The sequence below is a fragment of the Avibacterium endocarditidis genome (assembly GCF_965138825.1).
Taxonomy (GTDB): domain Bacteria; phylum Pseudomonadota; class Gammaproteobacteria; order Enterobacterales; family Pasteurellaceae; genus Avibacterium; species Avibacterium endocarditidis.
Map to the genome: position 1 here is coordinate 1 of NZ_CBCSDH010000001.1, position 57,671 is coordinate 57,671.

The 57,671-nt window shown below is 40.7% G+C and carries 56 protein-coding genes (1 of these 56 running past the window's edge); 29 read left to right on the forward strand and 27 right to left on the reverse strand.

What is annotated here, in order from left to right:
• Positions 1-118: 118 nt before the first annotated feature.
• From ACNAV8_RS00005 to ACNAV8_RS00015, 3 genes are read right to left on the reverse strand one after another with little or no spacing between them, the layout of a single operon-like run.
• Entirely contained in the window at positions 119-1,489 is a 1,371-nt protein-coding gene (locus tag ACNAV8_RS00005; RefSeq protein WP_415776992.1) for an XcbB/CpsF family capsular polysaccharide biosynthesis protein, read from the reverse strand.
• Between the two features lies 1 nt (position 1,490).
• Positions 1,491-2,930 carry an AMP-binding protein gene (locus tag ACNAV8_RS00010; protein WP_415776993.1) on the reverse strand — a complete coding sequence of 480 codons (1,440 nt, stop codon included), beginning with the start codon at positions 2,928-2,930 and terminating at the stop codon, positions 1,491-1,493.
• Between the two features lie 3 nt (positions 2,931-2,933).
• Positions 2,934-3,164 carry an acyl carrier protein gene (locus ACNAV8_RS00015; protein WP_103854612.1) on the reverse strand — a complete coding sequence of 77 codons (231 nt, stop codon included), beginning with the start codon at positions 3,162-3,164 and terminating at the stop codon, positions 2,934-2,936.
• Between the two features lie 250 nt (positions 3,165-3,414).
• On the opposite strand from ACNAV8_RS00015, the gene ACNAV8_RS00020 reads away from it, so the two are divergent.
• Complete coding sequence (locus ACNAV8_RS00020) at positions 3,415-5,445, forward strand: capsular polysaccharide biosynthesis protein (protein ID WP_103854613.1); 2,031 nt, start codon at positions 3,415-3,417, stop codon at positions 5,443-5,445.
• Between the two features lie 23 nt (positions 5,446-5,468).
• On the forward strand, positions 5,469-6,698 hold the full coding sequence (locus tag ACNAV8_RS00025) for a capsule biosynthesis protein (RefSeq protein ID WP_415776994.1): 1,230 nt from the start codon (positions 5,469-5,471) through the stop codon (positions 6,696-6,698).
• A gap of 492 nt (positions 6,699-7,190) precedes the next feature.
• On the opposite strand, the gene xerD is transcribed toward ACNAV8_RS00025, so the two are convergent.
• The 3 genes from xerD to proC are packed head-to-tail and all read right to left on the reverse strand — an operon-like array spanning position 7,191 to position 10,071.
• Positions 7,191-8,084 (reverse strand): site-specific tyrosine recombinase XerD, encoded by an 894-nt coding sequence (xerD, locus tag ACNAV8_RS00030; RefSeq protein ID WP_103854614.1) that lies wholly within the window; start codon positions 8,082-8,084, stop codon positions 7,191-7,193.
• Between the two features lie 8 nt (positions 8,085-8,092).
• Entirely contained in the window at positions 8,093-9,256 is a 1,164-nt protein-coding gene (locus ACNAV8_RS00035) for a 3-phenylpropionate MFS transporter (RefSeq protein ID WP_415776995.1), read from the reverse strand.
• The gene (gene proC, locus ACNAV8_RS00040; protein WP_103854615.1) at positions 9,256-10,071 is read right to left on the reverse strand and encodes a pyrroline-5-carboxylate reductase; all 816 of its coding nucleotides are present in this window, start codon (positions 10,069-10,071) and stop codon (positions 9,256-9,258) included. Before proC ends, ACNAV8_RS00035 begins: the two co-directional genes overlap by 1 nt.
• Positions 10,072-10,141: 70 nt before the next feature.
• Here proC and rdgC point away from each other — a divergent pair, with 70 nt between their 5' ends.
• A complete protein-coding gene (rdgC, locus tag ACNAV8_RS00045) occupies positions 10,142-11,047 on the forward strand; it encodes a recombination-associated protein RdgC (RefSeq protein ID WP_103854616.1) in 906 nt (301 codons plus the stop codon).
• Positions 11,048-11,133: 86 nt separating this feature from the next.
• Here the strand turns inward: rdgC and ACNAV8_RS00050 are convergent, their stop codons facing one another.
• Both ACNAV8_RS00050 and epmB read right to left on the reverse strand, forming a co-directional pair.
• A complete protein-coding gene (locus tag ACNAV8_RS00050) occupies positions 11,134-12,336 on the reverse strand; it encodes a LysM-like peptidoglycan-binding domain-containing protein (RefSeq protein ID WP_415776996.1) in 1,203 nt (400 codons plus the stop codon).
• A 93-nt stretch (positions 12,337-12,429) separates the two neighbouring features.
• Positions 12,430-13,443, reverse strand: coding sequence for an EF-P beta-lysylation protein EpmB (gene epmB / locus ACNAV8_RS00055; protein ID WP_103854618.1), 1,014 nt, complete (start codon positions 13,441-13,443; stop codon positions 12,430-12,432).
• A 34-nt stretch (positions 13,444-13,477) separates the two neighbouring features.
• On the opposite strand from epmB, the gene efp reads away from it, so the two are divergent.
• Entirely contained in the window at positions 13,478-14,044 is a 567-nt protein-coding gene (efp, locus tag ACNAV8_RS00060; RefSeq protein WP_103854617.1) for an elongation factor P, read from the forward strand.
• Positions 14,045-14,093: 49 nt separating this feature from the next.
• Here efp and ACNAV8_RS00065 read toward each other — a convergent pair whose 3' ends face one another.
• From ACNAV8_RS00065 to ACNAV8_RS00100, 8 genes are all read right to left on the reverse strand, one after another.
• Positions 14,094-14,378 carry a type II toxin-antitoxin system RelE family toxin gene (locus tag ACNAV8_RS00065; protein ID WP_415776997.1) on the reverse strand — a complete coding sequence of 95 codons (285 nt, stop codon included), beginning with the start codon at positions 14,376-14,378 and terminating at the stop codon, positions 14,094-14,096.
• The gene (locus tag ACNAV8_RS00070) at positions 14,368-14,610 is read right to left on the reverse strand and encodes a type II toxin-antitoxin system RelB/DinJ family antitoxin (protein WP_126373183.1); all 243 of its coding nucleotides are present in this window, start codon (positions 14,608-14,610) and stop codon (positions 14,368-14,370) included. The genes ACNAV8_RS00065 and ACNAV8_RS00070 overlap by 11 nt, the downstream gene beginning before the upstream one ends.
• Before the next feature lie 115 nt (positions 14,611-14,725).
• The gene (locus tag ACNAV8_RS00075) at positions 14,726-15,814 is read right to left on the reverse strand and encodes an ROK family protein (RefSeq protein ID WP_415776998.1); all 1,089 of its coding nucleotides are present in this window, start codon (positions 15,812-15,814) and stop codon (positions 14,726-14,728) included.
• Positions 15,815-15,905: 91 nt separating this feature from the next.
• The gene (locus ACNAV8_RS00080) at positions 15,906-17,216 is read right to left on the reverse strand and encodes a histidine-type phosphatase (protein ID WP_415776999.1); all 1,311 of its coding nucleotides are present in this window, start codon (positions 17,214-17,216) and stop codon (positions 15,906-15,908) included.
• Between the two features lie 184 nt (positions 17,217-17,400).
• Positions 17,401-18,483 carry an extracellular solute-binding protein gene (locus ACNAV8_RS00085; protein ID WP_415777054.1) on the reverse strand — a complete coding sequence of 361 codons (1,083 nt, stop codon included), beginning with the start codon at positions 18,481-18,483 and terminating at the stop codon, positions 17,401-17,403.
• A 23-nt stretch (positions 18,484-18,506) separates the two neighbouring features.
• Positions 18,507-19,349 (reverse strand): ABC transporter permease, encoded by an 843-nt coding sequence (locus ACNAV8_RS00090; RefSeq protein ID WP_039085670.1) that lies wholly within the window; start codon positions 19,347-19,349, stop codon positions 18,507-18,509.
• Positions 19,346-20,215, reverse strand: a complete 870-nt coding sequence (locus tag ACNAV8_RS00095; RefSeq protein WP_103854931.1) for an ABC transporter permease — start codon at positions 20,213-20,215, stop codon at positions 19,346-19,348. The genes ACNAV8_RS00090 and ACNAV8_RS00095 overlap by 4 nt, the downstream gene beginning before the upstream one ends.
• On the reverse strand, positions 20,212-21,285 hold the full coding sequence (locus ACNAV8_RS00100) for an ABC transporter ATP-binding protein (protein WP_103854932.1): 1,074 nt from the start codon (positions 21,283-21,285) through the stop codon (positions 20,212-20,214). Before ACNAV8_RS00100 ends, ACNAV8_RS00095 begins: the two co-directional genes overlap by 4 nt.
• A 221-nt stretch (positions 21,286-21,506) precedes the next feature.
• Here ACNAV8_RS00100 and ACNAV8_RS00105 point away from each other — a divergent pair, with 221 nt between their 5' ends.
• Positions 21,507-22,331: a glycerophosphodiester phosphodiesterase gene (locus ACNAV8_RS00105; RefSeq protein ID WP_103854933.1), complete on the forward strand. Its 825-nt coding sequence runs from the start codon at positions 21,507-21,509 to the stop codon at positions 22,329-22,331.
• A gap of 91 nt (positions 22,332-22,422) precedes the next feature.
• Here the strand turns inward: ACNAV8_RS00105 and ACNAV8_RS00110 are convergent, their stop codons facing one another.
• Positions 22,423-23,058, reverse strand: coding sequence for a bifunctional 4-hydroxy-2-oxoglutarate aldolase/2-dehydro-3-deoxy-phosphogluconate aldolase (locus ACNAV8_RS00110; protein ID WP_017806032.1), 636 nt, complete (start codon positions 23,056-23,058; stop codon positions 22,423-22,425).
• A 9-nt stretch (positions 23,059-23,067) separates the two neighbouring features.
• Positions 23,068-24,009, reverse strand: coding sequence for a sugar kinase (locus ACNAV8_RS00115; protein ID WP_415777000.1), 942 nt, complete (start codon positions 24,007-24,009; stop codon positions 23,068-23,070).
• A gap of 162 nt (positions 24,010-24,171) precedes the next feature.
• On the opposite strand from ACNAV8_RS00115, the gene kdgR reads away from it, so the two are divergent.
• Positions 24,172-24,960, forward strand: coding sequence for a DNA-binding transcriptional regulator KdgR (gene kdgR, locus ACNAV8_RS00120; RefSeq protein WP_103854935.1), 789 nt, complete (start codon positions 24,172-24,174; stop codon positions 24,958-24,960).
• Between the two features lie 122 nt (positions 24,961-25,082).
• Here the strand turns inward: kdgR and ACNAV8_RS00125 are convergent, their stop codons facing one another.
• Positions 25,083-26,576, reverse strand: coding sequence for a DUF2264 domain-containing protein (locus ACNAV8_RS00125; RefSeq protein WP_415777001.1), 1,494 nt, complete (start codon positions 26,574-26,576; stop codon positions 25,083-25,085).
• Positions 26,577-26,625: 49 nt separating this feature from the next.
• Positions 26,626-28,194: a sulfatase family protein gene (locus tag ACNAV8_RS00130; protein ID WP_103854936.1), complete on the reverse strand. Its 1,569-nt coding sequence runs from the start codon at positions 28,192-28,194 to the stop codon at positions 26,626-26,628.
• A gap of 276 nt (positions 28,195-28,470) precedes the next feature.
• Here ACNAV8_RS00130 and kbaZ point away from each other — a divergent pair, with 276 nt between their 5' ends.
• From kbaZ to ACNAV8_RS00210, 16 genes are all read left to right on the forward strand, one after another.
• Positions 28,471-29,754 (forward strand): tagatose-bisphosphate aldolase subunit KbaZ, encoded by a 1,284-nt coding sequence (kbaZ, locus tag ACNAV8_RS00135; RefSeq protein ID WP_103854937.1) that lies wholly within the window; start codon positions 28,471-28,473, stop codon positions 29,752-29,754.
• A gap of 15 nt (positions 29,755-29,769) precedes the next feature.
• Positions 29,770-30,930: an SIS domain-containing protein gene (locus tag ACNAV8_RS00140; RefSeq protein ID WP_415777002.1), complete on the forward strand. Its 1,161-nt coding sequence runs from the start codon at positions 29,770-29,772 to the stop codon at positions 30,928-30,930.
• A gap of 14 nt (positions 30,931-30,944) precedes the next feature.
• Entirely contained in the window at positions 30,945-31,433 is a 489-nt protein-coding gene (gene agaV, locus ACNAV8_RS00145; RefSeq protein WP_103853302.1) for a PTS N-acetylgalactosamine transporter subunit IIB, read from the forward strand.
• Between the two features lie 19 nt (positions 31,434-31,452).
• On the forward strand, positions 31,453-32,223 hold the full coding sequence (agaW, locus tag ACNAV8_RS00150) for a PTS N-acetylgalactosamine transporter subunit IIC (RefSeq protein ID WP_103853301.1): 771 nt from the start codon (positions 31,453-31,455) through the stop codon (positions 32,221-32,223).
• Positions 32,213-33,079 carry a PTS system mannose/fructose/sorbose family transporter subunit IID gene (locus ACNAV8_RS00155; protein ID WP_103853300.1) on the forward strand — a complete coding sequence of 289 codons (867 nt, stop codon included), beginning with the start codon at positions 32,213-32,215 and terminating at the stop codon, positions 33,077-33,079. Before agaW ends, ACNAV8_RS00155 begins: the two co-directional genes overlap by 11 nt.
• 82 nt (positions 33,080-33,161) lie before the next feature.
• A complete protein-coding gene (gene agaF, locus ACNAV8_RS00160) occupies positions 33,162-33,599 on the forward strand; it encodes a PTS galactosamine/N-acetylgalactosamine transporter subunit IIA (RefSeq protein ID WP_103854938.1) in 438 nt (145 codons plus the stop codon).
• Positions 33,600-33,631: 32 nt separating this feature from the next.
• A complete protein-coding gene (locus tag ACNAV8_RS00165; RefSeq protein ID WP_103854939.1) occupies positions 33,632-34,681 on the forward strand; it encodes a glycoside hydrolase family 88/105 protein in 1,050 nt (349 codons plus the stop codon).
• 35 nt (positions 34,682-34,716) lie between these two features.
• Positions 34,717-35,355: an RpiB/LacA/LacB family sugar-phosphate isomerase gene (locus tag ACNAV8_RS00170; RefSeq protein WP_103854940.1), complete on the forward strand. Its 639-nt coding sequence runs from the start codon at positions 34,717-34,719 to the stop codon at positions 35,353-35,355.
• Positions 35,356-35,480: 125 nt separating this feature from the next.
• Positions 35,481-36,677 (forward strand): anaerobic sulfatase maturase, encoded by a 1,197-nt coding sequence (locus tag ACNAV8_RS00175; RefSeq protein ID WP_035686853.1) that lies wholly within the window; start codon positions 35,481-35,483, stop codon positions 36,675-36,677.
• 17 nt (positions 36,678-36,694) lie between these two features.
• Complete coding sequence (locus tag ACNAV8_RS00180; RefSeq protein WP_017806045.1) at positions 36,695-38,317, forward strand: sulfatase family protein; 1,623 nt, start codon at positions 36,695-36,697, stop codon at positions 38,315-38,317.
• Between the two features lie 47 nt (positions 38,318-38,364).
• Positions 38,365-39,159, forward strand: coding sequence for a carbohydrate-binding protein (locus ACNAV8_RS00185; protein WP_146256855.1), 795 nt, complete (start codon positions 38,365-38,367; stop codon positions 39,157-39,159).
• A 146-nt stretch (positions 39,160-39,305) separates the two neighbouring features.
• The gene (gene agaR / locus ACNAV8_RS00190) at positions 39,306-40,079 is read left to right on the forward strand and encodes a transcriptional repressor AgaR (RefSeq protein WP_194750388.1); all 774 of its coding nucleotides are present in this window, start codon (positions 39,306-39,308) and stop codon (positions 40,077-40,079) included.
• 12 nt (positions 40,080-40,091) lie between these two features.
• Complete coding sequence (gene nagA / locus ACNAV8_RS00195; protein ID WP_103854942.1) at positions 40,092-41,252, forward strand: N-acetylglucosamine-6-phosphate deacetylase; 1,161 nt, start codon at positions 40,092-40,094, stop codon at positions 41,250-41,252.
• Between the two features lie 33 nt (positions 41,253-41,285).
• Positions 41,286-42,236, forward strand: a complete 951-nt coding sequence (locus ACNAV8_RS00200) for a tagatose 1,6-diphosphate aldolase (protein ID WP_415777003.1) — start codon at positions 41,286-41,288, stop codon at positions 42,234-42,236.
• A gap of 202 nt (positions 42,237-42,438) precedes the next feature.
• On the forward strand, positions 42,439-42,942 hold the full coding sequence (locus tag ACNAV8_RS00205; protein ID WP_415777004.1) for a YgjV family protein: 504 nt from the start codon (positions 42,439-42,441) through the stop codon (positions 42,940-42,942).
• A gap of 36 nt (positions 42,943-42,978) precedes the next feature.
• Entirely contained in the window at positions 42,979-43,710 is a 732-nt protein-coding gene (locus tag ACNAV8_RS00210; protein WP_415777005.1) for a carbohydrate-binding family 9-like protein, read from the forward strand.
• A 45-nt stretch (positions 43,711-43,755) separates the two neighbouring features.
• On the opposite strand, the gene purA is transcribed toward ACNAV8_RS00210, so the two are convergent.
• Positions 43,756-45,054 carry an adenylosuccinate synthase gene (purA, locus tag ACNAV8_RS00215; protein ID WP_103855843.1) on the reverse strand — a complete coding sequence of 433 codons (1,299 nt, stop codon included), beginning with the start codon at positions 45,052-45,054 and terminating at the stop codon, positions 43,756-43,758.
• A gap of 242 nt (positions 45,055-45,296) precedes the next feature.
• On the opposite strand from purA, the gene ACNAV8_RS00220 reads away from it, so the two are divergent.
• Both ACNAV8_RS00220 and ACNAV8_RS00225 read left to right on the forward strand, forming a co-directional pair.
• Positions 45,297-46,313 (forward strand): YeeE/YedE family protein, encoded by a 1,017-nt coding sequence (locus tag ACNAV8_RS00220; protein ID WP_415777006.1) that lies wholly within the window; start codon positions 45,297-45,299, stop codon positions 46,311-46,313.
• 21 nt (positions 46,314-46,334) lie between these two features.
• Entirely contained in the window at positions 46,335-47,711 is a 1,377-nt protein-coding gene (locus tag ACNAV8_RS00225; RefSeq protein WP_219827914.1) for a rhodanese-like domain-containing protein, read from the forward strand.
• Between the two features lie 125 nt (positions 47,712-47,836).
• Here ACNAV8_RS00225 and aroA read toward each other — a convergent pair whose 3' ends face one another.
• The 3 genes from aroA to serC form a co-directional block, all read right to left on the reverse strand.
• Positions 47,837-49,129, reverse strand: a complete 1,293-nt coding sequence (aroA, locus tag ACNAV8_RS00230; RefSeq protein WP_103853286.1) for a 3-phosphoshikimate 1-carboxyvinyltransferase — start codon at positions 49,127-49,129, stop codon at positions 47,837-47,839.
• A gap of 7 nt (positions 49,130-49,136) precedes the next feature.
• A complete protein-coding gene (hisC, locus tag ACNAV8_RS00235; protein WP_103855845.1) occupies positions 49,137-50,237 on the reverse strand; it encodes a histidinol-phosphate transaminase in 1,101 nt (366 codons plus the stop codon).
• A 74-nt stretch (positions 50,238-50,311) separates the two neighbouring features.
• Entirely contained in the window at positions 50,312-51,394 is a 1,083-nt protein-coding gene (serC, locus tag ACNAV8_RS00240; RefSeq protein ID WP_415777007.1) for a 3-phosphoserine/phosphohydroxythreonine transaminase, read from the reverse strand.
• Between the two features lie 221 nt (positions 51,395-51,615).
• Between serC and ACNAV8_RS00245 the strand changes: the two genes are divergently transcribed.
• Positions 51,616-51,954 (forward strand): DUF496 family protein, encoded by a 339-nt coding sequence (locus ACNAV8_RS00245; protein WP_103853283.1) that lies wholly within the window; start codon positions 51,616-51,618, stop codon positions 51,952-51,954.
• Positions 51,955-52,009: 55 nt separating this feature from the next.
• Here ACNAV8_RS00245 and ACNAV8_RS00250 read toward each other — a convergent pair whose 3' ends face one another.
• Together ACNAV8_RS00250 and ispB are read right to left on the reverse strand one after the other, a co-directional pair.
• Entirely contained in the window at positions 52,010-52,753 is a 744-nt protein-coding gene (locus ACNAV8_RS00250; RefSeq protein WP_245872635.1) for an epoxyqueuosine reductase QueH, read from the reverse strand.
• 24 nt (positions 52,754-52,777) lie between these two features.
• Positions 52,778-53,749, reverse strand: coding sequence for an octaprenyl diphosphate synthase (gene ispB / locus ACNAV8_RS00255; protein ID WP_103855862.1), 972 nt, complete (start codon positions 53,747-53,749; stop codon positions 52,778-52,780).
• Positions 53,750-53,986: 237 nt separating this feature from the next.
• Between ispB and rplU the strand changes: the two genes are divergently transcribed.
• The 4 genes from rplU to cgtA all read left to right on the forward strand — a co-directional run bounded on the left by rplU (position 53,987) and on the right by cgtA (position 56,867).
• Positions 53,987-54,298: a 50S ribosomal protein L21 gene (gene rplU, locus ACNAV8_RS00260; RefSeq protein WP_103853280.1), complete on the forward strand. Its 312-nt coding sequence runs from the start codon at positions 53,987-53,989 to the stop codon at positions 54,296-54,298.
• Between the two features lie 20 nt (positions 54,299-54,318).
• On the forward strand, positions 54,319-54,576 hold the full coding sequence (gene rpmA, locus ACNAV8_RS00265) for a 50S ribosomal protein L27 (protein ID WP_103853279.1): 258 nt from the start codon (positions 54,319-54,321) through the stop codon (positions 54,574-54,576).
• A 189-nt stretch (positions 54,577-54,765) separates the two neighbouring features.
• Positions 54,766-55,686 carry a DMT family transporter gene (locus ACNAV8_RS00270; RefSeq protein ID WP_103855847.1) on the forward strand — a complete coding sequence of 307 codons (921 nt, stop codon included), beginning with the start codon at positions 54,766-54,768 and terminating at the stop codon, positions 55,684-55,686.
• An 8-nt stretch (positions 55,687-55,694) separates the two neighbouring features.
• Entirely contained in the window at positions 55,695-56,867 is a 1,173-nt protein-coding gene (gene cgtA / locus ACNAV8_RS00275) for an Obg family GTPase CgtA (RefSeq protein ID WP_103855848.1), read from the forward strand.
• 36 nt (positions 56,868-56,903) lie between these two features.
• Here cgtA and ACNAV8_RS00280 read toward each other — a convergent pair whose 3' ends face one another.
• Positions 56,904-57,671, reverse strand: the 3' portion of a protein-coding gene (locus ACNAV8_RS00280; protein WP_415777008.1) for a hypothetical protein. Its footprint extends 45 nt past the window's final position; 768 of the gene's 813 nt are visible here — the last part of the coding sequence; the start codon falls outside the window, past its right edge — the gene reads right to left on this strand; its stop codon occupies positions 56,904-56,906.

Here is a 57,671-nt window from a genome sequence, read left to right on the forward strand (position 1 = left end):
TCCATAGAGTTATTGTGCGGTTGTCAGTTTTTCACATGCCCCTTGAGGGGCATGTGAAGTCCTAGGCCCTTATAGGGTAGCCTAAAAACCGCACGTTTTACGTGCGGATTGTTATTGTCTAATTTAAGTTGATGTCAGAGTCAGTAATGTGAATATCTAATAATAAATTATTGATAATAGTATTGGATAAGAAAACTGTATTACCCGAGAAGTCTACATGTTTTTGAATTTTTTCAAAATCAAATTCGCACAAGGTAATGGATGGTAATGATTTTTTGAGCTTTTTAATATCTGGATAAAACTCAGAAATTTTAGCTGAAGATATCACAACTTGATTCTCAAGATTTTTACCAATGACTTTAGGCAAATTTTGGAATGTTTCTAAAATAGGTATTTTGAGGGAATGTAAATATAGAGGATCTTTCCCATTATAATAATCGTGATTTCCTAGAAATGGATCAATTGCGAAAGTTTTATATCCTCCAACTAACCCATGATATATCGCTCCAGTACCACCTGAAGATGCCCCACAAATTACAACGTTCTCTTTATTTACATTATAAATGTTCATTAAACTTCTAATAAAGCGCTGAATATTATTTTCAATATTTTCATCAAATTTAGTATTTAAGCCGTGACTGCCGAAGGCATCAGATACATCTGCTATTCGGATAATGTAAGTATTAGGCATAATACTATTAGCTATAAATGGGAAAGGGTGGCTATAATATCGTTCAGCCATATTCTCATTGCTTTTATTAGTATAAGAGAATAGGATTAGTAAATTCTTCTTATTAGAACCTAGTGCCTTAGGAGGCTCTACGGTATAAATCACATTCTCTAGCTCCTGAAATGATTCTGGAAAGTATGGCAATAAATCTTTATATGAGTATTTATTAACTCTACGAAATACGCTGACCCCCATTTTATGTTCGACAGCTAAAAAACCTTTATTATTAAGTTCATAAACGTAGCTACTTAAACCATTATTTCTAGCATAGCTTAAGAAAAACTCATTGCTATTACCTTTAATTCCAATAAATTCAATATCTGACTTGGTCAAATATTCAGATAAATTTATATTATTTTCTCTTTCAACATTTAAAATATAGCATAATGAGCTACCAAAATAGATCGATGTAACTTCTAAGATTTCATTAAATTTATCTTCAATTTTATTAGTATCATCCTCTATGAATTTAAAAGATAATACTGTATTTTCTTGATTTCTAGATTGCGGGTAAGAGCCATATACTTCAGAAATATACTTTAAAAATTTAGAGAAATTAGATGCTTTAGATGCTTTGCTTTTATTACGTTCAATAAAGTTAAAAGTTTTACCTTCAACAGTATAACTAATACTAATAAAATAGTCATTTAGTAAAAAATCAAAAACAATACTTTGATTATTATAAATCCAAGAACTAACTTTTCTGATATCGATTTTACTCTTTTCTAAGATATTTTGTTGAATTTGGTATAAATTCATTTTATAAGCTCCGTTGATATATTTCTAAGAGTGCCTTTTTATCGATTTTATGATTAGTACTAACAGGAATTTTATCAATAATAATAAATTCAGACGGTATCATGTAAGGTGGTAAATTTGAACTCAAAGAATCTTTAATCAGTTGTGCATCTGAAGGTTGTTTCGATGTATAAAAACAGACTAAACGCAGAACAGCACCAGTATTACGTTTTAATGCAATTACAGCCACATTATCGAAATTAAATTCTTTAAGGTTAAGAATTTTTTCCTCTATTTCGGAAAGCTCAATACGATAACCGTTAAGTTTTATTTGCTCATCTTTACGTCCTTGGACATAGAACATACCATTTTTTTCAAAACCGTAGTCCCCTGTTTTGTAAGTTCGTTTATTAGGACTATGTACAACTAAACGTTTAGCGTTTTCCATCTCGTTATTCAAATAACATCGCATAACGTGATTACCAGTTATCCAAATTTCTTCATCAACAATATCAAGATAGGAGTTAAGAACGGCAACACCAACGGGAAGTTCTTCTTCAGCATCTAGCATTTCTTGGGTGATATCTACATAGGTAGTTGCGACAGTGGCTTCTGTTGGCCCATAGGTATTAATAACACGGACATTAGGAAATTTTTGGAAAATCATATTAACTACTGGTTTTCCGAGTTTTTCTCCACAAAATAGGAATTCTTTTAAGCTAGGTAGAGTTGCTTGGCTAAATTTCGGGTTTAGAAGCTGTTGCATAGCAAAAGATGGGGTAGAAACCCAAGTTGTAATTTTTTGTTCAACTAAGAAATCAATCCAACTAGAAGAATTTTGAATATCTTCACGACTGTTCAGCACAATACAGCCACCATAAGCCAAATTACCGAAAATTTCATACATTGATAAATCAAATGCGAAAGGAGCTTGATTCATAAATACATTTGGTTCAGCTAAATTTAGTTGATCTTTCATCCATTTCATCAAGTTAAATACGGCTTCACGGCCAATTTGAACACCTTTTGGAGCCCCTGTTGTACCAGAAGTAAACATAATGTATGCTAAACCTTTTTCAGTTAGTTCAATTTCATCATCTGTTTGCTTCTCAAAAGTCTGGGTTGCTGAACGATAAACAAAACGTGCTTTTGATAAATTACAAATATTGGTTATACGACTCTCTGGATAAATGCTATCTACAGGAATAAATGGAATCTTATTTAGCAAACAAGCATAAATAGCGACAACAAAATCAATTTCCTTATGACCATGCAATATTAAAGGAATGTTTTTACTAATATCGGCAACTTGCTGATAAGCCTCAATAAATGCTTTCATTTTGACATTAAGTTCTTCCCAAGAACATTCTTGAGTGCTATTTGATAACGCCTTTCCTCTTCTTTGGCTGAAGCAGTATGCTAAAAAATCATCTAGATTTTCAAAGTCATTCAGTGATTTCATAATCTATCCTTTATAATTATTTTCAACATATTGAATCACGTTTGCGGAATTTGACAGAATATCAACTAACTGATCAAATGGTAAATCAACGCCAAACTTTTGTTTTATCGCCATTACTAAATCCATAGCGCTTATTGAATCAATCAGGCCTGTTGCCAGTAAGTCTTCATTTTCTGATACTCTTTTTTGAGCGACTTGTGAGATTAAGGTTAAAACTTCATTAGATATTGACATAATAAAATCCTCATATTAAAAGTAATCATTTCTATAACTAAAGGGAGAAGAATTATGCCATATTTTTTAGCTTTAGGTAATAAAATAGTTATCATTTTAGTGAGTAATCTAGATGTTTATATACCCTATCACTGAACTGAGGTTTTTTATGAGATGATTAAGAATAATTTCTCAATGATACTGAAGCTAGTTGCATATTAAATATATCTACTTTAATATGTTTTCAACATTTTCGTATTGTGGAACAACCATGACCCCAATTATCTTTTCCTCCGGAATCAAAAAAATCCCTAACCTATCCAACTTTCTAAAGGATAGCCCAACATTTTCCTTTGAAAATTCGGTGATAGGTTGGGGATTTCGTCCAACGGCAAACAAAGCGCGGGATTATGCGGTAAAGCATAATCTTCGTTATATTGCGCTTGAAGATGGCTTTCTTCGCTCTATCGGATTAGGGGTTGAAGGATTTCCGCCATTTTCTTTGGTTGTGGACGATGTGGGCATTTACTACGCAGCCGAAAAACCTTCACGACTGGAAAAGTTAATTGCTGGTTGCAGCTTAAATGATGAGCAAGCGCAACAATCTCATCAAGCAATGGCATTGATTCGTGAATGGCAATTATCTAAATATAATCACGCACCTTGCGAGCCAATAGCCACAGAACATAAAAATCAAATCGTATTGGTTATTGATCAAACATTTGGTGATATGGCGGTACAATATGGCTTGGCTGATGAAAATAGTTTTCGTCAGATGTTGCAAGCAGCATTGCAAGAAAATCCATATGCTGAAATTTGGGTGAAAACACACCCTGATGTAATTGCAGGGAAAAAACGGGGATATTTAACCGATTTATTAGATCAACCGCGTGTGAGAATTATTAGTCAAGACATTAATCCACCAACCTTGTTATCACAGGTGGATAAAGTATATTGCGTTACTTCACAAATGGGATTTGAAGCATTGCTACAAGGTAAAGAAGTGGTAACCTTTGGTGTGCCTTGGTTCGCAGGCTGGGGATTAACCGATGATCGCCACCCTTTTGTTGCTGAACTTATCACACAACAACGCCGCAAGCCCAGTACATTAAATGAAGTTTTCTATGCCGCTTATTTTCAGTATAGCCGCTACATTAATCCATTTACTGGTGAAACAGGTGATATTTTTGATGTCATTCATTATTTAAGCTGGATTAAGCATTGGCAATCTGTGTTAGTGGGCGATTTTTATTGCATTGGGCTTTCTTTGTGGAAAAAAACGGTGTTAAAACCTTTTTTCCATTTACCAAACTGTCGCTTACATTTCCTCTCCTCGTTTGCTAAGTTTAAGAAAATTCAACTGAGCAAAAATGCAAAATTATTGCTATGGGGGCAAGGAAAATCAGAATTCATAGCCTATGCGGAGCAAAATAATATTCCGATTTGGCGAATGGAAGATGGTTTTATTCGTTCTGTGGGATTAGGTTCAAACCTTGTTGCGCCACTTTCTTTGGTGCTTGATCCTTCGGGAATTTATTTTAATCCGCAGCAGCCTTCACAGCTAGAATTTATTTTGCAGAATACGGCTTTCTCAGAAAAAGATGAAGATTTAGCTCAAGAAATACAGCAACAGCTTATTCAAGCCAATATCGGTAAATATAATGTAGGTTCTGCTGGCTTTGCTCGCCCAAATACGGAGAAAAAAGTTCTTTTAGTGCCAGGGCAAGTGGAAGACGATGCTTCTATTCGCTTTGGTTCACCCCAGTGTCAATCTAATCTCACTTTGCTGCAACAGGTTAGACAAGCTCACCCTGATGCTTACATTATTTATAAACCACACCCAGATGTATTAAGTGGTAACCGAAAAGGTAACGTAGCACAAGAGCAAGCATTGATTTACGCTGAGCAAATTGTGACTGAGGCGAATATTTTAGATTGCATTCAAGCAGTCGATGAAATCCATACAATGACTTCTTTAGCGGGTTTTGAAGCATTATTAAGAGGGAAAACGGTATATTGCTACGGTTCACCATTTTATGCCCACTGGGGATTAACGATTGATGCCTATGCCTTACCACGTAGAAAAAGAAAATTAACATTAGCGCAGTTAATTGCAGGAACTCTGTTATACTATCCACTTTATCTTAACCCTAATACCATGCAATTAACCAATGCAAGCACCACAGTTAAGATATTGTTGGAACAAAAAAATCAATTGAAAGATACGGGCTTATATAAGAGTTGGTTAAGCAAAAAAATAGGGAAATATTGTTACTTTGTACGCACTTTTTGGCTGAAATAGCTATTTATACCTAAGGGAACAAAATGATTGTTAATAATTTAAACGAGTTAGTAGCAAGCTCACAACGGATTTTATTATTACAAGGGCCTATTGGACATTTTTTCAAAGAGTTGGCGGATTGGTTATCTGAAACACAGCAAAAAACGGTTTATAAATTAAATTTTAACCCTGGTGATAAATTATTTTTTTCCACCGCACTTCATAATCAATTTATTTTTGATTACAACAGCAAATTAGAATATTTTGATGTTTTCTTATTACAATTTTGCAAAGATCATAACATTGATACAATAGTGTGCTTTGGCGATAGTCGCCGTTACCATCGTATAGCAAAAGCAGTAACTAAAAAATTAGGGTGTGCCTTTTGGGTATTTGAAGAAGGCTATTTTCGTCCGCACTATGTTACCTTAGAAAAAGAAGGCGTGAATGCCTATTCACCGTTACCAAGAGATAAGCAATTTTTTTTAAAACAAGCTGAAGAACTTCCCCCAATTTCTCAGCCAATTCCAGTAGCAAACGGTTTTTTTCCAATGGCAAAACTTGCTACACAATATTATGTAATCTCCAGATGCAAAGAAAAAGAATTCCCTTATTATAAACATCATAGAGTCTATAATCTCAATTATTATATAAAACTATGGCTCATTTCAGGAATGAAGCGTGTTTATCATTGGATAAAAGAGCAATGTTTTATTCGTAAAATTAAGAAAAATAAATTAGGTGATTTTTATATTTTACCGCTGCAAGTTTATGATGACAGCCAAGTAAGGGTACATTGCGATTTCGATAGCGTAGAACAATTTTTGATCTATGTGTTAGATTCTTTTGTAAAAAATGCCCCAACTTCACTAAAATTAATCGTAAAGCATCACCCAATGGATCGAGGATTTATCAGCTATAAACAGGTTATTCAGCGTTATCTCTCAGAACACCCAGAACTCCAAGGGCGTTTGTTTTATGTCTATGACATACCAATGCCTGTGTTACTTCGCCACGGCAAAGGAATGGTAACGCTTAACAGCACCAGCGGCTTATCCGCATTAATCCATAATATGCCCGTAATTACACTAGGACGCACGCATTACGACATTCCAGATATAACCCATCAAGGCTCATTAGAAGAATTTTGGCACAATCCACAACAACCTGATGCCGCTGCATTTAAGGCATATCATCTTTATCATTTACATAAAACCCAAATCAACGGTAGCTTTTATAATAAGGTGATTTTGCCTAAGGAAAAAATTGAGTAATTATTTTATTTAGGCATAAATTTAAAATATTTTTAATTACGCTATCGTTATTTTAGCTAATTACTTTTTCTTTGGAATAACTAACAGATTTCGCTCTTGAGCGACCTACTTTCTTTTGTTTGCTCAAAAGAAAGTAGGCAAAGAAAAAAGCCCCCGACTAAATTGCTGATCTTCATTTTTAACAAATTTTCTTCACGAAAAGTAAGCCTGATGTTCGCTTCGCTCTCGCTCGGCGTTACTTTTCTAAAAATTTGTTAAAAATAAAGGCAATTTACACGGGAATTTAATTTTTCCTTTCATACATTTAGTATGCTTGTTTTTAAGCCAATCTTTAGTAAAGAGAAGTTGGGGAGATTTATTCTTAAAGTAATTTTCTTTATCTTTCTTAAAATCTCCAAAAAATCACCGCACTTCAAAATTCAACCTAACGTATTGAAATAGAACCTAGCTATATTTTTCTGAATTAAAAGTGCGGTCGTTTTTTCACAAATTTTACCCCCTTGGGTGATACCTTTCGTGCAAGTGTTTTAAGCGTTCTTTGGCGACGTGGGTGTAGATTTGGGTGGTGGAGAGATCGCTGTGTCCTAAGAGCATTTGTACCACGCGGAGATCTGCACCGTGATTGACTAGGTGCGTTGCAAAGGCGTGTCGTAATACGTGAGGCGAGAGCGCTTCACTGTCAATATCCGCTAAAATGGCGTAATGTTTAATGCGATGCCAAAAGGTTTGGCGAGTCATTTGAGTGCCGCGCCGACTGGGAAATAGCACGTCTGAAGGCTGTCCGTCTAGCAATGCGGCTCGGCCATAAAGCATAAATTGTTTGATCCAATAAGCGGCTTCTTCGCCCATTGGTACAATGCGTTCTTTGTTGCCTTTGCCGATGACACGCACCACGCCTTGTTGCACGCTGATGTTGTCAAGAGTAAGTGAAACCAGCTCGGTAACCCGTAAACCTGTAGCATAAAGCAATTCCAACATTGCTTTATCGCGTAATTCTAACGGCTCTTCCACGCAAGGGGTGTTGAGCAAATCCGTAACCTGTTGTTCTGTTAGATATTTTGGTAATCGGCTCGGCAATTTTGGCGAAGTTAGCACCGCACTTGGATCGTCTGTGCGATATTTCTCCCGATATAAATATTGAAAGAATTTACGCAACGCGCTCAATAATCTTGCTGTGCTTGTAGCTTTGTAGCCCAAGTTCAATCGCTCACCAAGAAAGCTTTGCAAATCAATGGCATCTAAGGTTTCAAAGGTGAGATTTTGCGTTTCGAGCCAATTTGCCACCGCACTAAGATCCAAACGGTAGGATTGAATGGTATTTTCCGAAAGCCCTTTTTCTAGCCATTGTTCATTGAGAAAAAGATCGATTAAGGCGCTGTCTTTCATCAAAAAGGCTACTCCACACGTCGAATCAAAAATGCTTCTACCTTGCGTGGAATAATCGGCAATGCGAGCAGGGCAAAAATCATCATTGACGTAAATGCCATTTGTGGGGAAATTGGGTATAACACGCCAGCCAATGCGGTAAGTAAGGCGATCACCGCCGAACTTGAAATGCCGTTATACAAGCCTTGCAATTTCGCCATAGCATTTTGTGGTTGCGTGGTGATGTAACGCACCATGGCGTAATGACCAAGGGCATAAGTTAAACTGTGCAATAATTGCACTAAGGCAATTAGCCAAAGACTTGTCGCACTGCCTAACACGCCCCAACGCACTACACAAGCGATGGCGGCACAGTAAAATAGGGTGCTGACTTTCCAGAAACGGAATAATTTGGTGGAAAAGAAAAAGAGCAAAATTTCCGCCACCACGCTTAATCCCCACAGTAAACTGGTTGTCTGCACAGAAATGCCGATGCTTTGCCAATACAGCACGCTATAAGCATAATAAGCGGCGTGCGAACCTTGAATAAGAGAAATGGCAATAATTAAACGTAACGTACATTTATTTTTTAATAACTGCAAAAATCCAACGGAATTTTCCACCGCACTTGTCTGTGTATCTTGTGGCAAAATCTTTGGCGTGGTCATTTGCATTATGGCATAAAGGGCTAACAATGCAGTTAAAATCCATACCGTATAATTCTCACCAATAAAGCCAATAATGTTGCCAAACAGCGTAACGCCTACCACAAAGGCAGCGGAACCAATCAATCGCGCTTTGCCATAATCCAAATGAATTTGCTGTTGCCAAGTTGTTGCAAGAGTATCACTTAACGGCATTCCTGCCGCATTAATCATCGCAAATAAGGCTATACCAAGGCAAAGCAAGGGGAAGCTTTCCGCCACAAAGCTCATATAAAGCATTACGCCACAGCTTGCCCAAGCGAGATACCGTAAGGCATTGAGCAAATGCCCTTCTTTTTTAATCATTGCGGAGAAAACGATCCCACCTAAAAAGCGGAAAACATAAGAACTGGCAATAATAAAGCCGATGATTTCTTCGTTGTAAGATTGCGATTTCAACCACGCGGGGAAAAATGGCACAAACACGCCATAGGCGCAGTAATAGCCGAAAAAGCTCAAGGCTAACCAATTAAAAGGGCTGATTTTCATCAAAATAATTTTTCCATTTCTTGTGAACGTTGCACGCAAGCTTCAATGGCTTGCTGTACAGTTTGGGATAATTGTTGTTGCTGAAAAACATTTAGCGCTGCCGCCGTTGTGCCGCCTTTTGATGTCACATTTTCACGCAAGGTAGAAATGGCCACATCAGGCTGTTGTTGCACCATTTTAGCCGCCCCAAGAGCGGATTGTTGCACCAACATTCGTGCGGTTTGTGCATCTAAATTGAGCGCTTTCAAGGCGTTTTCCATCGCTTCCATAAATAAGAAAAAATACGCGGGGCTACTGCCAGAACCAGCGGTAATCAAGTGCATATTATCTTCTTGCTCTACCCAGCAAACTTGCCCTACGGCACTCATTAAATCTTGTGCAAAGGCTTTGAGATCGGCTGGAACATTGTGTTCCGCAAATAAACCTGCCATTCCTTCCGATACCAAGGCTGGCGTATTCGGCATAACGCGGATAATATGGCGCGCGCTAGGCAAAAGTGCGGTGAGTTTTTGCACAGAAATTGCCGCTACAATGGAGATCACTAATTTTTCAGAAAAATCCACCGCACTTAAAGGCTGGCACACTTCCGCAAGGGCTTGTGGTTTTACCGCTAACACCACCACTTCGGCATTTTGTACCGCTTGCACATTATCTTGCGAAATATTCACTTGACGGTCAGCAAACAACGCCAGTTTATCTGCATTCGGATCGCTGACGGTAATTTTTTGTGCAGGATACCCCTGTTTCAATAAACCAAACACAATAGCTTGCGCCATATTTCCGCCGCCGATGAAAGTAATTAATTTCTGTTGCATAGTTTTGTTTAAGATCAGTTACAATAGGTTTTTCGTTGGCACATTTTACCCGAATAAAGAAGGAATGCCTATGTGGTTTAAGAACGTTATGGCCTATCGTTTAACTAAAGAATTAGATTGGTCAGCCGAGCAGTTGCAAGCACAGCTTGCACAATGTGAGTTTCACCCTTGTGGTCAAGGGGATATGCAGAAATTTGGTTGGGTTTCACCGTTGAAAACCAGTGAGTTGTTACATTTTTCGGTGGGCAAACAGATTTTATTAATGGCTCGCAAAGAAGAAAAGATCCTGCCTGCTCACGTTGTAAAACGCGAATTAGATCAGCGGATTGCTGATTTAGAGCAAAAAGAAAATCGCAAATTGAAGAAAGTGGAAAAGCAAGCGCTGAAAGACGATGTGGTGGCAATGTTGCTACCGCGTGCCTTTAGTAAATATCAGCAAACGGCAATTTGGGTGGATAGTGAAAATCAGCTCGTTTATGTCGATGCGGCTTCAAGCAAGCGTGCTGAGGACGCCCTTGCACTATTGCGTAAATCCTTAGGCTCTCTGCCTGTTGTGCCGCTGGCTTTTGCCAATGATCCAAGTTTAGCAATGAGTCATTGGGTGAGCAATGATGCCACACCAGATTGGTTGATTGCATTGGAAGATGCCGAATTACGTGGCAGTGAAGATAACGCCGTGATCCGTTGCAAACAGCAAGCCTTAGATGCGGAAGAAATTCTGTCATTATTGCAATCTGGAAAAACTATCACCAAATTGGCTTTGGAATGGGAAGCGCATCTCACCTTTGTATTAAATGAAGACGGCACCTTAAAACGCTTGAAGTTTGCCGATGAAGTGCGGGAAAAAAATGACGACATTTTGAAAGAAGATGTGGCGCAACGCTTTGATGCCGATTTTGTGTTGATGACAGGGATTCTTGCTAAATTAACGTCAAATTTATTGGACGATTTCGGCGGAGAGAAAGTGCGGTTGTAATTTTTGTCGTTTTTGTCAGGATAAAAAATGGCGGAAAATTAAATTCCGCCATTTTTGTTTCTTTCAACAGTTTATTTTTTTACGATTTATTTTTTATACTGATAAGTGCCATTTGCCTGACGAATAAAGGTGCTACCATTGGCTAAGCGAAGCTGTTCAACACGCCCTTGCGAATTAACCGAAATTTGCACTTTATCACCCGGTTTAAAGCTACTTAACGCATTGCCCGCACCGTTTGCTTTTGTCATCGCATTCACATCAGAAATATTCAGATTGTTATCGCGGAAGACTTGCATAAGCGAAACGCCTTGCGGAATAGTCAGGGTTTTGCTTGTGCCAGTAGGTTTGTTCGTTGCTGGTTTTGCTTCCACCACAGGGACTTTTTTCTCCGCTTTTGGCTCTGCTTTTCTCGCAGTTTGAGCTTTGCTTTCTGCTTTTGGTTTGCTTGTATTGGTTGTTTGCGTTGTCGCTTTTGCCACAGGCTTAGGCTGTGGTTTCGGCTGTGTTTGTGCCGCAGCAGGTTTGCTTGCCGTTTTCACCGTTTCTACCACTTGTTTTGGCTCAGCGGGTGTTGGTTGCGGTTTTACTGCTGGCACAACAGGTTGCTCTGTTTGAACGCTTGGCTGGGCAACAGGCTCAGGGCTTGTTGCAGGATTGCTTTGAGCATTGTCTGCACTATTTTCTGCATTTGCCACAGTAGTTTGCGCATTCTCACTGCTACCTTGAGCATTTTGTGTATCTGCTTGTTGTGCAGGCTGCCCTTGGTTTAAGTTATCCAACACATTATTTTCCATTGGCTGTTCTTGATTGAGCGATTGGAACTGCGTTGGAATGCTGTTTGACGGCTGTTCAAACGCATTGACGGTATCTGAACTTGGTTTTAACCAAGAGATAATCAATAAAATGATCACCGCCAGTAATAACACGATGAAAATACGGCGATATTTTGGTGGAATGAAACCTAAAATAGCCCAACGTTCAGGCTTATTAAGATTTCTGCTGATCGGCTCATCTTGCGTTTGTGTACTTTGTTCAACAACCACTTCTTCTGTTGTGCCATTGTTTTCTACCAATACTTCGCTTTCGCTTGTTTCAACTGTGTTGGTTTCTGTTGAAGTCCCTTCTTTTTTGCCTAACGAACTCACCATTTCTTTTGCTTTATCAAGTAAAGAAGGTTCTTGGCTAACTGGTTTTTTAGGGGTAATCGGTTCCATTTGATTAAATTCTAAATCAAGTTCACTTTGCGCCTTGTTGGCTGCGTTATTTTCTGGTTTATGTTGTTCAGTCACAGTTGATACCTTATGTTAATAAAAGCACTAAAATAAAGTGCGGTGCAAATTTTGCTTATTTTAAAGGATATTTTGCCATTGTTCCATTAGCAATTAGGCAGAATATAAAGTTTTATTCGGCTCATTGGCAATTTCGCGCGCTAATTTCGGCACTAGATAGCCTGAAGTGAGCTTTTGTAATTCTTTGTAAATTTCCACCGCACTTTCATCATCAAGATAAAAATGGCTTGCGCCCTCCACTTTATCGAACAAATGCAAATAATAGGGCAGAATGCCAATGGCGAATAATTTCTCGCTCAAGGCTTTCAAGGTGAGGGCATTATCGTTGATGTTTTTCAGCAAAACCGCTTGATTGAGCAACGTAACGCCCGCCATTTTCAGCTTCGCCATTGCGGTGGCAAGTGCGTCATCAATTTCATTCGGGTGATTAATATGGGTAACCAACACCACTTGAAAGCGGGATTGTGCCAGCAAAGCACAGAGTTTTTCCGTGATTCGTTGTGGAATCACCACGGGCAAACGGCTGTGAATGCGTAAACGCTGTAAGTGCGGTATTTTTTCTAATTGTTTTAGCAGCCATTCTAGCTCGTGATCTTTCGCCATAAGGGGATCGCCGCCAGAGAAAATCACTTCATCAATTTCTGAATGTTGCGCAATATAGTCCAAGGCTTTTTGCCAATTTTTCTTATCGCCCTTGTTTTCGGCATAAGGAAAATGGCGGCGGAAACAGTAGCGACAATTAATTGCACAGCTATTTTTTACCATAAATAACAAACGGTTGTGATATTTATGTAAAATATTTGGCGCAGCTGTATGCTGTTCTTCTAAGGGATCTTTGCTAAATCCTTCCGCTTGCACAAATTCTAAATGAGACGTCATTGCCTGCAAAAAGAGCGGATCATTCGGGTTGCCTTTTTCCATTCGTTCCACAAAAGGCAAGGGAACACGCAACGCAAACAGCTTGCGGGCCGCAAAATCTTTTTCAAAAAGAGAAAGAGGAAGATTTAAGTGTTCTAACAAGACTTTTGGATCAGAAATGGCATTCGCAAGATGATCTGCCCAATTTTCTACTTCTCTAATGGGGATATTTCGGGTTAAAATACGCACTTTTAAAAACAAGCTCTTTTTATTTGAGGATAATATGGCTACATATACTACCACTGACTTCAAACCAGGTCTAAAATTTATGCAAGATGGCGAGCCTTGCGTGATCGTTGAAAATGAATTTGTAAAACCAGGAAAAGGTCAAGCCTTTACTCGTACTCGCATTCGTAAATTAATTTCAGGCAAAGTGTTAGATGTAAACTTCAAATCAGGTACGTCTGTAGAAGCGGCTGATGTGATGGATCTCAACTTAACCTATTCTTATAAAGATGATGCTTTCTGGTACTTTATGCACCCAGAAACATTTGAACAATATTCCGCAGACGCGAAAGCGGTTGGCGATGCAGAAAAATGGTTATTAGACCAAGCGGATTGTATCGTAACTTTATGGAATGGTGCGCCGATTTCGGTAACCCCACCAAACTTTGTAGAATTAGAAATCGTAGAAACTGACCCTGGCTTAAAAGGTGATACCGCAGGTACAGGCGGCAAACCAGCCACATTAAGCACTGGTGCAGTGGTGCGTGTGCCATTATTCGTACAAACAGGCGAAGTGATCAAAGTTGATACCCGTTCTGGTGAATATGTTTCGCGTGTGAAGTAATTTTCAGCGTAAAGCAAATACAAAAAATCCGTACAACAGTACGGATTTTTTATAGCTTTTTTTTTGCCTCTTTGTAAGCTTGGTTGTTTTCTTGTTTACCGATAGCCACAACAAAAACAATCACTTGCTCATCTTGAACTTGATAAATCAAACGGTATCCCGCATTGCGTAGTTTTATCTTATAGCAATCAGGAAAATGACTAAGCCGATTAGCTTCAATGTGAGGATTACGCAAAATCTCAGCCAATTTTTTCTTAAATTGTGCTTTTATATTTTCATCAAGTTTACGCCATTCTTTTAACGCCCTTGGATCAAAAACTAGCTCATAGTTCATCGAAGCTAACCTTAATGCCTTTTTCTGGGTGGGCTAGGCGATGACGTACTGTTTCGAGCAATTCAAGATCTTCATCATTGACTAACACCGTTTGAATAGGAAATTTATTATTTTGTGCGACATATTGGAATAATAATCTTACCGCTTCACTTGGTGTCAGGTTCATTTTCTGTAATGCCGCATAAGCTTCTTGTTTTAGTTCGTCATCAAGGCGAATATTAAGTGTTGCCATTTTTCCTCCTTTGATTTTTGTGATAATTGTAATGCTATTTTGCATTACGCTCAACAACAAGATAAAGGAAAAGTGCGGTGCAAATTTTTCTGATTTTTGCACCGCACTTTATTATTTACTCATCATCTTGTAAGAAATGATAAATTGGTACAATGGCGGCGCCAATGGAAATATCTTCAAATTTTATTTTTGAGGCACTGAGCTGTGCTGAAGTGCGGTTGATGTTTTGCATTTGTTCTGTATTTTTAACGTAATCGATAAGCTGATTGATTAAGGTTTGGGGTAACATTCCTGTTAGTACGAGCACTTTTGGATCAAGCCACGCAATAGCGGAGAGAATGAGCGATAACACTTGGAGCTGGCTATGGGCAAGCCAAGTTTTCACTGCTGAGTTGTCGAGTAGGTTAGCGTTCTGATTGTCTTCTCCAAGTTTTTCTTTCAGATCTTTCCAACTTGGGCGTGGTGAGCCATAAGGAAATAATAAGCCGATTTCCCCAGCGTTGCCAAAACCGCCACGGATTAGCTTACCTTGTGAAATAATCCCCGCGCCGATACCAAAATCAAGGCTAATCACCACCATATCTTCAATATCATTCCATAAACCTGAATAATATTCCCCTAAGGCAACGGTGTTAATGTTGTTTTCGATGTAGCAAGGATAGCCCAGTTTTTCGCTGAATACGTTGGCTAAGTTAGGGATATTTTGTAATAACGGAAACCAAGGGGACGAAATGGATTGATCAGCCAATAGGTAGCCAGAAAGAGAAAAACCGATGCCGAGAATTTTTGCTTCAGCGAGAAATTTTTTGTCTAAAAGTTGCTGAAGTGCGGTGCGAATTTGTTGGCATAATTCATCAAATTGCACGCTATTGTGGTAAACATAGCGTTCATTGGCAATTTTATTGCCAATAAAATCCACGATTGCGAGCTGAAATGAGTTATCTGAAAAGGTGATACCAATCGAGCAACAAGCATTGGGATTTAAAGTTAAATGAAAAGAAGGCGTTCCCCGTTTTTTTACCATTTTCTCCGTTTCTTTAATCAGCCCGAGAAACAGCAGCTTGCGGCAATATTGCGTTACTGCCCCTGCCGTTAAGCCCGACAAAACACTTAATTCCTTGCGTGAAGGGGAATATTGACGTATGAGGCGTAATAACAATTTTTCGCTGGATTTTAAATTAAATACGGAATTTTCTTTTTTCATTTTGTTGTCTTTATGAAATAAAAGCCTCACTTTGCGATCAGAGAGGCTTATCACTCAATGTTACTTTAACTCGCACAACTAAAGTACGGTATTATTTTAAGGCGTTTTCAACGGCTTGGTAAAAATCATCCATTTTGCATAAACCTTGCGCGTTGGTTGGGCAACCTTCTAGCTGTAAGGTTATACGATTTGGCGGATTTGTTAAAGAAAGTTTTGTGCCGTTGCGTAATTGATCAATGGTTTGATAAACATATTCCACTTTCATAAAGGCTTCGCCTTTTGCGTTCACCCATTTCTCAAATGCCACTTTACCACTAATTGGCGTGGTTTCTAGCTGATCGGGCAGATGATAAGGTTTCACTTTCAATAATGGTAAGAGCGAGCCAACATTGGAATCGTGCCCGACTAATAATACCACTTTGGCATTACGGGCTTTTTCAATGTAAGGGTGCCGATAACCATAATCTTTGAAGCTGTTTTGAATAAAGGTGAGCAATGGCGTTGCGGCTTCTTTTGCCATTACTTGCGTGCCGAATAATAATTGGTTGTAACGCTCTTTTATATCAACAATTTTTTTCCAGCTTTCTTGATTATCAATGCGTCCCCAAGCGACTTCTTTAGGTGGGAAGCCTTCGTAATATTGCAGTAAGAAGCTATCTGCTGCACCTGTGCCATCGCGTAATGCACCTGTGGTTTTAGGGTATTTACCTTGGGTGAAAGTGAGCGTATTGGCTTCTTGGTCTAAATTACACAATTGTTTTTCTTGGCATAATGGCGATTGTTCTTGATTTAAGGCTGTCGCGAGGGCGTTGAAATTACTTTGTAGATGTTTGTTGAGTTGTGCAAACCCACCTTCGCCCACTAATTCATCTACCGCTTTGCGTGCTTTTTGTTCAAAGGCTTTATCTACTTTGCTGCGAATCACGGGATTAAAAGTGTTATCCATCGTGTTATATTCGCCTAGATAATTGACTCTTATTGCACAATGTGAATAAGCCCCTTTCGCGAAACTTACGCCAGTATCAATGGTGCGTGGACGAGCGTTGGTGTAAATAAAGACATCATCTTTCGGGCATTGTGAGGAAAGAATTCCCGTTTGTTGCAACCATTCAGACCAGTACGCCGCGAATAATTTTTCTAATCTTGCGCCTTTGGCAGTGAGATAGCCCGTTTTATCCTGCCATTTTACCCATTGATAAGGGGTAGCTTGGGATAAAATGCTCTCTTTACCAACTAAGGGCGTGCGAATTCCGTGTCGGCTGAAAATCACAATTTTTTCTAATTGCAGCGCTTGTGCTTGGTGATTGTCTGGCACATTAGGCGCAGCATTAAGATTGGTTGGATAAAACAGCGAGCAGCTAAGTAAGCTAACTAAATTAAGGCTTAAGGTGAGTTTTTTCATAGAATGTCCTCCAATATTGAGAGAAAGGAAGGGGCATTATTTGCACTAAATGCCATAAAAATTGCAAAATTTTTAACCGCACTTTTGCAATAACAACGTTAAATCTAAATGGATTTTGTTGCAACAATAATCAAAAAAAGAGAGAAAAAATGAGTTAAGGCATAACCTTAACTCATCAATAATATTATTTAGCGATCACTTCTTTGGTGAAATCAGCAATGGCGGCTTTGCTCCAATCTAGTGGGAAGAATGGAATATCCGCTTCGCCCACTTCGGCATTTAATGGGCGGGTACCAAAATGGTCGGCTAATTTTTGTTGCGTTTCAGGTGAAACTAGCCAGTTGGTAAACACTAAACTTGCTGCAGGGTGTGGAGCATTTTGTGCGACAACCACCACATTACCACCGCCCGGCATACCAAATTTTGGCACATAGAATTTCAATCTTGGTGTTACCGCACCTTGTTTTTGCAAGCTGAACAAGTGATCTTGCCAAGCGGAAACAATATCTAATTCGCCATCATTTAAGCGTGTTAAGCTGTCCGCGTTCGAGGCGGTGCGTACCATATTTTGTTTATTTTTATTGAACCAATCCCAAGTGCTTTGCCATTTTTCGGTTTGAGCTGCGTCAAAAGGCGTGTTTTGATAATCATAACTACCACTGATGTTGAGCAAGGCTTGGAAAATAAAGGCTTTCCCTGAAGCACCGCCATTTGGATCGGCATAACCAAATTTTTTCGGGTGAGTTTGAATATAGTTCACGGTTTCTTGCCAGCTTTGTGGTAACTGATCTTCTGAAACCCGTAATGGATCATAGGCAAAGCCTGTTTGATTGCCCCAAAAGCCCATTGCTTGATTGCCAAATTTCACTCCTTGCAAAGCGTGGTTGGCTTGAGCGAAATTAGGCAAGCTGTTGAGATTTCGTAACACATCATTTTTCTGCACGATAGGATAATTGTCGGCTGCGATGGCGATCACGTCCATTTTCCCTTTACTAAGGGATTTTTCAGCGATCAGCTTATTCATATTACCGTCTAAAGTGCCTTCAGGAATTTTCACTTTGATGCCATAGGTTTTTTCAAAATCTTTGACAAAAAGACGGAATTGCGGTTGTAAATACCACACGCTAAAGGTTACCGAGCCTTCTTGTTTAGCTTGCGCCACAATCTCTTCCCAGCTTTTTTGGCTGAGATCTTGGGAAGCCGAAACGGACAGGGCGGTGGTTAGCCCTAAACTGATTAATGCGGTTTTGATAAGACGAGTTTTCATCATTGTTTCTCCTCTGGTGGAAATCAGGCTTTGCCTGTGGATTGTGATAAATAGTTACCTTTCAATAAACGCTCGATAATTAACAGCAAGATAACGTTTGGAATTAGTAAGATGATCGATACCACGGCGGCATTTGGGCGAATGAAAGAGTAGCCCAAGAAAGAATAAAGTATGGTTGGCACGGTGATAAAATCTGGTGAACCGATGACAAAAGAAATACTAAATTCTTCGATACTTTTCACTAAACAGAAAATAATTGACGCCAAAAATGCGGGTTTTAGCATAGGTAGATAAACATCTTTAAAGGTGGTGAATTTTGACGCACCAAGATCGCGACTTGCATCAATCAAATCTTGTGGAACAGAAGAAAATCCTGAAGATAAAATGCGAATCGCGTAAGGTAATGTCATTACTGTATGCCCGATAATAATGCCGATCATTGGATTGCTAATGTTGAGCTGAATTAACACCGCACTAAAGAATAGCGCAATGATCATTCCTGGGATCACCAACGGAATTAAGGTGATGAGTTCGGCAATTTTTTTACCACGAAACTCCATTCGTCCAAAGGCATAAGCTGTTGGCAAGGCAAGCGTGATGGCGATTAAAGAAACAATCGGCGCAATGGTATAGCTATTCAACATTGCTTCTTTCAGGGCGGTGTTTTCCCACACATAATGCCAACGCTCAAAAGACAGCACAGGCGGGAAAATATCGGGATAGCTCCAAGGGTGTTGCGGATCAACCAGCGACCACAGCCCAGCCATTAAGAAAGGCAACACCAACCAAACAAAATTCACCACCACAAAAAAGATCAGCACAATGCGGTTAATTAAACGGGTGTTGTTACTTTGGATTCTGTTCATTTTACCGCTCCTCGTTTAACAGATAATGGACGAATAATTAAGGTGATGAGAATGGAGGCTAGGGCAGAAGTCAGCATTATCACCATTGCCAACACCGCACTTTGATTCCATTCTTCAAACTCATAAGCACTCATTTGCATAAAGCGAGCGAGAGAGTAGGTATCACGCGGACCCGCAATGCTGTAAAAGGCGAAATCCCCTAATGCACCGATAAAAATCAAAATAAAGGAAACTTGCACTGCGCCAAGTGTGAGTGGAAAAATCACATAAATAAAACGCTGCCAACTGTTTGAACCCAGATTTGACGCCGCATCAAAGAGATCGCTTTTCAGTGAATTCACCGCACCGCCAACAAGAATTAAGGCGAAAGGAATATTTTTCCACATTTGCAAAATCACAATGCCCCAGCCGAAGCTATCATTTTGTAGGGATTTTGGTTCTTGCCAAATGCCGAGCCAAACCAGTGTTTCGTTTAAAATACCGTGGTAGGAAATCATATTCATAAACAAAAAGGCGGCTACCAAGCCCGGCACAAGCATCGGCATACGGAAAAAGGTAACAATAAATTCTTCGCCTTTAATTGGATTACGCAACCACAGCGCAATAGGGTAAGCCACTAAAATGGAAAATACCGCGCCAAGAAAGGAAACGCGTACCGAATACCAAAAAGACTTATGAAAGATAGGATTGCTAAGCACTTCTTGCCAATAATCCAAGGTGAAATGGGAAGGTTCGCCATACATATTTTGCAAGCCGAAACTTTGTGCCACCACCAAATAAAAGGTTGAACCCATTAATAATAAAATCGTGCCAAGCCCTGTGCTTAACAGTAGCCAAGCCTTGAGATCTTGTTTTACCGATTTCATACTGCCTCCAAGAAACGAATGGCATCACGCGCGAGGGTGAAAAATAATTCTTCTGATTGATTTAACAACGGCGAAAATTTGGTTAATTGCAACCGCACTTTCTCATTTGGCAAACCTGAAGTTACCAAGCCTTGCACTTCAGTCATATTGCCCATAAAGGCGGTTTGTAGCACTTTGACGCTAAATTTATTTTCCACGTTGCTATTTGGCTCACAAGGGATTGCATCTTCAGGGCGGAAACAAATATAAATATTCTCAGCCACAGGCTTATGGGCGGATTGCACAATAAATTTGCCCCAAAGGGAATCCACTTGATAGAGATCATCTTGCCAATGTTTAACGTTCGCTTTAGTAATGTTTGCCACGCCAATAAAATCGGCAATAAAGCGATTTTTTGGTTGGTAATAAATTTCTTGCGGTGTACCTACTTGCTCAATTGAACCCTTGTTTAGCACGATGATCTTATCTGACATTGATAAGGCTTCCGCTTGATCGTGGGTAACATAAATACTGGTAAGATTGTATTGATGAGAAAGTTGCTTAATTTCAAAACGTACACTTTCCCGCAATTTGGCATCAAGGTTTGATAATGGCTCATCAAATAAAATTACATCAGGACGGGTTACCATTGCCCTTGCTAATGCCACACGCTGTTGCTGACCGCCTGAAAGCTCAGAGGGCAGTTTCAACTTTTGTGTTTCCAAATCCATTTGCTTCAATGCCACATTTAAACGGGCGATTTGTTCATCAATCGGCACATTTTTCTGTTTCAAGCCGTAGCAAATATTGTGCGAAACGTTCAAATGCGGAAAAAGGGCATAGGACTGAAAACACATCGCTGTGTTACGCTTTTCTGGTGGAATGTTATTCACGGGGCGATCGCCAATCACAATCTCTCCTTCATCAGCACGATGAAAGCCTGCAATCAATTTTAGTAACGAGGTTTTTCCGCAACCACTCGGGCCGAGCAAGGTAACAAATTCCCCTTCTTCAGCACTAAACGAAATATTATTTGCTGCATAGAAATCACCAAATTTTTTGGTGATATTGCGTAATTCTAGTTTTGCCATAATCGATTCCTCCTCGATGATAATTTTGTGGATACTCTAAACTAGAAGATAAAGCGCGATCAATTACAATTTAAAAAATAAACTCATTTAAGTTTGTTTTTGTGAGTTCGATCACGAAAATTAGATATTTATCCCTGTTATTTGCGATAGTATTTGCGCTATGTTTCTATTATCTCTAAAATGAATTTAGTTTTTAAAATGAATTAAAAGAGAGGTTAAAAATGGCATTTGAATTTAACGTTACAGAGAAAGGCTTGATTTTGGCGAACAGCCATCGCGGTTACAGTGCTAAGTATCCAGAAAACACAATGCCCGCTTTTATCGGCGCATTAGAGGCTGGAACACATAGCATTGAACTTGATATTGCAATGACAAAAGATGAAAAAATGGTGGTTATCCACGATTTTTCGATCGAACGCGTTTCTAATGGTGAAGGTTATGTGGAACAAATGACTCTTGCTGAACTACAACGCTATGATTTTGGTGAAAAGTTCTCACCTGAATTCAAAGGTACTCACATTGTGGAATTAGAAACCGTGTTGAAATGGGCATTAGAAAATAATGTCGGCTTGATTGTAGAAGCCAAACAACGCCGTAATCATCAGCGTTTTGCCGAAGTGCTGGCAGAGATTTTGCAACGAACCAACACGGTAGATCAAATTTTGCTATTAGGCTTTGATCACGTTTTAATTAATAAAGTCAAAGCTCTGCTACCGAGCCTACGCCTACAAGTGGTTACCCTCGCACGCTATAACGATCAGCTCAGTGCGGTGTTGGGATCAAACGCCAGCAGTGTTTGCGTGGAATACCACTATGTTGGCAAAGAAGATTTAATTGCCTACAAAAAAGCAGGGCTGTCAGTGAGAATGTATCTGCATGAATCCAAAGAAATCCCCGTGTTAGAAATGTACAACCAAAAATATGGTTACGATACAGAAAGTGAAATCATTCAATGGCTAAGCGAAGGCCTGATCGATATGCTAAGCCACGATGATATTCCGTATCTTAAATCATTAATTGAAAAAGCGGGGAAAGTGCCTTATTGATGTTTTGAATTATAAGAAAAAAGTGCGGTGGAATTTTTCAAAATTTTCCACCGCACTTTTATTTCAAGGCGTTGTTCCGTTGTTAGACGAGTTAGGCGTTGGTAATTGCAACAGCTTCACGCACTAAACGGCCGATTTCTTCCCAGTTATGGCTGTTGATAAGGGATTTTTCTACGAACCAAGAACCGCCGCAAGCTACCACGTTTGGAATGGCGAGATAGTCTTTAATGTTGTTTACGCTGATTCCGCCCGTTGGCATAATTTGAAGCTGGGCGTAAGGGCCGAGTAGGGCTTTGATCATTTTCACACCGCCAGAGGCTTCCGCAGGGAAAAATTTCACTGCCGTGATACCCAACTCTAACGCCGCTTCAATGGACATCGGGTTGTTTACGCCCGGCATTACGGGGATATTCAATTCTTGGCATAGCTTCACAATTTTTGGGTTGAAGCCTGGAGTAACAATGCAATCTGCCCCTGCGTTTTTCGCTTGCACCACTTGCTCGCTGGTTAGCACGGTTCCCGCAGCGATAAGAATATTCGGGTTGTGTTGGCGGATTAAGCGAATGGCTTCTTCTGCCGCTGCCGAGCGGAATGTAATTTCCACCACGGGCAAACCGTTCTTGGCGAGGGTTTCGGCGAGGGGAAGAATGTCTTGTGCGTTGTCTAGAGCGATCACGGGGATCACTTTAAATTCACGAAGTTTTTCAATAATTTGTGCGGTATTCATAGTTTTTCCTTAATTAAATTGATGAATGAGGTGAGCGGTGGCGTTTTTGTCAATAATCGCCCCTTTGTGCTGAATGACGAGCCCAGCCACTTGGTTGCCTTGCTGACAGCATTGCTGTGGCGATTTTTCTCGTAAATAACCGTTTAAAAAGCCAGCATTGAAGGCATCGCCAGCGGAAGTGGTATCTACAACATTAGTGATCGGCGTGGTGGCGATGTGCTGTTCGTTACCTTGTGCATCGCAGAATAATGCCCCGTCTTTGCCTTGCTTGAGGACAATATTTTTAACCCCAAAATCTTTCAAACGTTGCACGGATTGAGCGGTTTCGCTGTCGCCCCATAAGGCTTGTTCATCGTCAAACGTAACCAGTGCTAGATCGATGAAAGGCAAAAGTGCGGTGTAAATTTCTTGCGTTTTTTCCACGGATTCCCAAAGTTTCGGGCGGTAATTGCTGTCAAAGGCAATTTTCACCCCTTGGCTGGCAAGTTGTTTTAGCTGGGCGATTAAAGCGTAGCGATCGGCATCTGGCAAGATGGCGAGGGAAATTCCGCTCAAATAAATCATATCCATTTCGCTGAGTTGCTGTTGTACTTGGGAATAGTCAGGGTGTTGAAGAAGATAACGAGCGGCAGATTCGGAACGCCAGTAAAGGAAGGTGCGTTCGCCAAATTTATCAAGTTGAATGAGATAAAGCCCCGCTTGGCGGTGGGGATCAATCAGCACGTTGTCGGTATTGATGTGATCTTGTTGCCAATGTTGAATCATCTGCTGGCTGAGTTTGTCCGCCCCCATTGCGGTAATATAATGCACATCAATATCTTGTGGATTACTTACTCGGGCAAGATAGGTAGCGGTATTAAGCGTGTCCCCGCCGTAAGTTTGCCACATATTGCCAAATGGCTCACCGTTCAGCTCAATCATACATTCGCCAATAATTGCAATTTTTTTCACTTTTTCCCCCTTAATAATAAAGTGAGTGAAATAAAGCCAATTATAAATTTATTAATGCTTTTATTCAATAAAAATGAAATACGATTTTATTTTTTCTGCTTTTCAAAAATATTGCTTGTGTTAATATGCACAGGCAATTCTTTTATGATATTTAGAGGCACTATGGAAAAAGATACTCAACCCGATGTCGTATCATCAGTATTGAAAGTATTCGGTATTGTTGATGCGTTAAGTGAACAAAAGGAAATTGGTGTAACGGATCTTGCTCAGCGTTTAATGATGTCGAAAAGCACGATCTATCGTTTTTTGCAAACGATGAAAGGCCTAGGGATTGTGGCTCAAGAAGGTGAAACGGATAAATATCGCTTAACCTTAAAATTATTTGAACTCAGTGCAAGGGCATTGGAATATGTGGATTTGATTGAGTTGGCAAATAAAGAAATGGAAGAAATTTCAAAACAAACAGGCGAAACCCTGCATTTAGGCACGCTTGATGGCAACGAGATTGTGTATTTACATAAAATTGATTCCACTTACAATTTAAGAATGTATTCCCGAGTGGGGCGGCGAAATCCTTCGTACAGTACGGCGATTGGGAAAGTGTTACTTTCCGCACATACTGATGACGAAGTGGAAACCTTGTTGAAAGAGGTGGAATTTATCCCGCACACGGCGAACACGCTTAAAAATATCGAAGAACTCAAGCAAGAATTAGCATTGGTGCGTGAACAGCATTATGCTGAAGATAAAGAAGAACAAGAGGTCGGACTACATTGTGTCGCCGCACCGATTTACGACCGCTTTGGACATTGCATTGCCGCCATTTCGATTTCATTGCCATTAGTGCGTTTTGAAAAAGAAAACCTCACTCACCTTGTGGACTTGCTTCACCAAGCGGGACGTAATGTGTCGAAACAGCTGGGCTATCAGCATTATCCTGTGGCGGAATAACATATATTTACTAAAAATAAGGCGTGGAATAACGCCTTATTTTTTCGCAAATAGGCATAAAAACACCTTATTTTTCAATATGGTATTGCCAACTTAAGTTTGAAAGTGCGGTAGATTTTCAATTAATTTTTCTCTTTATCAGCAAGATAAAGAGAGAGTTTCGATGAAAATGAGATAACCCCTTTGCGCAATAGATTATTTTTTTCCCTAGTTGAGCGTCCACAAAGCCATTCTAAGCCTCGTTTTAATATATTTTGTCGTTGCAGGCACGCTTGGCTGAATGGGGCGTTGGGGTATTGTTGATGTTGGAATAACGCCACAATTTCTTGTGTTGCTTGTGTGCCAATGATTCTTAAATTAATCGCTGGTATGCTGATGTCGTAGTCTTGCTGTTCGATGGCAAGGGGCTGTTCTTCCGTTTGCCAGAAATCAATCTGTTGGCTGCCATAAAGGAGTAAAATCAGCGGTCGTAACGACCAAAGCCCGCTCGCTGCACCGCTGTAAGGATCAATCAACCGTCTATCCGCTTGGAATAAGCCTTGCGTAACATTGCCTTGTTGAATGGCTTGATGATGGATAAAAAAGTGCGTGAGGGTGGAGAAAATCCGTTTGCCACGTCCGTCCGTTTTGCCTTGCTGGATCATTGTGCTAATTAAAGCAGTAGGTGCGGCGAAACGGTAGGGCAGGCTGCGCCCGAAAAAAGCAAAACCTTGTGGCGCAAATAAATAGTGAAAATCTTGACAAAATTCCACCGCACTTTGTTGAATGAAAGTGCGGTCAAAATTGGGGGAAATTTGGTCGAGCCAAAATAACCCATAATGAAAGCCCCAAGAGTTGTAATAATCGAAATTGCCTTTCTCGCCATCACGAAACCAGCCATTACCCACATAAAATTCTTTAATCCGTTGATAGCGTTCGTGGTTGATTTCATCAATGCCGGTAAGATCTTTTACCACAAATTGCACTAATAAAATAAACAAATGCCAGTTGTTGTCCACGGTTTGCACTTGGTTAATTTGGCGTAACCAATCAATGATTTGCTGTTTTTGCTGGGCGTTGTAATGTACCCAAATGTGTTCTTTGCTTAACCACAAAGCCAAAGCAAAATCCGCACTTTCGCAGATTGTTTGCTGAAAACTTTTTAATTCTCCCCAGTAGCCTGAATGGCAGGGATCAGTGGCATTGAGAAAGCCTGCGGATAAGGCCTGTTGAACTTGCTTAACAAGGGGGGAATTGGTATTAGACTGATAATGTAAATAGGCTGCCAACAAAGGATAGTTGCGTGCGGCTCCTTCAATGGAATCGGAAACCATGCCTTGTTCTGAGGGATAGCCGTGGTAATCGGCACGAGCATAGCAATCATTGGCGTAATGAAGAAAGGAGCGGATAAAATAACTCACCAATAATTCAAACTTTTCTTGCGAAAAGGTGGAATCCTTTGTAAATGCCTGTTTGAGCTGTTTATCAATAAGAGGATCAGTATTGCCAAACAAGGCTTTTCGTTTGAGTGAACGCTGCAATCTTTCCTTAAATGCCCGCCAATAATCCCGTAAACGAGGATGTTCGTGAGCTAAATAAGGTCGTTCAGTAAAACGAATTTGAGGTTGCGTTGGCATTTATCCGCTCCGATTTTCCCGCACTGCAAGTGCAATGCGGGCTAGGCTGCTAGGCTTTTGGCGCAGAGCAGCTTTCCAGTTGTTTTCTCATTTTTTTCGTTGGGCCAGTAATGAATTCCACTGGACGCCAAGAATCACCGGTTTTTTCTAACCAAGGTAATAATTCTTCTTTGATTAGTTTTTGTACCAATTCAGGATTGCTATCTGCAATATTCTTCATTTGGTATGGATCTGCCACATTATCAAAGAGTTTATATTTCAATGGTTCGCCATCTTGACGATCAACTTCTAATGTGTGAGTTTTTGTGCGCACGCCACGTCTGCCGAAAGAAGGCTGACCATAAGGCACAAAGAGGTAAAGCTGAGAGGTTGGGCTAATACCTTTATCGTATAGCACTTGCTCGGCTAAACTTACCCCTTCTACGCTATCTGGAATGCTGTCTTTAAAACCAAGTAAATCTAAGATCGTTGGATAAATATCTGGTGCTGACATTAGACTTTCGTTTACCCCAGCAGGGATTTTACCCGGTAAGCGGAACATCATTGGCACACGCATTGATTCTTCATAAATATTATTTTTGGTCGGTGCACCGTGCGATCCCATACAACAACCATGGTCAGAGAAGAACACTACTAGGGTGTTGTCTGCCAAGCCTTGTTTATCTAGCTCGGCTAGAATGCGCCCAAATTGTTCATCAACCCCACTGACCATTGCTAAATATTCTTTGAAATATTGTGGGCCATAGCCTTCTTGATATTTTTTATCCCAATCTACATTTGGGCGAGTGTTAAGTTCTTTTGAACTTTGTGGATACATATCAAGGTATTTTTGTGGCACTTGATCGTAAGGCGAATGAGGAGGATTCATTGAAACCACTAAGGCAAATGGCTTGCTTGGATCGCGATATTTGTTTTCTTCATTACGAAGATATTTAATCGCCATATCTGCCTCGTGTTCAGGCCCCCATTGATCAACATATTCAGGGTATTCACGCGGCGTGTCATTGCCCCAATACATTGGTTTTAAATGAAGATCATAAGTACCATAAGAATACCAGAAATCAAAACCGTGGCGGCGATCTGGTGGTGTCCAATCATTCCAATAGCGTCCTTCCATTGGGTTGTTGTAGCTCTTAATGTACGGCTCTTGCGGCACGTCCAAATGCCATTTACCAATGTAACCTAATGAATAGCCTTCATCTTTTAATACATCAGACCAACATTTCGCATAAGGTGAAAGTTCAATCCCCACTTTACCACCGTAGTCGTGGGTATTACCTGTTACCCCGTTGTGTAGCGGATATTTACCTGTCATAAACATACCGCGGAATGGTGAACAAAGCGGATAGTTTGATGCCATTTGATCCATCACTTTAGCAGTTTTCGCAAAAGCATCTAAATGTGGGGTGATGGCAGGATCTTGATGTTTAAACCCTTGCGCCATTGCACGCATTTCATCTGGGAATACGATTAATAGGTTCAGTGGTGGATTGTTTGATTTTTTGGCTGAATCTTTAGCATTATTATTGGCGACTGCATTCACCGCAGTGGTTGACAGCGCTGCTGCCGCACCGGTTGTCGCAACACCTTTAATAAAATTACGACGTGAAATACTCATCTGATTACTCCTTATCTTTGACTTAGTTGCACTTCGCGCTACTTCTTAATTAAACAAAGTGCGGTTATTTTTTCATAAAAAAATCCTAATCTCCATATTTTAAAACGTCGTTTTAGAAAAAATATTTTATTTTGTGAATTAGATCACAGATTTTGATTTTGGTATTTTTTTGTTTTGATTTCTTTCGTTATAATCAGCATAAAACAATATGAAAGTGAAATTTCTTTCATAATGACGAAAATGAAATTTAGTATACCGAAAAGGAAGTAAATAAAAATGAGTATTTTGCTAAACCTAATTCAACGACATAAAGCGGGCGAGGCAACCGGAATTTATTCGGTTTGTTCTGCTCATCCGCTTGTATTAGAAGCGTCATTGTTGCAGGCAAAACAAGATCAAACGCCATTACTTATTGAAGCAACCTCTAACCAAGTGGATCAATTTGGTGGTTATACAGGAATGACGCCATTGGATTTTCGCCACTTTGTTGAAAAATTAGCAGATGAAGTAGGATTTCCGCGTGATCAACTAATTTTAGGTGGCGACCATTTAGGGCCTAATCGTTGGCAAGGATTAACAGCTGATGAAGCAATGGCAAATGCTGAGAAACTTATTGAAGCTTATGTCGCAGCAGGTTTTGAAAAAATTCATTTAGATTGCAGTATGTCTTGCAAAGGCGATCCTGTGCCTTTGTCTGATGAAATTGTGGCAGAACGTGCGGCTCGTTTAGCTGTGGTTGCCGAACAAACTGCGTCAAAAAATGGTTTGTCGGATCGTATTGTTTACATTGTTGGCACAGAAGTTCCTGTACCAGGTGGTGAAGCAGAAGAAATCGCTGAACTAGAAGTTACTTCACCAAGTGCTGCGAAAGCCACTATCAATGCCCACCAACAAGCCTTTGCACGCGTTGGGTTAGAGCATATTTGGCCACGCGTAATTGGTTTGGTGGTGCAGCCAGGGGTAGAGTTTGATCATACAAAAGTGATTGATTTTATTCCTGAGAAAGCGCAAGCCTTAAGCCAAGTGGTCAATGATTATGAAAATTTAGTGTTTGAAGCGCATTCTACTGATTATCAAACAGAAGAAGCTTACAAAGCCTTAGTAAAAAATCACTTCGCGATTTTAAAAGTTGGGCCAGCATTAACATTTGCATTGCGTGAAGGCTTATATGCGTTATGTGCAATGGAAGACTATTTATTCCCGGCAGAACAGCGCTCCAACTTACTCGCTGTGCTTGAAGAGCAAATGTTAGCACACCCAGAAAACTGGCAAAAATACTATCACGGTACCGAGTTAGAGCAACGTTTTGCAAGAAGTTTTAGCTTTAGTGATCGTATCCGTTATTACTGGACTAATCCTGAAATTGCAGCGGCAGTGGAAAAATTATTTGCTAATTTTGAGAACGTAGATATTCCATTACCATTGTTAAGCCAGTATTTACCAGAACAATATGCCGCCGTGCGTGCAGGTACATTAGCCCCTCGTGGTAAAGACATAGTGTTAGATAAAGTGCGTGCGGCGGTTCGCCAATACGCCTTAGCAAGTTTTTTCAATAAATAATTGGGGATAGATAAGATGACAAATTATTTAGGGTTTTCAGAAAGCGAATTAGTGGCAGGTAAAGCCATTATGACCGCAAAAGAAATTGAACATCAGCCTCAAGCTTGGCTACAAGCGTTGCATACGGTAGATACACAGCGTCAGCAAATCTTAGATTTCATCGCACCTGTGATGAATGCAGCAAATGGACGTGTGATTTTCACTGGCGCAGGAACTTCCGCTTTTGTGGGGCATTCCTTACAGCCTTTCGTTTTAACCTTAACGGATAAACGTGTGGAATCTATTGCCACAACAGATATTGTGTCTAACCCTTACCAATATTTTTCACGAGACGTGCCAACCTTATTAATTTCTTTCGCACGTTCAGGTAATAGTCCTGAAAGTGTGGCAGCAGTGGAATTAGCCAATCAGTGTTTAACTAACTGTTATCACTTATTCATTACTTGTAATGAGCAAGGGGCGTTGTATCAAAATGCACAAAAAAATGACCGCACTTTAGCCTTATTAATGCCTCCACAAACCAATGACGGCGGTTTCGCAATGACATCAAGTTTTAGCTCAATGATGTTATCAGCACTTTCCGTGTTCTTATTGCCAAAAGGCTCAGTGGTTGAACAGCTACAATTTATTTGCGATGCCACAGAAAAATTGCTCCCACGCTATGTGGATTATGCACGTCAACTCTCTCAGGTAGATATGGAACGCATTATCTATTTAGGTAGCGGTGGCTTGCAAGGTTTGGCACAAGAATCTGCATTGAAAATTTTGGAATTAACCGCAGGACGCATTGTGGCAACCTATGATTCACCGTTAGGTTTCCGCCACGGACCAAAATCTATTGTAAATCCTAAAACGGTAGTGGTGGAATTTTTATCAAATCAACCTTATACCCGTTTATATGATCTTGATTTATATAATGAATTACGCCGCGATAATATCGCAAGTCGTGTTGTGTGTTTAACTGCGCAAGCGGGCGTGGAAGGCAAGGATGTGATTGAAGTGGAAGGCTTTAGCAATGCGCCAGATTATGCCTTGTTGTTCCCGTATATTGTGTTTGCACAAATTAATTCATTCTATAGTTCATTCAGTCGTGGTATCACCACTGACAACCCTTGTCCGACAGGTGAAGTAAATCGTGTGGTTCAAGGCGTTATTATTCACCCATTTAATTCATAATTAAGGAGATTTTTATGTCAGCACCTAATATTGTATGGACACGAATTGACGAGCGTTTATTACACGGACAAATCCGTATTACTTGGGGTAAACACTCCGAAGCCAATTTGATTTTAGTGGCAAACGATGAAGCGGCAGAAGGTCCAAATGCGGCATTTATGCAAGCAGGAATGAAAGCTTCAGCGGGTGGTGAATATGCGGTACGTTTCTTTACAATTCAGAAAACGATTGATGTGATTCATAAAGCATCGCCACAGCAAAAAATCTTTATTTTATGTAATAACCCAACAGATGTCGCACGCTTAGTTGAAGGTGGAGTGCCTATTAAACATTGCAATATTGGTAATATGCACTTCCATGAAGGAAAAAAACAATTGACTAAAACGGTTTCTGTTGATGAAAAGGATCTTGACGCGTTCCGTCGTATGTTGAATGCAGGAGTAACTTGCACAATCCAAAATACGCCAGATGCACAAGAAATCGATATTAAACAATATCTTTAATACTCAATAAGGAGCGTTTATGTTAACTGAAGCATTATTAGTCGCCGTTTGGGCGTTCTTCTGTGGTATCGATAAATACGATGTCGCATTAAATATCCACCGTCCGTTAATCACAGGGCCTGTTGTGGGCTTGATTATGGGTGATTTGCAATTAGGCTTAATCACAGGTGCAACACTGGAATTAGCTTGGTTAGGTTTAGTGCCTAATGCTGGGGCTCAGCCACCAGATGTAACAATGGGTACTATCGCCGCAGTGGCTTTCGCTGCAATGACAGGTCAAAGCGCGGAAGTGGCAATGGGTGTAGGTATGCCAATTGCAGTATTAATGCAAATGTTGGTGATTGGTTTCTTCGCATTAACTTCATTCACAATGGGTAAAGCCGATGAGTATGCAGAACAAGCGAATCCAAATGGTATTGATTTCTTATTGATTTCGACGATTTCATTACGTTCATTAATGTATGCAATCGTAGCCTTTATTACCGTGTACTTCGGTGAACACGCAGCAGATTGGATCAACAATAACTCACCAAAAGCATTATTAGAAGGTTTAGGCTTAGGTGCGCGTTTAGTTCCAGCAATCGGTTTTGCAATGTTATTAAAAATTATGTGGTCAAAACAAGTTGCGGGTGTGTTCTTCATCGGTTTCGTTGCAACCACTTACTTAAAACTACCAATTATGGCTGTTGCAATCATCGGTGGTTCAATCGCAGTACTTTATTTCTACTTCTCAGGTAACAGCAATAACAACAACCAATCACAAGCACAGGAGTTCGAAGATGGAATCTAAAAACGTAAATAATCAAGTAAATCTTGTTGATGATATCGATGCGTATCAAGATCAAACCGTTCGCAAAGTGATTACAAAAGGTGATCTTTGGAAATGTGCGATTCGTGGTTTGTTTATGGAAGGAAACTTCAACTTTGAACGTATGCAAGCAGGTGGTTGGGCATATTCAATTATCCCAGCGTTGAAGAAAATTCACGGTAACAATAAATATGATTTAGCGAAATCATTGAAAAACCACCTACAATTCTTCAATGCAAGTCCAAAACTCTTTACTTTCTTGCTTGGTACAGCCATTGCGATGGAAGAAAATAAAGAAAAACCATCTACTATCAACGTAATGAAAGTAGCTGGTATGGGCCCAACTGGGGGTATCGGTGATGGTATCGACCATATGACCATTATGCCATTAACCCTTGCATTAGGTTCATCTATTGCAATTGAAGGTTCGATTGCGGGGCCGTTCGTGTTCTTTATCCTATATCAAATTTTACACTTCTTTGTGTACTTCAGCTTGATGTTTATGGGATACAAAGCCGGTACAGCTGCAATGGTAAATATGAGTGATTCTACCGAGCGTTTAGCTAAAGCGGCGAACATTATGGGTATTTTCGTTATCGGGGCATTGTGTGCGACCTTCATACGCTTTAAAACCACGGCAACCATAGAAATGGGTGGAAAAGTGGTGGAATTACAGACCGCACTTTTCGATAAGATTATGCCAAACTTGTTACCATTAGCCTTAGTTTTCCTAATGTTTAAATTAGTAAAAGGCACAGGTTTCTGGGCAAAACCACCAGTATTGATCTTCAGTATGCTTGCTTTCGGTGTGGTTGGACATTTAATCGGCATTATCTAATGCACTGTTGAGTAATCAACGAAATCAGGGAATGAGATAGCTCTCATTCCCTCCACAATAACAAGAAAAACAAGGACAGCTTATGTTAGGTATCGTGGTATCAGGTCATATTAATTTTGCTTCGGGTATGCGTTCTGCTGTACAAGCTATTGTTGGCGAACAACCGCAATTAGAATTTGTTGATTTCTTAGAATCTATGTCCACTGATGAGCTAGAAGCCCAATTATTAGCGGCGAAAGAGCGTGTAAACTCAGGGAACGGTGTGTTATTTTTAGTGGATCTTTATGGCGGTTCTCCTTGTAATCGAGCAATCAATCTCTTATTGCAAGATCCTAATGTCGAAGTAGTGGCTGGCACAAATTTATCAATGATCGTCAATGCGGCATTAGAACGTGAGGAATTCACCTTGCGTGAATTAACGGATTGTCTTGCCAATGGCGAATTTAGCCAAATCAAAGATTTACGCCAAGATCTTGCCGCTCTTTCGCAAGATGATGAAGACGAAACAGACGGACTATAAGCATTCTGGCTTAAAATAAAAGAGGAAAAATTATGAACCCTCAACAACAGCAAACTCTTGCATTGATGAAAAAAGTGTATCAATGGCAGGCAGCACATCAAACTCGCACTGTTGTACGCCGCACAGGTCGTATTCGTTTTATTAAAGACACAGACTGGGATCGCGCGGTATTTTGGGCAAGCGTGTCCAACGCGTGGAAAGTAACAGGCGAACAAACCTTTTTAGATGGGGCATTAGATTACACCTTGCACACGGGTTTCCGCACAGGACCACATTTACGCTTTGCCGATGATTTGGTTTGTGCACAATCCTATCTTGATGTGTATCCGTTATTTAATCAACCAGAAGCCTTAGAGCCAACCATCAACTTTGTAGAAGATATGCTGGCAAATCCAAAACCGGGGCGTGAAGATTGGTGGTGGTGTGATTCACTCTTTATGGCACCACAAGTGTTCTTTACTCTCTCCACCTTAACGGGCGAAAGCAAATATCGTGATTACGCAAACCAAGCGTGGTGGGATTCTGTTGATCATTTACAAGATAAAGAAACAGGCTTGTTCTACCGTGATTATCGTTATATTCCAGATGGCAAAGGCGGTGAATTGCGTGAAGCCAATGGTGAAAAAGTCTTTTGGGGACGTGGCGTAGGTTGGGTGATTGCAGCGATTCCACGCTTATTCCGTGATATGCCCGAAGGCTATCCAGAACGTGAGCGTTATTTAACCCTTTATCGTCAGCTTGCAGAAATCGTTTTACCATTCCAACACGAAGATGGTTTCTGGCGAGCGAGCTTACTTGATCCGCAAACGTTCCCTGCGAAAGAGAGCAGTGCAACGGCATTATTCTGCTACGCATTAGCTTGGGGGATCAATCAAGGCATTTTAGATCGTGCAACTTATTTGCCAGTGGTTGAAAAAGCGTGGGCTGCATTAGAAAGTGCGGTCAATTCTGAGGGCAAATTAGGCTGGATTCAGCTTCCTGCTTTCAATCCGCGTGAAGTGAAAGAAGAAGACAACATCGATTACGGTGTGGGTGCTTTCTTACTTGCAGGAGCAGAAATTTATCAATTACAAGCCGAATAACGGTAACTTTTAATTATTGAATTAAGGAAAGAAAAATGAAAATTGCATTAATGATGGAAAACAGCCAAGCGGCGAAAAACCCAATTATCTTAAATGAGTTAAAAAACGTGGTTGAGCCGAAATGGCATAGCGTTTATAACGTGGGAATGAACAGCGAGCAAGATCACCACTTAACTTATATCCACTTAGGGATTATGGCGAGCATTTTATTAAACTCAAAAGCCGTTGATTTTGTTGTAACAGGTTGTGGAACAGGGCAAGGTGCATTAATGTCATTAAACCTGCACCCAGGTGTGGCGTGTGGTTACTGCTTAGAACCTGCTGATGCGTTCTTATTCGCACAAATCAACAATGGTAACGCATTATCTTTAGCCTTTGCCAAAGGATTTGGCTGGGGGGCAGAATTAAACGTGCGTTATATGTTTGAAAAAGCCTTTGAAGGTGAGCGTGGTCAAGGCTATCCAGTTGAACGTCGTGAACCTCAAGTTCGCAATGCTGGCATTCTCAATCAAGTGAAAACGGCGGTGGCGAAAGACTATTTAGACACCTTGCGTTCAATTGATCCAGAATTGGTGAAAACTGCAGTGAGCGGTGAACGCTTCCAACAATGCTTCTTCGATAACTGCCAAGATGATGAAATCCGAGCTTATGTTACAGAAGTATTGAATAGCTAATTTCGTTTTTGCTTTTTATGCACAATGTAAGAGGGAAAAGGAAATTTCCCTCTTATCAGATAATTTTAGTTAAATTGAATTATCGTTTCCCTAACCTAACATTTCTTTCACATTAGGAGTTGTTTATGTGTCAATCTCAACCTGCTTATTTTCATATGATGGCAAAACCAAGTAGTTTCCATTGCAATATCAAATGTGAATACTGTTTTTATTTGGAAAAAGAGCAAGTCCTAACACATAACGTTCGCCTAATGTCTGACGATACTTTACGTCAATATACCAAAAATTACATTGAATCCCACGCAGGCGATCACGTTGATTTCGCGTGGCAAGGCGGTGAACCCACCTTACTCGGTTTAGATTTTTTTAAAAGAGCGGTGCAATTTCAGCAAGAATTTGCTAACGGCAAAACGATTACCAATGGTTTTCAAACCAATGGCATTGCGATTAATCGTCAATGGGCAGAATTTTTCAAAGAAAATAATTTTCTTATAGGGATTTCTGTGGATGGTTTAAGTGAGGTTCACGACCGCTATCGTATTTCTGTCAATGGACAGCCCACATTTGAGCGAGTGAAAAAAGCCATTGATCTATTAAAAGAATATGAAGTGGATTTTAATACGCTCACTGTAATTAATGATAAAAACTGGGATAAAGGACGGGAAACTTACCAAGCGTTGAAAGAGTTAGGCTCGACTTTTATGCAGTTTATTCCTATTGTTGAAGTGGCGAATTATTCCTTACAACGTTGTGATTATAGTCCTGGGAAAAATTATCGAATGGCACCCTTTTCTGTACCAGCCGATGGCTACGGGCATTTCCTATTAGACGTGTTTACCGAATGGGTTCGACAAGATGTGGGGCGTATTTTCGTGCGTGAATTTGATAACTTACTTGGGCAATGGTTGGGCTATCCTTCCACCAGCTGTATTCATACGGAAACTTGTGGCACCGCAATGATCGTAGAAGCCAATGGAGATGTTTATTCTTGCGATCATTATGTTTATCCTGATTATCGTTTAGGTAATGTTAATAAACAGCCTCTCAATCAAATTGCACTTTCAACCAAGCAACAAAAATTTGGTAAGGCGAAAAAAGAAACGCTCACTAAAGCCTGCGAAAAATGTGATGTGAGAATGATTTGTCAAGGCGGGTGTCCGAAGCATCGTATTGTGAATTTGAAAGGGGAAAAATTTAAACAAAATTATCTTTGTCCTTCTTACCAACTCTTCTTTCGTCAAACCGCACCTTTGATGCACCGTATGCGGGAAATTATTCAGCGTGGCGGGTTGGCTGAAGATATTATGAAAATAATCAACTAAAATCAAAGGAGATCATAATGAAACGCTCGTTACTTAGTCAGTGTTTATTATCCGCATTGGTTGTTGGTGCTGCGGCTCAGCCTGTTTACGCACACAGCCAAGATCCTCAAAAACCGAACGTGCTGGTTATTGTAATGGACGATTTAGGCACAGGCCAGCTTGATTTCGCCATTGACAGCTTAGACAAGAACGAATTAAGCAAACGCCCTGTTGCTGCTCGTTATCAAGGTGATTTAGATAAAATGATTGACGCCGCACAGCGTGCAATGCCGAATGTGTCTAAATTAGCCGCAACAGGGGTAAAAATGACCAATGCGTTCGTTGCTCACCCTGTTTGTGGCCCATCTCGTGCAGGGATTTTGACAGGACGTTATCCAGCGTCATTTGGTATTTATAGTAATGATGATTCTTTCAACGGTATTCCACTTGATGTGAAGCTGTTGCCAGCATTATTCCAAGAAAATGGCTATGCCACGGCGAATATTGGTAAATACCATAATGCTCGAGTGAATAAAGACAGAAAAATTGGACGTATCACTAAGCCTGATGATGTAAAAACCCGTGATTACCACGATAACTTCTCATCTGTACCAGATAAAGGTTATTTCCCAACAGATCGTGGTTTTGATTATTCTTACAGCTATTTTGTATCAGGGGCGGCATTGTGGAATTCCCCAGCACTATGGCGTAATGACAAACCGATTGAAGCACCGGGCTATTTAACCCATAATTTAACCAATGAAGCACTGCAATTTATTGATAAAACAGGCGATAAACCGTTTTTCTTAAATCTTGCTTATAGCGTACCACACATTCCATTGGAAGAAGCATCACCTGCCAAATATATGGATCGTTTCAATACAGGGAATGTGGAGGCCGATAAATATTTTGCGGCGATCAATGCGGCTGATGAGGGCATTGGTAAAATCATCGACAAATTAAAAGCTGACGGCAAATTAGATAACACCATTATTTTCTTCTTATCCGACAATGGTTCGGTTCACGAAGCGCCAATGCCATTAAATGGAATGGATCGTGGCTTTAAAGGACAAATGTATAACGGTGGTGTGCGAGTGCCATTCATCGTTTCTTGGCCGGGACACATTCCAGCGGATACTAAAAATGACAGCTTAATTTCTGCGGTAGATATTCTGCCAACAGCACTGAAAGCAGCGAATATTAAAGTGCCAGCTTCTTTAAAACTGGACGGACGTGATATTTTGCCAGTGTTAGAAGGCAAAGAAAAAGTTTCACCGCATAAATATCTCTATTGGGCGGGGCCAGGTGCGAAACATTATAGTGAGGATAACCAAAAGTTCTGGGCGGATTATTGGAAATATATCACCTATAACACCAATGATGCACCGAAAAATCCAAACTTAGAAAAACTCTCGAAAAGCTCGTGGGCAATTCGCGATCAAGATTGGGCGTTATATTTCTACAATGACGGAAGTAACAAACTTCATCTTTATCACGACAAAGTTGACCCAGCAGAAAGCCAAGATGTGGCTGATAAATATCCAGAAAAAGTAAAAGAATTGCAAAAAGCATTTTACGACTGGATCAGCACACAACCAAAACCAATGGCGTGGAATCCTGAAGAATTCCAAGCGATTGAGGCTTCAGCAAAAGCAAAATAATCTGATGAATCAGCCACTGTTATGGTGGCTGATTTTTTTGAGGAAGAATGATGACAAAAATTACGCTAAGCATTCTAGATAAAGACGATAATATTAAACTGTGTAAAAGTGCGTTTGATTTCTTAATGCTCACCTACAAAGGTGAGTATCAAACAGGCGATCGCATTTGTATTGAAACAGATAATGCACCTTGCTATTTAAAATTACGTTTAGAAGACAGCCTTGAAAGCAGCCTTGTTTATTTAACTGAAAATCGCTTTGAATACCGCATTCCCTTTGGCGATGACAGACGTTTATTTAACAGCGATAAGGCATTCCAAGGGGGCATTCATTTTCTATGGGTACGCGTAGCCAGAGATTACGAAGTGGCGCGATATGGCAATCTTGCCTTTAATCCGTATTTTCAACCACAGCAAACGAGCGTTTATCCTCGTATCAGTAGCAACATTGTGGCGAGCAACATTCGTTTTGCGCCATACAATGTGATTGACGGTGTTTTTGACAGCAATGCACACGGTTCTTACCCTTTCACTTCTTGGAGTAACGCGCAAGATCCGAATGCAGAATTAAAAATTGAATTTGGACGCAACGTAGAAGTTGATGGACTTGTGCTCATTTTGCGCGCAGATTTTCCGCACGATGCGTGGTGGCAACAAGTTAGCGTACAGTTTTCTGATGGCTCAGAAGAAATCTTAAATTTAGCAAGAACAGGGCAACCCCAGTTTTTCCAATTTGCCAAACGGCAATGCGACTATCTGCAATTAACGCATTTTGTGAAAGCGAAAGATCCATCACCGTTTACGGCATTAAGCCAAATTGAAGTATTAGGCAGAAATATTTAAGAATGAAAAAAAGATAAGAAAATGAAAGTAAAATAAAATTTTGTGCTGATAAGTTAATCTTTTTTCAATATCTTGGTTTTCGTTTTGTTTCATTTTGCTTTATTTTGGTCTATAATTTTTAATGTCACATCTTAAAGGACGAAAAGATGAAAAGTGCAATTGAAAGACGAATGGAGATTGTCGCAATAGTCAATAAAAATTCTTCTGCCCGTGTGGAAGATTTGGCTGAAACCTTTTCTGTTTCTACCGTTACTATTCGGCAAGATCTCAATTTTTTAGAAAAAAATGGCTATATTGTGCGTTCCCACGGTGGTGCTGTACCGAATAAAGGAATGATCGCAGAATTAAGCAATGCCGAAAAAAGACATCGTAATTTAGGGGCAAAAAATAAGATTGCGGAAGCCGCGCTAAAACTGATTAATGACGATGATATTATTATTTTAGATTCAGGCACGACCACGCGAGAAATTGCTGCGGCGTTGAAAAAATCCGCAGTGAAAAATGTGCTGGTAATGACAAATGGGCTAGATATTGCTTCTGAATTAGCCGATGCAGAAAATGTGGAAGTGCTAATGACAGGCGGGAAATTACGCAAAAATGCAATGTCTTTCTCTGGCCCACAAGCAGATGCGAGTTTAGCAAACTATTGTTTCAGCAAAGTATTTTTGGGCGTTGATGGATTTGATATTCAAGCAGGTATTACTACGCATAATGAGCAAGAGGCGAATCTCAACCGCATTATGTGCGAGATTTCTAATCAAGTGATTGCGGTAACGGATTCCAGTAAATTTGGTAAAAAAAGTTGCCACGTTATCCGCAAATTTGCCGATATTGATGTATTAATTACCGATTCTGGCATTTCTCCTGAATATTTGACCGCACTTCAGGAAAATAATATTGAAGTGATTATTGTAGATTAAGAGGAAAAAACAATGCGTTATGCCATTAAACCCGAAAAAGTGATGACGTCATCAGGGGAGTTACTGAATAAATATGTGGTGATAAATCAAGGCAAAATCGAACGTATCCAAGTAGAAAAGCCCACTGATTGCGATGTACATTATTATCCTGACAGCTATCTTTCTGCGGGGTTCATTGATGTGCATATTCACGGCCGCGCAGGGGCAGATGTGATGGACGAAAACGACACTGCACTGGCTACCATTGCACAAGCGCTACCACAAACAGGGGTTACCGCGTGGGTAGGAACGACTGTTTCAGCCCCTTGGGCGAATATTCTTTCCTCAATGCAACGAATGAAAGATTACATTCGGCAAGGGCGACAATCTGGTGCGGAATTGTTGGGGAGCTTTATGGAAGGGCCTTATTTTACCGAACGCCATCGTGGCTCGCACCCAACCGAATATTTAATGCCACCAACGATTCCACAGCTAGAAGAATTATTGCAAATTTCCGACCGCACTTTATTACGGGTCGCTATTGCACCTGAAATCGAAAATGCCGAACCTGCTATTAAATGGTTGGTGGAAAATGGCGTAAAGGTGTCTGTGGCACACACTAACGCCACCTTTGAGCAAGTGACCAAAGCCTATTATTTAGGGGCAGATTGCGGTGTGCATTTATTCAATGGAATGAGTGCATTGCACCACCGCGAGCCAGGTTGCACGGGGGCGGTGTTATATCACGATATGCTGGCGGAAATTATTGCAGATGGCATTCACGTTCACCCAGCCGTATTAAATTTAGCTTATAAATTAAAAACTTACCGCAGAATGGTGTTGATCACGGATTGTATGCGCGCAGGTGGCTTGCCAGATGGTGAGTACACATTAGGCGTGCAAACCGTGCGGGTAGAAAACGGTCAAGCGAGAACCTTTGACGGCTCTCTTGCAGGTAGCACTTGCAGCCTGGATCAGGCCTTACGCAATATGGTATTTAAAGCCGATGTTCCTGTATGGGAAGCCATTCAAATGGTTACCACCATTCCCGCCACTTATTTAGGTGTGGCAGATCGCATTGGTGATATTGCTGTCGGCAAAGAAGCAAATTTCACCTTATTAAACAAAGAATTACAAGTTCAAGCCACTTATATTCAAGGGGAACAAGTTTATAAGTGCGGTGAAAAATCTTAAGATTTTTATATTTACAAAGATGGAGAGAAAACAATGTCAAAGTTAAGAACTGAACGTTTAAAAAAATTATGTAGCCAAGACAATTTAATTGCGGCACTCGCCATTGACCAACGTGGTGCATTACGCCGTATGTTGGGCGAAGACGCAACGAATGAGCAACTTGCTGAGTTTAAAGTATTGGTGTCTGAATACTTAACCCCTTATGCCTCATCTATTTTGCTTGACCCAGAAGTGGGCTGGAAAGCGGCTGAAAAACGTGCTGCCAACGCGGGTTTATTAATGGCTTATGAAAAAACAGGTTATGACAAAACCCAACCGGGTCGCTATCCAGATTTAATTGACGATGTTTCCGTGCAACGTTTAAAAGCCAAAGGTGCAGATGGCATCAAATTATTGCTTTATATCGACATTGACGAAGGCAAAGAAGTGAATGATCGCAAAGAAGCCTTTGTAGAACGGGTGGCTTCAGAATGTAAAGCAGAAGAAATGCCATTCTTCCTTGAGCTTGTAAGCTATGACGCGAATATTTCTGATCCGAAAGAATACGCGAAAATCAAACCGCGCAAAGTGATCGAAGCGATGAAATTATTCTCCGAACCACGTTTTGGCGTTGATGTATTAAAAGTGGAAGTGCCAGTGGATATGAAATTTGTCGAAGGTTTCGCAGAGCAGGAAGCGGTATATAGTCAAGCACAAGCCCAAGCCTACTTCAAAGAACAAAGCGATGCCACCGAAATTCCATTTATCTTCTTAAGTGCAGGTGTGAGTTCCTCCTTATTCCTTGATACGTTACGTTTTGCTAAAGAGGCTGGTTGCGATTTCAACGGCGTATTATGCGGACGTGCCACTTGGGCAGGTGCTGCGGAAATCTTTAAAGCAGAAGGGGCAGAAGCAGCAAAACAATGGCTACTCAACGAAGGCAAAGCCAACATTGAAGCCCTTAATGCCGTACTAAAAGAAACCGCACAGCCGTTAAACATTTAATCCGATGGCGTGACGCAGAGAAGATACATAGAAAAAGAGCGGTCTATTTTAGACCGCTTTTCTTATTTGAAACATTGTTTTGAAAAATGTTAGATCAAGATCACAAAATCAAAACTTATTCATAGACAGAACGGATATTCTAGTTTAAATTCAATTTTGTTTGGCTAGATATAAGTTTATAGAATATTAATTAATACATTTTATGCTAGACAATATTATAAACATTCCACAATTACTCGGTATTTTGGCTTTTATATTAGGAGTAATTTGTTTTTACCAAAAGAATGATAAAAAGCTCAAAATTGTGATGTTGATTCAAAATATCACCTATATGAGCCATTTTATTTTATTAGGTGCAAATGTAGCGGCATTAAGTTCGTTACTTTCCACCTTAAGAACGGCAACATCTATTTATGTTTCATCAAAATATATTGCCTTCTTTTTTGTTTTATTAGGGATTATTTTTGGCTATGTCATTGCAGATTCCGTTTGGCAGGTTTTCCCAATTATTGCCTCAACCATTGGAACAATTTCATTATTTTTATTAAAAGGCATTCCAATGCGTTTATTTATGTTAATCGGCTCGGCTTGTTGGCTAACAAATAATATTTTAGTGGGATCTTTAGGTGGCGTGTTATTAGAAAGCACGGTTATGGTGGTAAATACCATCACTATTATTCGTTTAATGCGTCAAACTTATAGATAATGATTCATTTCATCTTTAATTCATAGGAGGATTTTTATGAAGAAATTATTAGTTGCAACACTTTTCGGTGCATTATTTTCAATGAATGCGGCAGCAGAAGCACCAGCTAAGAGCTATAACGTGGCATTTGAATCACAAGCGCCAGTGTTAGATGGTAAGCTTGATGAAGCCGTGTGGGGCAAAGTGCAAGGGGTAACGGATTTTGTTAATCCTTGGGAACAAGCGCAAATGCCAAAAACAGAATTTAAGGCGTTTCATGATGATCAAAATTTTTATTTCTCTTTTGATGTAGAAGATCCGAATGTTTTAATTTATGACACCACCGATCACGAATGGATGGTTGCGCGTGAAGACCGTGTAGAATTATTTATGGCACCAGGCGAAATTGATAAACAGCAAGCAGATGGAAAATATCCAAAATATGTTGCTTTAGAAATGGATTACAAAGGCCGCACATTATCAATGTTGCGTGATGTTGAAAAAAATATTAATGCAGAATGGGATCCAAAAACCCTAGAAACCGTGGGCGTCCGCACAGAAAAAGGTTATACCCTTGAAGGTAAAATTGCGCTCAGTGAATTAAAAGAACATAATTTAATTCAAGGCAATAAAATTCGCGCAGGGGCTTATCGTGCGGAATTTTCTATTATTAAAGGAAAAGGCAAAGAACAAGCAAATTGGATTACTTGGGTTGATCCAAAAACCGAAAAACCAAATTTCCATATTAATTCTTCATTCGGTGAATTTGTGTTGGAGCCGAAGAAATAAAATATAAAAAATAAGCCTCTGTTTATAGACAGAGGCTTATTAGTTTTATTCAGCAAACGGATCGCGTAAAATCATTGTTTCAATGCGATCTGGGCCAGTTGAAAGAATATCGACCGGTACACCCGTTACTTCTTCAATGCGTTTAATATACTTGCGCGTGTTTTCTGGCAATTTATTCACATCGGTTACGCCAAAAGTGCTTTCTTTCCAGCCAGGGAGGGTTTCATAAATAGGCTCAACGCCTTCCCAATCTTTTGCCGCGAGCGGAGCAAATTCAGCGATTTCGCCATTTGGCATTTTGTAGCCGACACAGATTTTGATTTCATCAAAACCATCTAGCACATCAAGTTTAGTCATACAGAAACCAGAAATGGAGTTCACTTGAATGGCACGGCGCATTGCCACGGCATCAAACCAACCGCAACGGCGTGGACGGCCAGTTACTGCACCAAATTCATTCCCTTTGCGTGCAATTTCAGCGCCCACATCATCAAATAATTCTGTTGCAAATGGGCCACCACCAACGCGGGTGCAATAGGCTTTGATGATCCCTAGCACATAATCAATATGGCGTGGGCCAAAGCCAGAACCTGTGGAAACCCCACCAGCTGTAGTATTTGAGCTGGTTACATAAGGGTAAGTGCCTTGGTCAATATCAAGCATTGTGCCTTGTGCGCCTTCAAATAGAATGTTATCGCCATTTTTGCGTGCAACATCAAGAATCGCGGTAACATCAGCAACCATTCTGGTAATAATTGGTGCGACTTCTTTCACTGCCGCTAAGGTTTTTTCGTAATCAATCGGCTCAACTTTGTAATAATGCTCAAGTTGGAAGTTGTAGTAATCTAAAATATTTTTGAGTTTTTCAGCGAAACTTTCAAGATCGAAAAGATCGCCAACACGCAATCCACGGCGCGCCACTTTATCTTCATAGGCAGGGCCAATACCACGGCCGGTTGTACCAATGGCTTTTTTGCCCAATGCAGCTTCACGAGCGTGATCCATTGCAACGTGATAAGGCAAAATTAATGGACAAGCTTCTGAAATTAGCAAGCGATCGCGCACATTGATGCCACGCCCTTCTAATTCGCACATTTCTTGCATTAAGGCTTCTGGTGAAAGCACAACACCATTACCGATTAAACAGGTGACGTTTTCACGCAAAATACCCGATGGAATCAGACGTAACACGGTTTTTTCACCGTTAATAATCAGGGTATGCCCTGCATTGTGTCCGCCTTGATAACGCACTACATATTTTACGCGATCCGTTAATAGATCAACGATTTTCCCCTTACCTTCATCGCCCCATTGAGCGCCTAAGATAACAACACTTTTTCCCATAGATTCCGCCTTGTATGCTGAGTTGTAATGAATGAAGAAACAGTGGGTTACTTTACTATTTTATGTGTGTAATCTCAATGGAAAATCTATTTTTCTTTTTGATCTTCCTCATTGAAAGTGCGGTTAAAAATGGGGAATTTTTTGTGATTTCGCACAGAAAATCAGATTTAATAAATTGAAAATTTTCGTAGGCTATGCTTTAATTCAGGCACTTCCCAAATAATCGTATTAAGGTTTAATCGATGTATTCAGGTTTTCTTATCGGCCTATTGTTTGGCTTTTTGTTACAACGTGGGCAATTCTGTTTTGTGTCTGGCTTTCGGACGCTTTATACACAAAAAAATATCCGTTTTTTGACCGCACTTTTTATTGCCATATCGATTCAATCTGTGGGATTTTTTACCCTTGTGCAGTTTAATCTCATCACTATTCCTACAAGCCAGTTGCCTATTTTCGCCACGCTGTTAGGGGGATTGTTGTTTGGTATCGGAATGAGTTTGGCGAATTGCTGTGGTAGCGGTGCGTGGTTTCGTAGTGCTGAAGGGGCAGTGGGGAGTTATTTGGCGTTGCTGAGTTTTGCCCTTACAATGGCGGCCACGCAATCGGGAATTTTAAAATATCAAATTAATGCCCTGTTAGAAAATCCTATCTCGTTGGATAATATTTATCTCACTTTCAATCTTTCCCCTTGGATTTGCGTGATTTTGCTAATTTTTATTACTGCACTTTTGCTTTATTACTATATTAAACACCCGCGTTATCAATTTCCGCAAGAGCCTAGTGCCGCGTTGATTTTGCCTAAAATTTTTGCCCGCACTTGGCACCCTTTTCTCACCGCCGTAGCCATCGGATTGTTAGGCATTGTAGCGTGGTGGTTGAGTGCAAAAACAGGGCGAAATTTTGGTTTTGGCATTTCTGTGCCTTCTGCTAATGTGGTGCAATATGTGGTAACAGGGCAGCAGCGTTACTGGAACTGGGGAACGCTTTTTGTGCTAGGCATTCCACTGGGGGCGTTGCTGAGCGCTAAATTAGCAGGCGAATTGCATTGGCGTTTCCCTGAGCCGAAAGGCGTGTTGCAGCGTATTTTGGGCGGTGTCGTAATGGGCATTGGCGCCGCTTTAGCAGGCGGTTGTACCGTAACCAATGCGTTAGTTTCCACCGCCTATTTTTCTTGGCAAGGCTGGCTAGCAACCTTGATGATTATGCTGGGTTGTTGGCTAACTTCTGTTGTTATCAAGCCCACAAAATGTGGCGTTTAACTTTAGTCAAAAGGAAATCTTATGAAAATGAAACCCATCTTATTGGCGGTCGCTGTGAGCGTGGCGTTGTCTGCTTGTGATGATCGCACGGTGAAAGTGATTGATACCCCAGAATTGCTCAAGCAGCTTGAGAATCCTGATTTTGTTATTGTGGATACAAGGCAAGACAGTTTATATAACGGTTTCAAAGATAAAAACGCCACAAGGGGCGGACACATCAAAGGGGCAGTGCAATTTAGCTGTGATTGGATTGGCAATATTCAACCTGAAAAATTTGAATCTTTTGTCGAAGGGAAGGGGATTACCAAAGAAAAGAATCTGGTTTTTTATGATAGCAATGCCGACAATTTAGATTGCGTTACCGCCGAGTTCGCCGCAAAAGGCTACAAAGTTCATCGTTTTAACGATTTTATCAGCTATGTCAATGCGGATTATCCGCTGGAATCCTTTGCGAATTTCCAATATAGCGTTTCGCCACAATGGGTGAATGCGGCATTAAAAGGCGAAAAACCAGAAACCTTAACCAATGACAAAGTAATGCTGTTTGAAGTGTCTTGGGGCAGTTTGGAAAATGCTAAATCTTACACCCAGCACATTGTGGGCGCTTACCATTTTAATACGGATTGGGTGGAAAACGATCCCGTATGGAATTTGTCCTCCCCTGACGTGATTGAGCAGAACTTGCTAAAAAATGGCATCACAAAAGATAAAACCGTGATTTTATATTCCGACAACCAGCTCGCCGCCTACCGCATTTTCTGGGCGTTAAAATGGGCTGGCGTGGAAGATGTTCGCGTGCTAAATGGTAATCTTGGCACTTGGGTGGACGCAGGTTTACCAACGGAAACGCAGGTCAATATTCCGCAGCCTGAACGCGAATTTGGCACAAAAATTCCGGCCAATCCACAAATTGATATTGTCACGCCGCAGCAGGTTATCGATGCGCAAAAACAAGGCTTAAAGCTGATCAGTAACCGAGCGTGGGACGAATACACTGGCAAGATCAGCGGCTATGATTATATCCTCGGCAAAGGCGAACCGCAGGGCGCAATTTGGGGCTTTGCTGGCACAGACTCTTCCAACTTGGCAGATTATTACGATCCAGATAACACCTTGCGCAACCCAAATGAGATCTTTGCCTTATGGCAAACGCAAGGCATTCACAAAGGGGATAAATTGGCGTTTTATTGTGGCACGGGCTGGCGTGCTGGCGTTTCTTGGTTTATCACCCAATTGGCAGGTTGGCAAGATACGGCAATTTATGACGGTGGTTGGAATGCGTGGCAAATGGACAGCAAATACCCTGTACAAAAAGGTGCTCCCAATAACCAAAGCAAGCCAGATAGCCAAAATGATTTCGGCAAAGTGATGAAGAAAGGGAATTCTTGCAAAAGCTAGCCATAAAAAAATGGAAAATCTGAAATAAAAAATGTGCGAAAAAACCACCGCACTTTTAATTTCATACGAAAAATAAACCCCGAGGCAAACACCTTGGGGCTTTTTTTATCTAGGATATAAAAACATCATTTTGCAATCTTCCCAAACTCCGCAAAAAACGTTGGGAAAGTTTTCGCGGTGCATTTAGGATCGAGAATGGTTACCGGGGTGTTGGAAAGTGCTACAAGGGCGAAGCACATTGCCATTCGGTGATCGTTATAGGTTTCGATTTCCGCTGGTTGGAATTGGTCTAACGGCAGCGGTTGAATACGAATGTAATCTTCGCCCTCTTCCACTTCTGCGCCGATTTTGCGTAGCTCGGTGGCCATTGCGCTAAGGCGGTCGGTCTCTTTTACGCGCCAGTTATAAATATTGCGGATCACGGTTTCCCCATCGGCAAAAAGCGCGGTGGTGGCAATGGTCATTGCGGCATCGGGAATATGGTTCATATCCATATCAATGCCTTTGAGATTGCCTTTTTCTGCTTGAATGAAATCTTCTCCCCAAGTGATTTTCGCACCCATTTTTTCTAGTACATCGGCAAATAAACGATCCCCTTGAATGGAGTTTTTGCCAATGCCGGTAACTTTCACTTTTCCTTTAATGGCGCCTGCAGCAAGGAAATAAGAGGCGGAAGAGGCATCGCCCTCCACTAAATAGCGTTTGGGCGAAATGTAACTCTGGTTGCCTTGTACAAAGAACGTGCGGTAGCCATCATTACGCACGGTGACGCCGAAATCTTTCATCATTGCAAGGGTGATGTCAATGTAAGGTTTGGAAACCAGATCACCGATGATTTCAATTTCCATATCCCCTTCTGCAAGTGGCGCGGCCATTAAAAGTGCGGTCAAAAATTGCGAAGAAATTGAGCCGTCAATTTGCACTTTTCCGCCTTTTAAACCGCTATTTTGAATGGCAATGGGCGGGTAGCCTTCATTTTCTAAATAGCTAATATTCGCGCCAACTTGACGTAATGCGTCCACCAAATGCTTAATTGGACGCTCTTTCATTCGCGGTTCACCCGTTAAAATGATTTCCGCAGGCACTTCCCCTTTTAAGCATAATGCGGCACTCAAAGGTCGCATCGCCGTTCCCGCGTTGCCAAGATAAAGGGATAAACCGCCTTGCCATTGAAATGCCCCGCCCACGCCTTCAATTTTGCATTCACGCTTATCTTGTGAAAGCTGATACTTTACGCCTAAGGCTTGTAAAGCGTTGAGCATATGGCGAATGTCATCGCTGTCGAGCAAATTTCGCACCTGTGTTGTGCCTTTGGCAAGCGCGGCTAATAACAAGACGCGGTTGGATAAACTTTTTGAACCAGGGAGATTAATTTCCCCTTCCACAAACGAAATAGGTTGTAGCGTTAATTTTTCCATATTCCCTTTAGCCCTTATTTAATACATTCAAAAGTGCGATGAAAAATTTATCATTTTCTTCAGGCAGACCAATGCTCACGCGTAGATGATTTGGCATTCCATAACCTGCGATTGGACGCACAATCACGCCCTCACGCAATAATTGTTCATAAATAGGCTGCGCTGGGCGTTTAAAATCAATGGTGATGAAATTGCCTTTGGACGGAATATATTCCAGCTGATGTTGCTGGCAAAATTGTTCATAGCGTTGCATTTCAGTGCGGTTGTTTTCTGCCACTTTTTCGATGAAAGCATCGTCTTTCAGCACTGCCACAGCTGCGGAAAGTGCCAGTACGTTGCAGTTAAACGGCTGACGCACACGGTTTAATAAATCCGCAATTTCAGGGTTAGACACCGCATAACCAATACGCAATCCTGCCAATCCATAGGCTTTGGAAAGGGAACGAGAAATAATTAGATTCGGATATTTTTTCGCAAGGGCAAAGGAATCAATGCGTTCTTCGGGACGAGTAAATTCTGTATAGGCTTCATCAAGCACCACAATGATATGGGCTGGCACTTGCGCTAAAAATTGTTCAATTTCTTGTTGGGAAAGGAAATTTCCCGTTGGATTATTCGGGTTCGCAATGAAAATGAGCTTGGTTTTGTCATTGATCCCTTGCAAAAAGCCGTCTAAATCGTGTCCCCAATTTTTGGCAGGGATTTCTCTTGCCACCGCATTAATGGCTTTGGTAACCAGCGGGTACACAATAAAGGCGTATTGCGAATAAATAATTTCATCTTTTTCACTCGCAAAGGTGTGAGCAAACAATTCCAAAAGATCATTTGAGCCATTGCCAAGGGTGATTTGCTCTGGTTGCACACCAAATTTCTCGGCGATTACGGCTTTTAACTCAAAACCGTTGGCATCGGGGTAACGGGTTAAATGGGGCAACTGTGCTTGGATCGCTTCAATGGCACTTTGCGGAAAGCCAAAAGGGTTTTCATTTGAAGCGAGTTTTACAATATTTTGAATGCCCAACTCACGTTCTAATTCTTCAATGGGTTTTCCCGCTTGATAAGGGGAGAGGGATTTCACGCCCTCATTTGCAACATCAATAAATTGCATTGTAATTCCTTGTGTTGATATTTCAGTTTATTTGCTTGCGATTACATTCATAATCAAACGTGTTATAAAAAAGATCAGCGATTTTCGGCAGCAAATTTTTCCATAAACGCAATTAAGGCTTTTACTCCTTCAATCGGCATTGCGTTATAAATAGACGCACGCATTCCGCCAATCACCTTATGGCCTTTTAAGGCTTGCAAGCCTGCTTCAGTGGCTTGGCTAACAAACTTCATATTCAGTTCATCGTTGCCCGTGGTAAAAGTAACGTTCATTAAAGAGCGGTTGTTTTTCGCCACAAAATTATGATAGAAATCGCTTTGATCTAAATAATCGTAAAGCAGCTGTGCTTTTTCTTGATTGCGTTTTTCCGCCGCTTTTACGCCACCGCGTTCCAGCAAATATTTGAACACCAAAGAACACAAATACCACGCAAAGGTTGGTGGCGTGTTGATCATCGAATCGCTATTGGCTTGCACTTCATAATTCCAAATAGATGGTGTGGCTTTGCGTGCTTTGCCGATTAAATCTTCACGCACGATCACAATGGTGATGCCTGCTGGGCCAAGATTTTTCTGCGCACCCGCATAAATAATGCCAAACTGGTTAATATCCACTTCGCGCGAAAGAATATTAGAAGACATATCTGCCACTAATACCGCATTGCCCACCTTTGGCACATCAAAAATTTCCACCCCACTGATGGTTTCATTTGGGCAATAATGCACATAATCATACTGATCGGCAATATCGCTGAAGTCAAGGCGATCCACTTTTAATTCGGCACCTTCGGATAAAATATTGATCTCATCGACTTCACAGAATAAACGGGCTTCTTTAGCTGCTGTCGCCGACCAATGACCACTGGTTAAATATAAGGCCTTGCCTTTTTCACCAATTAAATTCATCGGCACAGCGGCAAATTGTCCGCGCGCACCACCTTGTAAAAAGAGAATTTTGTAATTATCAGGAATATGATAAAGCGTGCGGAAATCTTTTTCTGCTTGGGTAATCAGTTCCATAAACAGCTTACCGCGGTGGCTCACTTCCATAACTGAAGTGTGCTGACCTTGCCAGTTTAATAATTCTGCTTGCGCTTGTTCTAACACTTCGCGCGGCATCATTGCAGGCCCAGCGCTAAAATTAAATACCTGTGTCATTTTTCGTTCCTAATTATGATGGTTGTGTAAAAAGAATTTGTTAGTTTTATCACCTCAAGGGAGGCGGATCAACCGCTTTTATTTAATTCAGAAAAATTTTTGATTTTCCCCACAAAAAATGGCGGAATACTTTGACGAAAAAAGCAAAAAAGACTACATTAACTCACGCAATGGCGTTTTCGCCCACTGAATTTATGTTAATCCCACTAGAGAGTTAAATTATGGAAACTGTGAATAAACAATCTTTCCAAGATGTCTTGGAGTATGTGCGTATGTATCGTTTAAAAAACAAATTATTGCGTGATATTGATGACAATAACCGCAAAATCCGTGACAACCAAAAACGTGTACTTTTATTAGACAATTTAAACCAATATATTCGCGATGATATGAGCGTGGAAGACATTCGCGTAATTATCGAAAATATGCGTGATGATTATGATACGCGCGTGGACGAATATCGTATCCGCAACGCTGAACTCGCCACCCAACGCCGTGAAATCAGCGCGAAAATGAAAGAGCAGAAAAAAGCGCACGCTGAACAACGCGCGAAAAAATAACCATATTGAACAAAAAGGGAATGATAAATCATTCCCTTTTTACTTATGTATTCAATTAATCGTTGGTGTAATACAATTTACCAATTTCGATTTTTTGTCTGCCGTTCGCTTCGCGCCATTTGTTGGTATCGCGCAAGGAATAAACGCAGCCGCAATATTCTTGTTGATAGAAACGTTCGCGTTTGCTGATTTCGATCATTCGTTGTGAGCCACCGCCTTTACGCCAGTTGTAATCCCAATATTCCACATCATCATATTTTGCCGCCGCGCGGTGTCCGCAGCCGTTAATTTGGTTCATATCTTTCCAGCGAGAAATGCCTAAACAGCTCGTAAACACGGGGAAACCATTTTCGTGCGCATATTGTGCGGCTTTTTCAAAACGCATATCAAAGCACATTGTGCAGCGAATGCCACGTTCTGGCTCGTTTTCCATTCCTTTCGCACGATCGAACCAGTTTTGCCGATCGTAATCTGCGTCAATAAAAGGAATACCAAATTTTTCTGCAAAGCGGATATTTTCTTCTTTACGGATTAAATATTCTTTTAATGGGTGAATATTCGGATTGTAGAAGTAAATGGTAAATTCAATGCCAGAGGCCAAAATGGCTTCCATCACCTCACCCGAGCAAGGGGCGCAGCAAGAATGGAGCAGCAATTTTTGGTGTCCATTTGGCAAGGTTAATTTTTCACGCACAAAAGGCGCATTCGGATCTTTTTTCGCTTTACGCGAAGTGCGGTGCGATTTTTGCGAAAATTCCACCGCACTTTTGTTTGTTTCGTGATTGGTTTGTTGTTCCATAATCAATAATAGCTAAAAATAAAATTAGGTTGTTCTATCCACTGATAAATAAGCCAAAGAAATCAGTGCTTGTTTATACTCACTTTCAGGCAAAATGGCAATGGCATCAATGGCTTTTTGTGCTTCTTGGCGCGCGCGGTCGATCGTGTATTCAATGGAGCCATATTGTGCCATTATGGCAAGCACGTCATTTAAAATTTCACGTTGGCCGCCTTGTTCAATGGCGTTGCGAATAAGCTGGCGTTGGCTTTCATCACCGCTGTGCATTGCGTGTAATAATGGCAAGGTCGGTTTGCCTTCAGCGAGATCATCACCAATATTTTTGCCTAAGGTTTGCGCGTCAGCTTGATAATCCAATACATCATCAATAAGTTGGAATGCGGTGCCGAGATAGCGTCCGTATTGTTGCAATGCTAGCTCTTGCGCTTCGCTCCCCCCTGCGACAATGGCGGAACACTGCGTTGCGGCCTCAAATAAACGTGCAGTTTTGCTATAAATAACACGCATATAGCTTTCTTCTGTGGTATCAGGATCGTTCATATTCATTAATTGTTGAACTTCCCCTTCCGCAATCACATTGGTGGCATCAGACATTATTTTTAAAATTTTCAGCGAGTTAGTATCCGTCATTAGCTGAAAAGAACGAGTATAAATGTAATCGCCCACCAGCACGCTGGCCGCATTGCCGAATTCACTATTGGCCGTGGGTTTGCCGCGGCGCATTTCTGATTCGTCCACCACGTCATCGTGCAACAAGGTTGCTGTATGGGTAAACTCAATGAAAGTGGCACAATTAATATGCTCTTCCCCTTGATAACCCAGCGCATTGGCGGCCAACACGGCAAGCATCGGGCGAATGCGTTTGCCACCACTTTGAATTAAGTAATAGCCCAGCTGATTAATCAGCGGTACGTCAGAATTAAGCTGCGCCAAAATTTTGGCATTAACTTTCTGCATATCCTCATTGATGAGCATTTGGATTGCATTTATATCCATAAGATTGCGTTTATCTATCATCGTGAATGTGTTTATTATTGCCTAAAGTGCGGTTGATTTTACCTGATTTTCTTGGCTTTCTGAAATCAAACCAGCGTAAATCTAACTTTTTTTATTTTATTGCAAATAAATTCTTGCTATCGGGTTTGTTTTTCCGTAGAATTTGCGACCTATTTATATGAATTTTGATGTGCTAAATGAATTAAACATTAAAGCACAATGTATAGCGGAGTATTTATGTACGCAGTTTTCCAAAGTGGCGGTAAACAACACCGAGTAAGCGAAGGTCAAGTTGTTCGTTTAGAGAAACTTGAAGTTTCAACTGGCGAAAGCGTTGAATTCGACTCAGTGTTAATGGTCGTTAATGGTGAAGATGTTAAAATCGGTGCGCCAGTTGTAGCTGGTGCGAAAGTAGTGGCTGAAGTGGTTTCACACGGTCGTGGCGATAAAGTGAAAATCGTTAAATTCCGTCGTCGTAAACACAGTCGTAAACAACAAGGTCATCGTCAGTGGTTCACAGAAGTGAAAATCACTGGGATTCAAGCATAATTTCAGAGGAGATCAAGTAGATGGCAACTAAAAAAGCTGGTGGTTCAACTCGTAACGGTCGTGATTCTGAAGCTAAACGCCTTGGTGTTAAACGCTTCGGTGGCGAATCAGTATTAGCAGGTAGCATTATCGTTCGTCAGCGTGGTACAAAATTCCACGCAGGTGCTAACGTAGGTATGGGTAGAGACCACACTTTATTCGCAACTGCTGATGGTAAAGTAAAATTTGAAGTTAAAGGCGAGAAAAATCGTAAATACGTTAGTATCGTAGCTGAATAATTTTACAAATAAACAGAATAAAATGCCTCACAGTTTTGTGGGGCTTTTTTGTTATTAGCCTATATAATCCACATCATTTCAAAAAATTTTGCGTGCTAATATAGAAATTGCCAAAGCTGCCCCCATATACCAATTTCAACCGCGTAAAAGATAAAAAGAGAATATCGCCCAGATTAAGGAGGAAATGTAATGAAACAACAACCCCTATTAGGATTTACATTTGCCTTAATCACCGCAATGGCTTGGGGTTCACTGCCTATTGCTTTAAAGCAAGTGTTAAATGTAATGACACCACAAACGATTGTTTGGTATCGCTTTATTGTAGCCAGTTCCGCCCTACTGCTATTTTTAGGATTAAGCAAAAAATTGCCTAAGCTCTCACAGCTTAACCGCTATTATGTGGGCTTGTTAGTTTTTGGCATTATCGGGCTTTCAGGCAACTTCTCTTTATTTAATACCTCATTACAATTTATTGAACCCTCGGTCGCACAGATTTTTATCCACCTTTCTTCCTTTGCGATGCTGATTTGTGGCGTGATTATTTTCAAAGAGCGGTTAGGTTTACACCAAAAAATTGGACTGGTGATTTTAATTATTGGTTTAGGGCTATTTTTTAATGACAAGCTCGGCCAATTTACCCAGCTGAATGGGTATTTAATCGGGGTATTATTAAGCGTTTGCGCCGCCTTAATTTGGGTTGCTTATGGGTTGGCACAAAAATTGATGTTACGCCAATTCACGGCACAACAAGTGCTATTAATGTTTTATTTTGGTTGTGCAATGGTCTTTACGCCCTTTGCACAGGTTTCACAAGTACAGGGGCTAAGTGGTTTAACCTTAGCTTGTTTTATTTACTGTTGTTTAAATACATTGATCGGCTACGGCGCTTATGCCGAAGCCTTAAACCGCTGGGAAGTGGCAAAAGTGAGCGTAGTTGTAACGCTGGTGCCATTATTTACCATTGCCTTTTCCCATTTGCTCCACGCAATCGATCCACAAGATTTTTCTGCGCCAGATCTCAACAACCTAAGCTATATTGGCGCATTCGTGGTGGTACTTGGTGCAATGTTCTCAGCAATTGGACACAAATTTATAAAGAATAAGAAATAGGAGAAAAAATGAAGTTTATTGATGAAGCCTTGATTCGCATTGAGGCTGGTGATGGCGGAAACGGTTGTGTGAGCTTCCGCCGCGAAAAATTTATCCCGAAAGGCGGACCTGATGGCGGTGATGGCGGTGATGGCGGCGATGTGTATCTTGTTGCCGATGAAAACCTTAACACCCTGATCGACTACCGTTTTGAAAAACGTTTTGCCGCAGGACGTGGTGAAAATGGCCGCAGCTCAGACTGCACAGGACGCCGTGGTAAAGACATCACACTAAGAGTGCCAGTAGGAACGCGTGCGATTGATAACGACACCAAAGAAATCCTCGGAGATTTAACCAAACACGGTGCCAAAATGCTGATTGCCAAAGGCGGCTATCACGGTTTAGGCAACACCCGTTTTAAATCTTCGGTAAACCGTGCACCACGGCAAAAAACTAACGGCACGCCCGGGGAAAAACGCGATCTATTATTAGAATTAATGCTACTCGCAGACGTAGGAATGTTAGGCTTACCAAATGCTGGTAAATCCACCTTTATTCGTGCTGTTTCTGCGGCGAAGCCAAAAGTGGCAGACTACCCTTTCACCACCTTAGTGCCAAGTTTAGGGGTAGCTCGCGTGGGTGATAATCGTAGCTTTGTGGTGGCTGATATTCCTGGGCTGATTGAAGGCGCGGCAGAAGGGGCAGGATTAGGTATCCGCTTCTTAAAACACTTGGAACGTTGTCGAGTGCTGCTTCACCTTGTGGACATCAATCCTATTGATGGTAGCGATCCTGCAGATAACATTGCCATTATTGAAAGTGAGCTTTTCCAATATAGCGAAAAACTTGCCGAAAAAAACCAATGGCTGGTGTTTAACAAAATCGACACGATGTCTGATGAAGAAGCACAAGAACGTGCTAAAGAAATCGTTGAGCGCGTGGGCTGGGAAGGTGATTATTATTTAATTTCCGCCGCTACGGGTAAAAATGTTGAACCACTTTGCCGTGATATTATGGACTATCTAGATGCCCACCCAAGGGAAGATGAGAAAGAACCTGAAAATCCAGAAGAAGTGAAATTCAAGTGGGACGATTATCACCAAGAACAACTTGCTCAAAATCAATTTGATGATGAAGATGACGATTGGGACGATTGGTCAGATGAAGATGATGAAGGCGTAGAAATTATTTATAAACCATAACAATAAGGGCAGAATTTTCTGCCCTATTTTTTATCTTTATCTAGCAATCAAACTAAAATTCGCCCAAATAGGCAAACTCAAAGCGATGAAAAAGAGCAATGATAATGTTGGATAACTCAATTTAGTTTTCGTCAAAATCGGCAATGCAATGATTGCCACTAGCACCAAATGTAAGAAGAAATAAAGCCCCAAGGCAAATTCGTTAGAAAAAACTACCGCACTTTGATGTGCAAGGTAAATTAATACCGTAGATAAAATGCCATTTAATAATAAGAAAATCATCATCACAAGAGGCAATAGGGCGATGAAACCTTGCAAGCGGTTTTTCGCAATCACCAAAAAGAGATTTGCCAGAATCACGCCCATAAAGAGTTGCCCGAAGAAATTGTAAGGTAGCAAAGCAAGCCAAGGGAGTTGTAGAAAAATCAAGGAATAGACAATCACACCAAGCCCACCTAACAATGCCCCCAATAATAAAATAGATTGACGTAACTGCGTATCTGTAGGCTGAAACCAAATTGCCAGTGAAAGCCCGATACCGCACAGGCTCACCATATCCGTCAGCACATAATGATAATTTGAGAATAAACTTAGCAGCAGCCAAAATCCCCAATAAACGAACAAATAGCCATTGACCTTGACCAAACGCCCTCGTTGCCCGTTACAAATTTGTCCTTTATGAAACACCAGTACACATAATAATTGCGTCGCAAGCACCGCTAAGCTCAAATGAGAAATGGCTTTGGGTTGCCCTTGCAAAAATAATGCAAAGCTATCCACCAAAATTAACAAACAAAGTGGAAT

What these genes read in the sequence shown, in the direction of transcription:
- ACNAV8_RS00005 (WP_415776992.1), bottom strand. Translation starts at nt 1,489, where the DNA reads ATGAATTTATACCAAATTCAACAAAATATCTTAGAAAAGAGTAAAATC.
- ACNAV8_RS00010 (WP_415776993.1), bottom strand. Translation starts at nt 2,930, where the DNA reads ATGAAATCACTGAATGACTTTGAAAATCTAGATGATTTTTTAGCATAC.
- ACNAV8_RS00015 (WP_103854612.1), bottom strand. Translation starts at nt 3,164, where the DNA reads ATGTCAATATCTAATGAAGTTTTAACCTTAATCTCACAAGTCGCTCAA.
- ACNAV8_RS00020 (WP_103854613.1), top strand. Translation starts at nt 3,415, where the DNA reads ATGACCCCAATTATCTTTTCCTCCGGAATCAAAAAAATCCCTAACCTA.
- ACNAV8_RS00025 (WP_415776994.1), top strand. Translation starts at nt 5,469, where the DNA reads ATGATTGTTAATAATTTAAACGAGTTAGTAGCAAGCTCACAACGGATT.
- xerD (WP_103854614.1), bottom strand. Translation starts at nt 8,084, where the DNA reads ATGAAAGACAGCGCCTTAATCGATCTTTTTCTCAATGAACAATGGCTA.
- ACNAV8_RS00035 (WP_415776995.1), bottom strand. Translation starts at nt 9,256, where the DNA reads ATGAAAATCAGCCCTTTTAATTGGTTAGCCTTGAGCTTTTTCGGCTAT.
- proC (WP_103854615.1), bottom strand. Translation starts at nt 10,071, where the DNA reads ATGCAACAGAAATTAATTACTTTCATCGGCGGCGGAAATATGGCGCAA.
- rdgC (WP_103854616.1), top strand. Translation starts at nt 10,142, where the DNA reads ATGTGGTTTAAGAACGTTATGGCCTATCGTTTAACTAAAGAATTAGAT.
- efp (WP_103854617.1), top strand. Translation starts at nt 13,478, where the DNA reads ATGGCTACATATACTACCACTGACTTCAAACCAGGTCTAAAATTTATG.
- ACNAV8_RS00065 (WP_415776997.1), bottom strand. Translation starts at nt 14,378, where the DNA reads ATGAACTATGAGCTAGTTTTTGATCCAAGGGCGTTAAAAGAATGGCGT.
- ACNAV8_RS00070 (WP_126373183.1), bottom strand. Translation starts at nt 14,610, where the DNA reads ATGGCAACACTTAATATTCGCCTTGATGACGAACTAAAACAAGAAGCT.
- ACNAV8_RS00075 (WP_415776998.1), bottom strand. Translation starts at nt 15,814, where the DNA reads ATGAAAAAAGAAAATTCCGTATTTAATTTAAAATCCAGCGAAAAATTG.
- ACNAV8_RS00080 (WP_415776999.1), bottom strand. Translation starts at nt 17,216, where the DNA reads ATGAAAAAACTCACCTTAAGCCTTAATTTAGTTAGCTTACTTAGCTGC.
- ACNAV8_RS00085 (WP_415777054.1), bottom strand. Translation starts at nt 18,483, where the DNA reads ATGAAAACTCGTCTTATCAAAACCGCATTAATCAGTTTAGGGCTAACC.
- ACNAV8_RS00090 (WP_039085670.1), bottom strand. Translation starts at nt 19,349, where the DNA reads ATGAACAGAATCCAAAGTAACAACACCCGTTTAATTAACCGCATTGTG.
- ACNAV8_RS00095 (WP_103854931.1), bottom strand. Translation starts at nt 20,215, where the DNA reads ATGAAATCGGTAAAACAAGATCTCAAGGCTTGGCTACTGTTAAGCACA.
- ACNAV8_RS00100 (WP_103854932.1), bottom strand. Translation starts at nt 21,285, where the DNA reads ATGGCAAAACTAGAATTACGCAATATCACCAAAAAATTTGGTGATTTC.
- ACNAV8_RS00105 (WP_103854933.1), top strand. Translation starts at nt 21,507, where the DNA reads ATGGCATTTGAATTTAACGTTACAGAGAAAGGCTTGATTTTGGCGAAC.
- ACNAV8_RS00110 (WP_017806032.1), bottom strand. Translation starts at nt 23,058, where the DNA reads ATGAATACCGCACAAATTATTGAAAAACTTCGTGAATTTAAAGTGATC.
- kdgR (WP_103854935.1), top strand. Translation starts at nt 24,172, where the DNA reads ATGGAAAAAGATACTCAACCCGATGTCGTATCATCAGTATTGAAAGTA.
- ACNAV8_RS00125 (WP_415777001.1), bottom strand. Translation starts at nt 26,576, where the DNA reads ATGCCAACGCAACCTCAAATTCGTTTTACTGAACGACCTTATTTAGCT.
- ACNAV8_RS00130 (WP_103854936.1), bottom strand. Translation starts at nt 28,194, where the DNA reads ATGAGTATTTCACGTCGTAATTTTATTAAAGGTGTTGCGACAACCGGT.
- kbaZ (WP_103854937.1), top strand. Translation starts at nt 28,471, where the DNA reads ATGAGTATTTTGCTAAACCTAATTCAACGACATAAAGCGGGCGAGGCA.
- ACNAV8_RS00140 (WP_415777002.1), top strand. Translation starts at nt 29,770, where the DNA reads ATGACAAATTATTTAGGGTTTTCAGAAAGCGAATTAGTGGCAGGTAAA.
- agaV (WP_103853302.1), top strand. Translation starts at nt 30,945, where the DNA reads ATGTCAGCACCTAATATTGTATGGACACGAATTGACGAGCGTTTATTA.
- agaW (WP_103853301.1), top strand. Translation starts at nt 31,453, where the DNA reads ATGTTAACTGAAGCATTATTAGTCGCCGTTTGGGCGTTCTTCTGTGGT.
- ACNAV8_RS00155 (WP_103853300.1), top strand. Translation starts at nt 32,213, where the DNA reads ATGGAATCTAAAAACGTAAATAATCAAGTAAATCTTGTTGATGATATC.
- agaF (WP_103854938.1), top strand. Translation starts at nt 33,162, where the DNA reads ATGTTAGGTATCGTGGTATCAGGTCATATTAATTTTGCTTCGGGTATG.
- ACNAV8_RS00165 (WP_103854939.1), top strand. Translation starts at nt 33,632, where the DNA reads ATGAACCCTCAACAACAGCAAACTCTTGCATTGATGAAAAAAGTGTAT.
- ACNAV8_RS00170 (WP_103854940.1), top strand. Translation starts at nt 34,717, where the DNA reads ATGAAAATTGCATTAATGATGGAAAACAGCCAAGCGGCGAAAAACCCA.
- ACNAV8_RS00175 (WP_035686853.1), top strand. Translation starts at nt 35,481, where the DNA reads ATGTGTCAATCTCAACCTGCTTATTTTCATATGATGGCAAAACCAAGT.
- ACNAV8_RS00180 (WP_017806045.1), top strand. Translation starts at nt 36,695, where the DNA reads ATGAAACGCTCGTTACTTAGTCAGTGTTTATTATCCGCATTGGTTGTT.
- ACNAV8_RS00185 (WP_146256855.1), top strand. Translation starts at nt 38,365, where the DNA reads ATGATGACAAAAATTACGCTAAGCATTCTAGATAAAGACGATAATATT.
- agaR (WP_194750388.1), top strand. Translation starts at nt 39,306, where the DNA reads ATGAAAAGTGCAATTGAAAGACGAATGGAGATTGTCGCAATAGTCAAT.
- nagA (WP_103854942.1), top strand. Translation starts at nt 40,092, where the DNA reads ATGCGTTATGCCATTAAACCCGAAAAAGTGATGACGTCATCAGGGGAG.
- ACNAV8_RS00200 (WP_415777003.1), top strand. Translation starts at nt 41,286, where the DNA reads ATGTCAAAGTTAAGAACTGAACGTTTAAAAAAATTATGTAGCCAAGAC.
- ACNAV8_RS00205 (WP_415777004.1), top strand. Translation starts at nt 42,439, where the DNA reads ATGCTAGACAATATTATAAACATTCCACAATTACTCGGTATTTTGGCT.
- ACNAV8_RS00210 (WP_415777005.1), top strand. Translation starts at nt 42,979, where the DNA reads ATGAAGAAATTATTAGTTGCAACACTTTTCGGTGCATTATTTTCAATG.
- purA (WP_103855843.1), bottom strand. Translation starts at nt 45,054, where the DNA reads ATGGGAAAAAGTGTTGTTATCTTAGGCGCTCAATGGGGCGATGAAGGT.
- ACNAV8_RS00220 (WP_415777006.1), top strand. Translation starts at nt 45,297, where the DNA reads ATGTATTCAGGTTTTCTTATCGGCCTATTGTTTGGCTTTTTGTTACAA.
- ACNAV8_RS00225 (WP_219827914.1), top strand. Translation starts at nt 46,335, where the DNA reads ATGAAAATGAAACCCATCTTATTGGCGGTCGCTGTGAGCGTGGCGTTG.
- aroA (WP_103853286.1), bottom strand. Translation starts at nt 49,129, where the DNA reads ATGGAAAAATTAACGCTACAACCTATTTCGTTTGTGGAAGGGGAAATT.
- hisC (WP_103855845.1), bottom strand. Translation starts at nt 50,237, where the DNA reads ATGCAATTTATTGATGTTGCAAATGAGGGCGTGAAATCCCTCTCCCCT.
- serC (WP_415777007.1), bottom strand. Translation starts at nt 51,394, where the DNA reads ATGACACAGGTATTTAATTTTAGCGCTGGGCCTGCAATGATGCCGCGC.
- ACNAV8_RS00245 (WP_103853283.1), top strand. Translation starts at nt 51,616, where the DNA reads ATGGAAACTGTGAATAAACAATCTTTCCAAGATGTCTTGGAGTATGTG.
- ACNAV8_RS00250 (WP_245872635.1), bottom strand. Translation starts at nt 52,753, where the DNA reads ATGGAACAACAAACCAATCACGAAACAAACAAAAGTGCGGTGGAATTT.
- ispB (WP_103855862.1), bottom strand. Translation starts at nt 53,749, where the DNA reads ATGGATATAAATGCAATCCAAATGCTCATCAATGAGGATATGCAGAAA.
- rplU (WP_103853280.1), top strand. Translation starts at nt 53,987, where the DNA reads ATGTACGCAGTTTTCCAAAGTGGCGGTAAACAACACCGAGTAAGCGAA.
- rpmA (WP_103853279.1), top strand. Translation starts at nt 54,319, where the DNA reads ATGGCAACTAAAAAAGCTGGTGGTTCAACTCGTAACGGTCGTGATTCT.
- ACNAV8_RS00270 (WP_103855847.1), top strand. Translation starts at nt 54,766, where the DNA reads ATGAAACAACAACCCCTATTAGGATTTACATTTGCCTTAATCACCGCA.
- cgtA (WP_103855848.1), top strand. Translation starts at nt 55,695, where the DNA reads ATGAAGTTTATTGATGAAGCCTTGATTCGCATTGAGGCTGGTGATGGC.